The sequence below is a fragment of the Mycobacterium sp. UNC410CL29Cvi84 genome (assembly GCF_000686745.1).
GTDB lineage: Bacteria > Actinomycetota > Actinomycetes > Mycobacteriales > Mycobacteriaceae > Mycobacterium > Mycobacterium mucogenicum_B.
In genome coordinates, this window is record NZ_JMLM01000001.1 from 56,262 (window position 1) to 111,609 (window position 55,348).

Below are 55,348 nucleotides of genomic sequence, written 5' to 3' on the forward strand. Positions count from 1 at the left end.
GTCGAAGAGGCCGCCGCCCGGCCGAAATCCTTGTGGCGGAGCGCCCATCGCACCGCCCGGCCCACCGGCGGGGCCCCGGGCCTTCATGTGCCCGGGAGGAGGCGGACCCCACCCCGAACTGTGTCCGCCGGGCCCGCTCACGGACGGCATCGCGCCGGTGTGCGAAACACCTGCGGTGGCAATCGAATACGCGGTCGGGGCCGCCAGGGACACCAGGACCGCCGCGGCCACCGCCAGGCGCGCAGGGCTGAATCGGGGCGGCACCAGTAGCAGCAGTGCGGCGACGGCGCCGACGATCAGTACCGAGGTCCGCAACCAGCTGATGTCAGCGCGGCCCAGCAGGATCGCCGCCATCGCCGCCGTGGCCACCACCGTGCCCGCCATGGTCAGCCGGGCCGGCCACGCAGCGCGGTTGCGCCACAACAGAACCGATCCGATACCCACACACGCTCCGATGGCCGGCGCCAGCGCGACCGTGTAGTACTGATGCACGATGCCGTTCGCGAAGCTGAACACCGCGGCGGTGAGCACCAGCCACCCGCCCCACAGGATCAGGGCGGCCCGCGTCGCATCGGTCCGCGGGGCGCGCCGCGTGAGCACCAGTCCCGCGATCAGACAGATCAGTGCCGCGGGCAGCAGCCAACCGGCGTAGCTGCCCATGCTCGCGCCGACCAGCCGGTCCCAGCCGACATCGAAGTTCGGGTTGCCCAGACCACCGGGCTCGTTCCCGCTGAGCCGGCCCACGCCGTTGTATCCCAGCGCCAGTTCGATGATCGAATCGTGTTGCGATCCGCCCACATACGGGCGCGACGCGGCCGGCCACAGTTCGACCAGCGCCAGGTACCAACCGCCGGAGACGACCATCGCCACGACGCCGCCGAGCAGCCGCCACAGCCGGGTGCGCACCGGCGACGGCCCGGCGACCAGGTACGCGGCCGCGAAGGCCGGCAGCACCAGGAACGCCTGCAGCATCTTGGCCAGGAAGGCGAATCCGGCGGCCACCCCGGCGGCGACCAACCACCAACGGCCCGCGTCTTTTTCGCAGGCTCGCTGCACACAGTAGGCACCGACCACGAGCAGCAGGACGAGCAGCGCGTCGGGGTTGTTGAACCGGAACATCAACGTGGCCACCGGTGTCAGCGCGAACACCGCACCGGCCAGCAGAGCGGCAGCCGGCCCGGCGGCGCGGCGCACCGCGGCGTAGAGTACCGCCACCGCTGCCACACCCATCAGGGCCTGCGGCACCAGGATGCTCCAGGAGCTCAGCCCGAACAGCCGCACCGACAGATCCATCACCCACAGCGCGCCGGGAGTCTTGTCGACGGTGATCGCATTGCCGGAATCGCTGGCGCCGAACAACATTGCGGTCCAGTCGCTGGCACCGGCCTGCGCAGCGGCTGAATAGAAGCTGTTGGCCCACCCACTCACCGACAGGTTCCACAGGTACAACACAGCGGTACCCGCCAGTAGGAGCCCGAGCTGGAGTTGTTCGCCGAGCGGGCGGCGGCGTAGTTCGCGAGTCACCAGTCTCATTGTGGGAGCGTTGATTAGGCGGACGTCGAGGCGATGCTGTGCGGCGGCTGTGAGGCCGGAGCCGCGGGGCCCGCGGGCAGGCGCACGGTGAACACCGTCGCTCCGGGCCGGCTGTCGACGCTGATGGTGCCGCCGTGCGCTTTCACCACCGCGGCGACGATGGCCAGCCCCAGGCCGGTGCTGCCGGCTTGCCGGGACCGCGACGAGTCGCCGCGGGCGAACCGCTCGAAAACCTCGGGCTGCAACGTCTTTGGAATACCCGGACCGTCGTCGGCGACGCTGATCACCGTGGCGTCCGCATCGGCGGACAGCGCGATCGTCACCGACGTGCCCGCCGGCGTGTGCGTGCGCGCGTTCGCCAGCAGGTTCACCAGCACCTGGTGCAGCCGCGCCGGATCGCCCTCGATGGTGACGGGTTCCTCGGGCAGGTCCAGCGACCAGTTGTGATCGGGGCCGGCGACGTGGGCATCGCTGACGGCGTCGACGACCAGTTGGGACAGGTCGACGTTCTCCATCTCCAGCGGTCGGCCGGCATCGAGCCGGGCCAGCAGCAGCATGTCCTCGACGAGCCGGGTCATCCGGACCGTCTCGGATTCGACGCGGTTCATCGCGTGCGCGACGTCGGCGGGCAGCTCGTCGCTCTTGCGTTGTGCCAGTTCGGTATAGCCGCGGATCGCGGCGAGCGGCGTGCGGAGTTCATGACTGGCGTCGGCCACGAATTGGCGCACCCGGGTCTCACTGGCATGACGGGCCGCGAGCGCGCCGGCGATCCGGTCCAGCATGCGGTTCAGTGCCGAACCCAACTGGCCGACCTCGGTGTGCGCGGCGACGGGATCGACGTGCACGATCTCCGTCGGCAGCTGCACCTCGCCGCGGTCCAGCTCCCGGTCCGCGACATCACGCGCGGCGGCGGAAACCCGTGACAGCGGGGCGAGTTGACGGCGGATGATCCACACCCCGACCACCGTCGCCCCGATCAGTGCCAGAGCACCCACCGCGCAGAACATGCCGAGCACCCACAGCAGGGTGTTGTCGACGTGCCGGGTGGGCAGGCCGGTGACGATCGTCTGCGGACCGCCGTGGCGGGGATGCAGGCCGATGACCCGGTAGGTCCCCACACCGTCGATGTCCATGGTGCGAATCTTGCGATCGGGTCGCACCTGCGCCAATTGTGCTGTGGCCGTGGTGGTTACCGAGTCACGACTGCCCTCGGAGGTGATGACGCCGGCGTCGACCTGGCCACGGAACACCACCGCGCCGATGGTGCCCACGGCCTGCCCGGGCGCGTTGAGGAAGCCGGGGCCGGGGCCGGCCTCGGGGTCAAAGCGCATCCGGAAATGTGGGTCCATGGACGGCCTGGGCACCCCGCCGGTCAGAGGCGGTGCCATGGGCGGCGGTGGCAGTTCGAAAATGGCGGCAGAGCGCCGGCCCGCCTCCAGCACCTGGTCGTCCAGCTGGTGCAGCAGAAAGCGCTGCAGCGCAAACTCGGTCGCGGCGCCGACGCCGACGATGACCAGCGCCAGCAGCAGGACCTGGGTGACCAGCAGTCGCACCCGCAGCGACCACGTGCGCGGCTGCCAGATGCGCGTGCCGGCCTCAGCGAGCGGGTCGGAGGACATATCCGGCGCCGCGCAGGGTGTGGATCATGGGCTCGCGGCCACTGTCGATCTTCTTGCGCAGGTACGACACGTAGAGCTCGACGATGTTGGAGCGGCCGCCGAAGTCGTAGCTCCACACGCGGTCCAGAATCTGGGCCTTGCTCAGCACCCGCTTGGAGTTGCGCATCATGTACCGCAGCAGTTCGAACTCGGTAGCGGTCAGGGTGATCTGTTCGCCGGCGCGCGTCACCTCGTGGCTGTCCTCGTCGAGCACCAGGTCGCCGACGACGATCTGCGCGTCACCGGCTTCGTTCGCGACACCGGTGCGCCGCAGCAGCGCGCGCAGCCGCAGCACCACTTCCTCGATGCTGAACGGTTTGGTCACGTAGTCGTCGCCGCCCGCGGTGAGGCCGGCGATGCGGTCCTCGACCGAGTCCTTGGCGGTCAGCAGCAGCAGAGGCAGGCCCGGAATCTGTTCGCGCAGCTTGCGCAGCACATCGAGCCCGCTCATGTCGGGCAGCATCACGTCCAGTACCACCACGTCGGGCGGGTTGTCCTTGGCCAGCGCGATCGCCGTCGCGCCGTCGCCGGCTGTGGCGATGTCCCAGCCTTCGTAGCGCAGTGCCATGGAGACGAGCTCGGCGAGAACGGGCTCGTCGTCGACCACGAGGACGTTGATCGGCTTGCCGTCAGCTCGATGCATGACGACACGCGGGGCTTCACTGTCACGGGCGGTACTGCTGGGACCTGTCACAGCTTCCATTATTCGCACTGGTGTGGGGCGCGACTGTGGCGATTCTATGTGCGAGCTGTGAATCCCCGGTCTCGGCCGTGCCGCGCTAGCCCTGCGGGTTGGTGTCGGGCGACTGCCCGGCCCACAGCGGAGCCTTGCCGGTGATCGACGGCGCCGCGAAGGTGACCGGCGCGGTCGTGCTCGTCGACGTGATCAACGTGCTGTTGGCCGTCGTCGTCTCGGACGGGCCTGCCAACACGCCGGCACATACCGCGGCGGCGCCCATCACCGCGCTTCCGCCGATGAGCCCGATTGCCCATTTCATGGTGATTCCGGAAGTCTCTGGTCGACTCATGGTTTGCCTCCCGTGCTTGGGACAACTGCGCCGCGCCGCCGGTGCAGGCGGCCGGTCATATGCCTCAAGTCAAGCGCGGCAATCTGACAGTGCGCTGAATCGCTTCTGGCAGTTCGCCCTTCATAGCGCGCAGATCGAATCTGGGCCGCAGCGAAGGCCTCTCCGCCGCGAAACTGATTAGCCCGGGTCCTGCCCCGGGTACAGCGGAGCGGGCCCGGTGATCGCCGGCGCGGCGCTGATGATCGGCCCCACCGTCGTGGCGCTGACAACGGAACTGACTGAGGTGCCGTTGGCCGATGTCGTTTTCAGGGAATGCGCCTGCGCTCCGACAAGCACCACGGCCGTCGCACAGACAGCCATACTCCCGGCGATAACGCCGGCTGCCCACTTCTTGTTGATTTCGGAATGCTTGGTTTGAGTCATCGCGGGTCTCCCACCTAGACGCGATCCGCCGCGATTCGCCACACCGTTGGGGCACGCAGCCGGTCAAACAGTTTCAAGTCGCCCCGACCCTCAGGTATTCCACCAAATTCAGAACTGGTGCGTCACCAGCGCAGAAACAGGACGGCCGCGGCCATCGGGCGCCAATCCCGCGCTAGTGCGCCGGGATCTCTTAACCTGTCCAGATGCGGTTTCCAGCGAGCAACCCATGACGCGGTTCCTGATCCGCCGATTGTTCAACTACGCGATCCTGTTGACGCTGGCGACGTTCCTGACGTTCGCGCTGACGTCGGTGACCTTCCATCCGCTGGACAACCTGTTACAGCGCAACCCGCGGCCGCCGCAATCCGTCATCGACGCCAAGGCCCACGACCTGGGTCTCGACAAGCCACTGCTGCCGCGTTACGCCAACTGGGTGTCCGGCGCGGTGCACGGCGACTTCGGGAAAACCGTTACCGGGCAACCGGTTTCAGCAGAACTGGGACGACGGGTGTGGATCAGCCTGCGGCTGGTGGCCATCGGGTCGATCCTGGGTTCCATCATCGGCGTGATCATCGGGGCGTGGGGGGCCATCCGGCAGTATCGATTCTCCGACCGCACCATCACCGTGCTGGCGCTGCTGATTCTCAGCGCCCCGACATTCGTCATCGCGAACCTGCTGATCCTCGGCGCGCTCGGCATCAACGAAGTGCTGGGCTTCCAGCTGTTCCAGTACACGGGTGAGACCTCGCCCTACGCGGCGGGCGGCTGGCACGGGTTCGTCGACCGGCTGCAGCACCTGGTGTTGCCGACCGCCACGTTGGCCCTCGGCGCCATCGCCGGATACAGCCGTTACCAGCGCAACGCGATGCTCGACGTGCTCGGCCAGGACTTCATCCGGACCGCCCGCGCCAAGGGCCTGACCCGGCGCCGGGCGCTCTTCAAGCACGGGCTGCGCACCGCGCTGATCCCCATGGCGACGCTGTTCGCCTACGGCGTCGCGGGCCTGGTCACCGGTGCGGTGTTCGTCGAGAAGATCTTCGGCTGGCATGGCATGGGCGAATGGATGGTGCAGGGCATTCAAGGCCAGGACGCCAACATCGTCGCCGCGTTCACCTTGTTCTCCGGGACGACGATCCTGATCGGCGGCCTGCTGTCCGACGTCGTCTATGCCGCCCTCGACCCCCGGGTGCGGGTCTCATGAGCGTCCAGTTCGGGCTGCCGCGCGCCCGGTTCGCATCGCGGCGCACGTTGGTGGCGCGGCGCTTCGTCCGCAACCGCCCCGCCGTGGTGTCGCTCGTGCTGCTGGTGGCGCTCTTCGTCGGCTGCTACGCCCTGCCGCCGCTGCTCCCCTACGCGTACACCGACATGGATTTCGACGCCCTGCTGCAGCCTCCCGACGGCCGGCACCTGTTCGGCACCAATGCCCTCGGGCAGGACGTGCTCGCGCAGACGTTGCGCGGCATGCAGAAGTCGATGCTGATCGGCGTGTGCGTCGCCGTGATCTCGACGGTCATCGCCGCGACGGTCGGCTCGGTGGCGGGCTACTTCGGTGGCTGGCGCGATCGGGTGCTGATGTGGATCGTCGACCTGCTGCTCGTGATCCCCGGTTTCATCCTGATCGCGATCGTCACGCCCCGCATCCGGCACCAGAGCACGGTGCTGTGGCTGGTGATTCTGCTGGCGGCGTTCTCGTGGATGATCAGCTCCCGCATGGTGCGCGGCCTCACCATGAGCCTGCGCGAACGTGAGTTCGTCACGGCCGCACGGTATATGGGTGTCAGCCACGCCCGGATCATCGCCCGGCACATCGTGCCGAACGTGGCGTCGATCCTCATCATCGACACCACACTCAACGTCGGCGTCGCGATCCTGGCCGAAACCGGTTTGAGTTACCTGGGTTTCGGCGTGCAGCCGCCCGACGTGTCCCTGGGTACGTTGATCGCCGACGGCACCCCGTCGGTCACCACGTTCCCCTGGGTGTTCCTGTTTCCGGCCGGCGTTCTGGTACTGATCGTGCTGTGCGCCAACCTGATCGGCGACGGCTTGCGCGACGCGCTCGATCCCTCGGCACGGCCGCGTCGGCGGCGGTCCGCGGAGGTGAAGCGATGAACGCGCCGCTGCTCGAGGTCCGCGACCTCACCGTCACCTTCCAGACGTCCGACGAGGACGTCTCGGCGGTGCGCGGCATGAACTTTCACATCGCGCCCGGCGAGGTGCTGGCGTTGGTCGGTGAATCGGGCGCGGGCAAGTCCGCGACCGCCATGGCGGTGGTGGGTCTGCTGCCCGAGCACGCGCAGGTGACCGGTTCGGTGAAACTGCAGGGCAAGCAGCTCGTCGGGCTCGATGACGACGCGATGTCCCAGGTGCGCGGCCGGGTGATCGGCACGGTGTTCCAGGACCCGATGTCGGCGCTCACCCCCGTGTACACCGTCGGCGACCAGATCGCCGAAGCCCTTCGCGTGCACGACCGTTCGATGGACCGGCGCGCAGCGCGCGCCCGGGCGGTCGAACTACTCGAGCTGGTCGGCATCAAGCAGCCCGCGGCCCGCGCTCGCGCGTTCCCGCATGAGCTGTCGGGCGGTGAGCGCCAGCGCGTCGTCATCGCCACCGCGATCGCCAACGACCCCGACCTCATCATCTGCGACGAACCCACCACGGCGCTCGACGTCACCGTGCAGGCGCAGATCCTCGACGTGCTGCGCACCGCACGCGACGTCACCGGCGCCGGGGTGCTGATGATCACGCACGACCTGGGTGTGGTCGCCGAATTCGCCGACCGCGCAATGGTGATGTACGCCGGCCGGGCTGTCGAGACCGCGCCGGTGGCGAACCTGTACCGCGACCGGGTGATGCCGTACACCGTCGGCCTGCTGGGCTCGGTGCCGCGGCTCGACGCGCCGCAGGGCTCGCGGTTGGTGCCGATCCCCGGCGCGCCACCGTCGATGGCGGCACTCCCGCCGGGTTGCCCCTTCGCGCCGCGCTGCCCGCTGGCCGACGACGACTGCCGGGCGGCCGAACCCGCGCTGCTGGACGTCGCGCCCGGGCACGCCGCCGCCTGCATCCACACCGACCAGGTGACTGGGCGCAGCGCAGCCGAAATCTACGGGGTGGCAACCGAACCCGAGGTCGTCGCGGATGACGGTGCCGACCGGCCGGTGGTGCTCGCGGTGAGCGACCTGGTCAAGACGTTCAAGCTCAGCGGCGGGATGCTGCGGCGCAAGGTCGGCGAGCTGCGCGCCGTCGACGGCGTCAGCCTGCAGCTGCGGCAGGGCCGCACCCTGGGCATCGTCGGTGAATCGGGCTCCGGCAAGACCACCACGCTGCACCAGATCCTGAATCTGACCGCGCCGCAATCGGGTTCGATCACGGTGCTCGGCCACGACGTGGCCGGCCTGACCCGCGACACGCGCCGCGAGCTGCGCGGCGACCTGCAGGTGGTATTCCAGGACCCCGTGGCGGCGCTGGATCCGCGACTGCCGGTGTTCGACGTGCTGTCCGAACCCTTGCGAGTCGGCGGTTTCGACAAGAACCGGATCGACGACCGCGTCACCGAACTGCTCGGCATCGTCGGGCTGCGACACGAGGACGCGGCCCGCTACCCAGCCGAGTTCTCCGGTGGTCAGAAGCAGCGCATCGGCATCGCCCGGGCCCTGGCGCGTCAGCCCAAGATTCTGGCGCTCGACGAACCGGTGTCGGCGCTGGACGTCTCGATCCAGGCCGGCATCATCAACCTGCTACTGGACCTGCAGCAGCGCTTCGACCTGTCGTATCTGTTTGTCTCGCATGACCTTTCGGTTGTCCGCCATCTCGCCCACACCGTGGCGGTGATGTACAAGGGCGCCGTCGTCGAACAAGGCGATGCCGCACAAGTTTTCAGCGCCCCGCAGGACCCGTACACCCAGCGGCTACTCGATGCCGTGCCGCAGCCGGGAGGTGAATGATGGCGTCCCGTCGCAGTCAACTGGTGGTGGCCCTCGTGGCCTTGATCGCCCTGGTGGCCGGTTGCTCGAGCGAGTACCGCGGGTCCAGCGCCGGCGCGCCGAAACTCGGTGCGGCCAACGACCTCAACCCCCGCGACCCGGCGACCCTGAGGGACGGCGGCAATCTGCGCCTGGCGCTCACCGCGTTCCCGGACAACTTCAACACGCTGAACATCGACGGCAACACCGTCGACACCGCCGCGATCCTCCGGCCCACCCTGCCGCGGGCGTTCATCGTCGGACCCGACGGTTCGACCACCGTCAACCACGACTACTTCACGGACATCCGGCTCACCAGCACCAATCCGCAGGTGGTCACCTACACGATCAATCCCAAGGCGGTCTGGAGCGACGGCGCCCCGATCACCTGGGAGGACATCGCCGCCGAGGTCACCGCGACGACCGGCAAGGACCCCCGGTTCCAGATCGCGAGCCCCAACGGCAGCGAGCGGGTGGCCTCGGTGACCCGCGGCGTCGACGACCGGCAGGCCGTCATGACGTTCACCCGGCCCTATGCCGAGTGGCGCGGCATGTTCGCGGGCAACGGCATGTTGCTGCCCAAGGTCTCGACGACCGATCCCGAGGTGTTCAACAAGGGACAGCTGAACAAGCCCGGGCCGTCGGCCGGTCCGTTCGTCGTCTCGAACGTCGACCGCGGCGCGCAGCGAATCACGTTGACCCGCAATCCGAAATGGTGGGGCGCCCGGCCGCTGCTGGACAGCATCACGTTCCTCGTCCTCGACGACGCTGCGCGTATCCCGGCGTTGCAGAACAACGCCATCGATGCCACCGGGCTGGGGTCGATCGACGACATGGTGCGCGCCCGGCGCACCAAGGGGGTCGACATCCGCACCGCGCCGGGACCCACCTGGTCGCACCTGACCTTCAACGGCGCGCCCGGTTCGATCCTCGCCGATCCGGCAGTGCGGCATGCGGTCGCCATGGGCATCGACCGAAAAACCATCGTGACGGTCCTGCAGCACGGCCTGGTGGACAACCCGGTGCCACTCAACAACCACATCTACGTCGCGGGGCAGGCGGGCTACCAGAACAACAGCGGCGGGACACCTTTCGACCCGGAGGCGGCACGTCGCGAACTCGACGCGCTGGGCTGGAAGCTGCCCGCGGGCCGCTCGGTGCGGGAGAAGGACGGCAAGCCGTTGAAGGTGCGGATCGTCTTCTACGACGCCCCGAGCGGCCGGCAGATCGGGCAGCTGACGCAGAAAACCCTCGCCGATATCGGCGTCAAGCTGGAACTCGTGGTGTCCTCGGGCGCAGACTTCTTCAGCCAGTACATCATTCCCAGTAACTTCGACATCGCCGCCTTCGCCTGGCAGGGCGACGCCTTCCCGTTGAGTGGTCTGACCCAGATCTACGCCTCGGGCGGCGAGAGCAACTTCGGCAAGGTCGGCACGCCCGAGATCGACGCCAAGATCGAGCAGACGCTCGACGAACTCGATCCCGTCAAGGCACAGGCCCTGGCCAATCAGCTGGATCGCATGCTGTGGGCCGAAACGTTCAGCCTGCCGCTCGCGCAATCCCCCGGAAACGCTGCGGTCCGAAGCACTTTGGCCAACTACGGCCCAGCGGGCCTGGGTGACCTCAACTACATGACGATCGGCTTCATCAAGTCCTGAACTACCAGGTCCTGAGCTGCCTGATGGCCCGCGGCAGCCCGGCCGGCACCAGCGACTCGGCGGCTGCGGCCGTCGCGATGCCCTTGACCATCAGGCGCACCGTGAAGTCCGGCGGCGCAGTGTCCAATTCGGTTGCCCGGTCCGGCAATTCCGCGTATTCGCCGGCGCACACCGCGGTGGCGATGGTCAGTGCCGCACCTTCGCGCATGTCGAGCACACTGTGGCCCGCGCTGGGCAGTTCCAGCAGTACGGCGCCGGGAATCAGCCCGGCGACCCGCTGGGCGACGGCCGGCGGGGTGATCAAATCGCGCCCACCGGAGATCACCACGGTCGGCCAGTCGAATCCCGGCATCGCGGCCACGAGGTCGAACGGTTCCGCGACGAAATCCGGGTCACCGGTGGCGGATTCGCGGTACGCCAGCGCCGGGTCGATCGGCAGGCCGTCGGGCTCGGGAGCGTAGTTGAGCTCCTGGTAGCCGATGTGCTCGACCAGGTCGGGTTCATGGCGGTACGGCGTCTTGCTCTCGAACAACAGCTTGGTGCTGTGCCCGATGGCGTGCCACAGCAGTCCGCGTCCGGTGAGCAGCAACTCGAGCTGCTGCTCCAGCACCTCCGGACCGACCAGGCCGTACAGTCCCGTCGCCAGCTGCACCACCCAGGGCGTCAGCTGCCCGTCCGCGGCCAGACCCCGCACCCGGCTGGCCAGCCCCTCCGTCGACGGCGCGGTGCCGTCCCACAGCACGGCCCGGGTGGCCTCGCGCACCGCGTCGATGTCGTCGGCGCACAGCAGCGGCGAGTCCAGCACCATCGCGTGCACCCGGCCGGGATGGAGCACGCCGACACCTGCCGCCAGGTAGCTGCCGTACGACGTGCCGTAGATCACCGCCGACTCGACGTCGGCGTCGTCCAGAACCGCCGCGATGTCGTCGACCGCGGCCTCGATGGTCAGCGCCTCCGTGGGCAGGTCGGCGCCGGCGTCGTCGTGCCGGGACATGCCGACGCCGCGGTGCTCGACCATGATGACGTCCAGGCCGGCGGCCGTCGCATGACGCCGCAGATTGCGGTAATGCCCGATGGACGCCGCACCCGGCCCGCCCGGAATGATGACCAGCGGATGGTCGCCCGGCGGACCGGTCCGCACATAGAACAGATCGAATTCCTCAGCGCCACTTGACCGAACCGGTCGCCGCACCGACCGCACCCCCGGCAGCGCCGCGAGCTTGTCGTGCGCCTTGCGGCGCTTGGCGTTCATGGTCATCGCCACTCATTGTGCCGCCTTAGGTTCGGCGCGAGCGTAAGCAGTGCCTGTGACTGTGCTGGTACGTAGAACTGGGTCATGACGATCCTCGACCTCCCCGACACAACCACGTGGAACGACCTGCTGGCCGATATCGCCGCAGGCGCCAAAGACCGCGATCTGGAAGACGTGAATCCGTTCGACCAGGTGGCCGCGCTCAAGCGGGCCGGATTCGGCACCCTGCGCCTACCTACCGAGCTGGGCGGCGCCGGACTCACGGTGCCGCAACTGTTTTCCGCCGTCATCGACGTCGCCCGCGCCGATCCGGTGGTGGCGCACATCTTCCGCACGCATTTCTGGTTCGTCGAAGAGCGGCTGCGCACCCTGGACCAGCCCGGATCCCGGGCCTGGCTCGAAAAGGTCGTCGACGGCAAGGTGTTCGGCAATGCGTTCAGCGAGAAGGGCTCCCACGCGGTGGGCAGCCTCGTGTTCAACACCCGCTTGACGCCGGGCCACGACGGCAGTTTCACCTTGACCGGCGAGAAGTTCTACAGCACCGGAACCCTGTTCTCGGACTACCTGACCGTGACGGCGACCACCGATCATGATTCGGTGGCGATCGTCATCATCCCCGCCGATCGTGCGGGCGTGGAGATCATCGACGACTGGGACGGTTTCGGCCAGCGCCGTACCGGCACCGGCACGACGCGCTTCCGCGACGTGACGGTGCTGCCCGACGAGGTGCTCTCGGACACGCCGTACGACGCCGAGCCCGTGCCGTCGGTGCAGTACACCCTGCTGCAGCTGTACATCCACGCCGTGGTGGCCGGCATTCTGGAGAACATCGTGGACGACGGGATTGCGCTCCTGCGGTCCCGCGAGCGCAGCTTCAGCCATGCCTCCGCGGCGTCACCGACCGACGACCCGCTGCTGCAGCGCCAACTCGGCGAATTGGCCAGCTCTGCCTACATCGCCCGGGCCGCGGTACTGGATGCGGCGGCGGCGATCGGGGCGGCCATCGATTCGACCGGTCCGGACGGTGTGCCCGACGCGGCGCTGGTCGCGGAGGCCCAGTTGCAGGCGGCCAAGGTGAAGGTGCACCTGGACGACATCGCGCCGCGCGCCGCCACCAAGCTCCTCGAGCTCGGCGGTGCCAGCGCGGCCAGCCGGCAACGCAACCTCGACCGGCACTGGCGCAACATCCGCACCATCACGCTGCACAATCCCGTCGGCTACAAGGCCCGGGTGGTCGGACAGAACCTGTTGCACGGCACGGCGATTCCCGCCAACGCGTACTTCTGACCTCAGGCGGTGATGAGGTCGGCGGCCTTCTCACCGATCAGCACGCTCGGGGCGTGAGTGTGGCCCCGGATGATGGTCGGCATCACCGAAGCGTCGGCGACCCGCAGCCCCGCGACACCACGGACGCGGAGCTGCGGGTCGACCACGCTGGCCTCATCAGTGCCCATCCGGCACGTGGTGGTCGGGTGATACAGCGTGTGCGACGTGGTCGCCAGTGCCAGCTCCAGCGTGCGGTCGTCGAGATCGTGCGCGCCCACCGGGCGGGCGATGTCGCCGAGCAGTCCCTTCAGCGCCGGGGCCTGGGTCATGTCCGCCAGCATCCGCAAGCCCGCCAGCAGTGCCTTGCGGTCGGCGCCCTCGGGGTCGGATAGATAGCGCGGGTCGATGATCGGCTTGGCCAACGGATCGGCCGACGCCAGCCGGATGGTGCCGGTGCTCTTGGGCTTCACCAGGATCGGCCCCATCGCCACCGCGTCGCGCGGGTACGCCTCGCCGATGCCCTCGTCGAAGAAGGGTGCCGGCGCGAAGATCAGCTCGATGTCGGGCTGCGCGAGATCGGGATCACTGCGGACAAAGCCATATGCTTCACCGACATTCGAGGTGAGCATGCCGCGGCGGCGGGTCAGGTAGTTGATCAGCTGCACCGGCTTCTCCGCGCTGATCAGGGTCTCGCAGTTGGCGTCGAACCCGAGCAGCACCACCAGGTGATCCAGCAGATTCGAGCCGACGCCCGGCGCATCGTGGACGACGTCGATGCCGTGCTCGGCCAGATGCTCGCGCGGACCGATGCCGGACAGCATCAGCAGCTGCGGGCTGTTGATCGCGCCGCCGCACAGGATCACCTCACGGCGCGCGCGGACGACCTGACGACGACCGTCCGCTTCGTACTCGACGCCGACCGCCCGCCCGTCCTCGATCAGCACGCGGGTTGCCGTGGCGCCGGTGCACAGATGCAGATTGGACCGCTTCAGAGCCGGACGCAGGTAGGCGTCGGCGGTGCTCCAGCGCGCGCCACGGCGCTGACACACCCGGGTCTCGACGAACCCCTCATGACCGGACTGCTCGGCGGCCTCCAGCCACGCGGCGGTGACGCCGCGCGGGCTGCGCTGCGGGCTGAGCACCAGCGGCCCGGCCTCGATCCGGTCGAAGTACTTCTTCACGGCCGCGTACGACCACTCTTCGCCGGCGAGCTCACCCCACTCGTCGTAATCCGCGGGCAGGCCGCGGACCCACATCATGGCGTTCATCGACGACGAACCGCCGAGGGTCTTGCCGCGCGGCCAGTAGATGCGGCGGTCGGCGAGCTCCGGCTGCGGTTCGGTCGAGTAATCCCAATCGAACTCGCCGCGGAACAGCTTCGCGAAAGCCGCCGGGATATGGATGAACTGATTCTTGTCGACGGCCCCGGCTTCCAGCACCACCACCTGCGCGGTGCCGTCGGCGCTCAGTCGATCAGCCAGCACCGCACCGGCCGAGCCCGTACCCACGACGACGAAGTCAGCGATCACCGCCGCAGTCTGTCACGAAAAGCGGCCTACCAGGGGCCTAAGCGGTGAGCTCGATGCGCGTCGCGTCGCCGACGCTGGCATAACGCTCGGGGCTGCAGGTCAGCACGATCACCTGGCCGTCACCGCCGACCGCGTCGAACACCTCACCCATCCGGGTCAGGCGGCCCGCATCGGTGAACCCCAGTGCGTCGTCGATGATCACCGGGACGGTGTCCTCCTTGGCCACCAACGCCGCTCCGGCCAGTCGGGCGACGATCCCCAGCTGTTCCTTGGCCCCGCCGGACAGGCTCTCGTACGGCACGGTGGTGCCCGCGACGGTGCGACTGCAAATCCGCAGATCGCTGTCGACCTCGACGGCGAAGCTGTCGCCGAAAACGATGCGTCCCAGCCGTTCCACCTCGGTGCGGAACGGCGCCACGTACCGCTGCCGGGCCTGCTCGCGGTGCCGGCCCATCACCGTGCGCAGCAGTTCGGCGGCCCGGGCTCGACGGCCCACCGCGGCATGTTCGGACTCCGCGTGCCGCAGCGCGATCTCGGCAGCATCGAGCTGGCTCTGGCGGCCCTGCGTTCCGTACACCTTCAATTGCGCTGCCACATCCCGCAATTGGTCGTCGAGTTCGCGGCGCCGGGCAGCGAGCCGGGCCGAATCCGCAGTGGCCGCCGCCAGTTCCGCGTCGACGGCCTCGGGCGCGGCGGCAGCCAGTGCAGCGGCGAGTTCCTGTTCGCGCGCGGTGGCTACAGCCGCCTGCTCCCCCAGCGCCGCGACGCGCTGGCTCAACGCCGCGTCGTCCTCCAGCTCGCGCTGCCGGGCCAACCGCTCGGTGGCCTCGGTGAGCGCGGTCGTCGCCGCCGTCACCTTCTCGCGGGCGACCGTCGCCGCGGTCAGCGCGGCCGCCACCGCGGCGGCCGCGGCAGTGGCCGTGTCGCGGCATTCCTCATAATCGGCTGCCGCCCGGCGCTGTTCGGCGTCGGCAGATTCCAGCTCGGCCCGGGCGGCCCCGACGTCGATGGCGTCGGTGTCGCCGAGTTGCTCCCGCAGCCCCGCCAGCCGAGCTGCGAGCTCCTCGACCGTGTCGGCGCCCAGCAGGGTCTGCCGGGTGACGGTCAGCCGATCACGCTCGGCTTCGAGTTCGCGCCGCCGGGCGTCCAGGGCCCGCGCGGCCTCGACGTCGGCGACGCCGTGCGGCTGCAGCGCCGCCGCCAGCGCATTGCGCGCCGCATCGAGAACCGCGCTGGTGTCCGCGGCCGGGGTGCCGGGCAGCACCCGCACCGTCAGCAGCCCGGGGAGCTCGACGTCGGTGCGACTGCCCGCGCTCGTGGTCCACTCCGCGCCGGCGGACAGCGTCACGTCCTGGTCGCCGACCCGCAGCTCGACGTCGCCGTGCGCCACCAATTCGATTCGTGCCGAGGCGAGTTCAGCGGCCGCGGCTGCCCGGTCCACCGCTGCGGCGGCCGTTTCGATGGCGCGCATGCCCGCCGCGGTCAGGGTGATCTTGCCCAGCTGATCCGCAACCGCAGCCAGTTCGTCGGCGGCGGCCTGCACCCGCTCCAGCAGGCCGGCCAACCGAACGGCCTCAGCGCGCTGCGACAGTTGGTCCACCACCCGGCGCGCCGCATCCAAGCGGGCGCGGCCGGTTTCCACCACGGACCGTGCCACGGCCACGGCGGTATCGGCGGCCTGCTGCAGCTGCGCCGCGGCCACCTGCTGCTGCGCGGCGTGCTCGGAGGCCGCTGTCAGTTCACCGATGCTGCCCGTCCGCTGCTCGACGTCGGCCTGCAGCCGCTGCCGCTCGTCGAGTGCGCTGCGTGCTGCCGTCGAGGTCGCCACCGCCGCCTGCGCCTGCACGCGCGCCTGGGCAAGGTCGTCGCGGACTCGCGCCACCGCGGTGGCCGCTTCCCGAGCCGCCGCCAGCCGTACCTCCGCGGCCGCCAATTGCTCAGTGGCCGTGGCCAATTCCATCGTCAGCTCGCCGTGCCGGCGCACCGCCTCGTCGACCTCCGCCACCGCGGCGGTGCGCGCCGCGACCTCGGCCTGCGCGGCCTTCAGGCCCTTGATGGCCTCGGCCCACACACCGGTGGGGCGGCCGGTCTGCGTGAAGTACTTCAAGAACTCCGCGTCGATCCGGTCGACCAGCAGCGGCTCATTGCCCGACAACGCGCCCTCGAGCGCACCGGCCTGGCCGGCCGCGACGTCAAGTGCCCGCGCCAGCGCATCGCACCCGGCGAGATCGACCGGCACCATGGCGGCAGACTGCAGAATGCGTTGGGCCCGCCAGAGTTCGGTGTCGACCGTCTCCTCGAGCATCGCGCGCACCCGGTCGTGCGCCTCGTCGCCGGTGAGCTGCTCGCGGCGCGGCGCGAGGATGGTCAGCCGGGTCTCGGCCTTCTTGTGGAACCGCTTGTAGTACTCGAACCGGTAAGGGCCGGTGGAGATTTCGGCCGTCACCTCAGCACCGACGTCAGCATGAGTCGGTTTGACCTGCTTGACCTCTTTCTTGGTCGAGCGGTCCTTGGACTCCAGCAGCAGATCGAGCGCCTCGATCATGGAGGACTTGCCGATCTCGTTGGCGCCGGCGACCACCACCACACCGCGCTCGGGAAATTCGATCTCGCGGTGGGCGATGCCGCGATAATTGGTCAGGATCAGCCGGTGCAACTTCATGCCGCGCTCCCCCGATCGACCAGGCGCAGCAGTAGCGCGAGGGCCGCACGGGCGTCGTCGCCGTCGTCGCCCGAAGCGCTTGCGGTGCCGACCAATTCCTCGACCGCCGCCGCGGCGAACCCGCCGATGCCGAGGTCCGAGAACTCACCGTCGGCCGGGACCACGACTAGGTCGGTGTGGCGTTCCCAGGTCGTCAGCGCGGCGAACAGGCGCGCGTAGCGATCCAGGCAGGCGTCGAGGGTGGCCTTGTCGGAGATGGTCAGCGAGCCGGTCAGCGCCAGCCGGACGACGGTACGTTCCTTGTCCGGCAGGCCGTCGAGGTTCAGGTCCAGGTCGGCGATATCGCGGTCCGTGTCGACGATCCGGCGCAGCGTGACGAACCGCCACTGCCCCACCCGGCGGGACTCGACCGTGACCGACTGATCCGCATCGTCGACGTCGACCACCAGGACGTGGCCCGAATCCGCCTCGATGTCATCGTAATTCGTGACTTCGGGCGCGCCGGAATACCACACCCGGCCGGTGCTGCCGACCTCGGTGCGAGAGTGCTTGTCCCCCAACGCCACATAGTGGACCGCGCCCCGCCGTACCGCGTCCTCGACAGCGGCCAGCCGGATCAGCGCCGGCTTCGTGGGATCGGGATCGAGGACGTCTACCCCACCGTGGCCCACCACAATTCGGGTGACGCCATCGGCCGGCAACTCGGCCACCGCCTCGCCCGTCAGATCCGTGGTGGGCGCCTTGGAACGCCACGGCGCTCCGACGATCTGCACCCCGGGGCGCAGTTCGTGCACGCCGTCGAGCACCGTGACGTTCGGCGGGCATTCGGCCAGGAACAGCGAGCTGGTGTAGACCGACGACGGATCCAGCGGATCGTGGTTGCCCGGCAACAGGAACACCGGGATCTTGATGGCCCGCATGGCCTCCAGCGACAGGCTGACCTCGCGCGGGTCGAGCTGGTTGTGTTCGAAGACATCCCCGGCCACGACGACGAATTCGGCACCGACCTCGGTGCACAGTGCACCGAGACGCGCCACGGCGTCACGGCGCGCGGCTGAGTAGCGCGGCTGCGCCTCACCGCCCAGGAAATGCCGGGTCATACCGAGCTGCCAGTCGGCGGTGTGGACGAAACGCATGCGGCGAGTGTAAAACCGGGCACCGACAACTCTGGGGATCTACGGTGGGCGGGTGACGGGAACCCGAACATTGATCCTGCTGCGGCACGCGAAATCCGACTACCCCGACGGGGTCGCCGACCACGACCGGCCGCTCGCCAAACGGGGCATCCGCGAAGCGGCACTCGCCGGCGACTGGATTCGGGAACATCTCCCTCCCGTCGACGCCGTTCTGTGCTCGACCGCCACCCGCACCCGGCAGACGCTCGAACGCACCGGCATCACCGCACCCGTGACCTACGTCCAGCGCCTCTACGACGCGACGGCAGGCATCGCCATCGAGGTCATCAACGGTGCACCGGAGGCGGCGAACACACTGCTGGTGATCGGCCACGAACCGGTCATGTCATCGCTCGCGCTGAGTTTGGCGTCGCTCGACACGAGCGACCCTGACGCCGCCGGCGAGATCGCGATGAAATACCCGACGTCGGCGATCGCGGTTCTGCACACCAAGCGGCACTGGTCGCAGCTGGAGCTGCGCAGCGCCACGTTGGATCAGTTCCACATCCCTCGTTAGGAGTTGGTGGCGAGCGTCAGCTCCATCAGCTTGGTGGCCATGCCGCAGGTGTCCGCGCCCGGGCCCTGCGGGTTGACCCACCAGCCCACGACACCGGCGGCGTCACTGGCCACACCGCACGAACCGTTGGGGTCGTTCGGGTGCATGATGATCGACTTCACGCCGGCGATCGCCTTGGTCTCGTACTTGTAGTTCAGGTGCTGGGCGACCTTGGTCTCCTCATCGAGGCTGCCCTGCTCGTACCAGAACCGGGTGATGTCGATGAGGCCCGCCGACTGGTTCAGCGCCTGCCAGCGGCACACCGCACCCACGAAGGTGCTCTGGATGTCCAGCGGGTCCGCGCCGACCGTCTTGGCCAGCACGTCGTTGGTCAGCACGTCGCACTCTTTGAGCAGGTTCGGGTAGGAATCCGCCGAGTGCTCGCTGCCGCCGCCGGCGCCTTCCTTCAGTGCGGTGCCCTCGACGGAGCGCGCGCAACCCACCAGCGCCAACGCCGACATCACGGCGACCGCTCCGGCCAGTTTCCGTCGTGTCATTTCGCGTTCGCAATCGATTGCCGGGACAGTTCCTTGGCGATGTCGCACGGATCGGGGAACGGCTTCTGCGAGAAGCTGATGGACCATTCGATGAAGTCGTCATCGAACTGGATGCCGACCTCACACAGGCTCTTGCCGATCATCGGGTCCTCGCCGAGTGCGACGAACCCGGAGTGGCCGTTGATGTTGATGTCGTTGACGTCGGCTCGCGTCCGTTCCTCGGTCTTGCGTTCGCGACCGATCGGGCTGCCCCGGTACCAGGTGAACGAGAAGTGCGGACCGAGGATGCCACCGTTGACCAGCCACTGGCAGCCGACGGAGTTCTTCGCGGTGTTGACGAGGCCGGGGACCTGGGTCAGCTGGCTGACGGTCTGATCGCTGACGCCGCCGCACACCGGGAACATCGGGCCGTGCTTGGCCGGGCCGGACGCCGCCGGGCCCGAGGGGCCGCCCGCCGGAGCGCTGCCACCGTTGCCGCCGTCCGAGCAGGCGGACATCGCCGGAATCATCGCCGCGGCAAGCACGGTCGCGGCGGCAGTCTTCACCTGTCTGCGGGTCACGCCATGCACTGTAGCGGCAGGTTCGGAGGTCAACCACCGACATGCCGACTGACCTGGTCTTTCTACAAGCATTCCCGGGTGTGCCACAGTAACCGCATGCTCTGGGCACTGCTGCGGCAGTACACGAGGCCGTATCGGCGGCAGCTGACGGTGGTGGCGACGCTGCAACTGATCAGCACGCTGGCCTCGCTGTATCTGCCGACGCTCAACGCCCGCATCATCGACCACGGCGTTGCTCGCGGCGACACCGCCGTGATCGGGCGGCTCGGCGCCGCCATGCTCGCCGTCAGCGCGCTGCAGGTGCTGTGCGCCGTCGGCGCGGTCTACTTCGGTTCCCGCGCCGGCATGGGGTTCGGCCGCGACCTGCGTTGGGCAGTGTTCCGCCAGGTGCTCGGCTGGTCCAACGCCGAAGCCGTCCGGTTCGGCGCGCCCACGCTGATGACCCGCACCACCAACGACGTCCAGCAGATCCAGGTGCTGGTGCAGATGACCTGCACCATGCTGATCACCGCACCGATCATGTGCATCGGCGGCATCGCGATGGCCGTGCACCAGAACGCCGGCCTGTCGTGGCTGCTGCTGGTCAGCGTGCCGGTGATGGCGGTGTGCAACTACCTCATCATCTCCCGGTTGCTGCCGCTGTTCCGCCGCATGCAGCGGTTGATCGACAACATCAATCGGGTGCTGCGCGAGCAGCTCACCGGCATTCGCGTGATTCGGGCCTTCTCGCGGGAGGACGCCGAACGTGCGCGGTTCGCCGATGCGAATCACGCCCTGACCGACACCACCCTCACTGTCGGCCGGTGGCAGGCCCTGATGCTGCCCGCGACCACGCTCGTGGTGAATCTGTCCAGCGTCGCGGTGATCTGGTTCGGCGGAATCCGGATCGATCACGGCCAGATGCAGGTCGGCTCGCTGATCGCGTTCCTGTCCTACTTCATGCAGATCCTGATGGCCGTGCTGATGGTGACCATCGTGCTCGTGATCCTGCCGCGGGCGTCGGTGTGCGCCGATCGGATCACCGACGTGCTCGCGACCGAGCCGTCGATCGTGGCGCCCGATTCGCCCGTGGTGCCGGAGGTGCGGCGCGGGGAGATACAGGTGGCGGCCGCCACCTTCGGGTACCCCGGGGCCGACGACCCTGTGCTGCACGGGGTTTCACTGACCGCCTCGCCCGGGACGGTGACGGCCATCGTGGGATCGACCGGCTCCGGCAAGTCGACGCTGATGGCACTGCTGTGCCGGATGTACGACGTCACCTCGGGCTCCGTGATGGTCGACGGCGTCGACGTGCGGGACTACGACCCTGAACAGCTGTGGTCGATGATCGGGGTGGTGCCGCAGCGCGGGCATGTGTTTTCCGGCACGGTTGCCGACAACCTGCGGTTCGGCAAGGCTGACGCGACCGAAGACGAGATGTGGGCCGCGCTCGGTGTCGCGTCGGCCGATTTCGTGGCGGACCACCCCGAGGGGCTCGGCATGCCCGTCGCACAGGGCGGCACGAACTTCTCCGGTGGACAGCGCCAGCGCCTCGCCATCGCCCGCGCGGTGGTCCGACGGCCGGCGGTGTACCTGTTCGACGACGCCTTCTCGGCGCTGGACGTCCACACCGACGCCCGGGTGCGGGACGCGTTGTCCGCGGCGGCCGCCGATGCCACGGTGATCATTGTCGCCCAACGCCTTTCGACGGTCGCCGCCGCCGATCAGATCGTCGTGCTCGACAACGGCCGCGTGGTGGGCGTCGGCACGCATTCCGAGCTGATCGAGTCGTGCCCGGTGTACCGCGAATTCGCCGACTCGCAAGCGGTCGTGGCCGGAGGCCTGGCGTGACCCGGCCGCCGTCGGCCGCCATGCTGGCGTCGGGTCAGCGGTCCGAGAACTTCCGGGACACGGCGCTGCGGCTGGTGAAACAGCTGGCGCCGCAACGGCGCCGGGTGATCGTGGTGATGCTGTTGGGCATCGCCGGGATCGCCGTCGGCGTGATAGGGCCGCGCATCCTGGGCCATGCCACCGACCTGTTGTTCAACGGGGTTCTGGGCCGCGGGCTGCCGGCGGGCATCAGCCGTGAACAGGCGGTGGCAGCGGCGCGGGCGCGGGGCGACAACACCTTTGCCGACCTGCTCGCCGGGTCCGATGTCGTTCCGGGCCAGGGCGTCGACTTCACAGCGATCGGCCACGTGCTGACGCTCGCGCTGCTGCTGTATCTGGTTTCAGCCGTGATGGTGTGGGCCGAGGCCCGACTGCTCAACACCATCGTGCAGCGCACCATGTTCGCGCTGCGCTCCCACGTCGAAGACAAGATTCACCGGCTGCCGTTGTCCTACTTCGATTCCCGTCGCCGCGGGGAGATTCTCAGCCGCGTCACCAACGACATCGACAACGTCCAGACGTCGTTGACGATCACCGTCAGTCAACTGCTGACCTCGGCGCTGACAGTAGTGACGGTGCTGGCGGCAATGATCTGGATTTCGCCGCTGCTGGCGTTGATCACCGTGCTGACGGTGCCGCTCACCTTGCTGGCGACGCGCATCATCACCAAGCGGTCGCGGCAACAGTTCATGGCGCAGTGGCGCAATACCGGCCGGCTCAACGCCCACATCGAAGAGACCTACAGCGGCTTCACCGTCGTCAAGACCTTCGGGCACCGGGCACTGGCGGAGGAGAAGTTCCGCGAACTGAACGACGATGTGTACCAAGCAAGTTTCGGGGCGCAGTCGCTGTCTGGGCTGGTCTCCCCGATCACGACGTTCATCGGCAATATCAGCTACGTCGGCGTCGCGGTGGTCGGCGGTATCCAGGTGGCGACGGGACAGATCAGTCTGGGCAGCATCCAGGCGTTCATCCAGTACCTGAGGCAATTCAACCAGCCATTGACCCAGATCGCGTCGATGTACAACACCATGCAGTCCGGGATGGCCAGCGCCGAGCGGGTTTTCGAGTTCCTGGACGCCGACGAAGAGTCCGGAGTCGTGGCTGGGCCGGTGCTTGGCCGTGGGTCAGCGGCACCCGATAGTGGCTTGGGCGTGCTGGACCGCGGCTCGGCTGCGGCCGGCAGTTTCTCGCCTGCGGCCGGCAGTTTCTCGGCTTCGCCGGACCTCGTGGAGTTCGAGCGGGTCAACTTCTCCTACGTACCCGGGACTCCTGTCATCGAAGACCTGTCGTTCGTCGCCGAACCGGGCACCACCGTGGCCATCGTCGGGCCGACCGGGGCCGGCAAGACCACACTGGTGAACCTGCTGATGCGGTTCTACGAGCCGGATTTCGGTCGAATCCTGCTGGGCGGCCACGACATCGCGACGATGAGCCGCGCCGAGCTGCGGTTGCGCATCGGCATGGTGCTGCAGGACACCTGGCTGATCGGCGGCACGATCTACGACAACATCGCCTACGGACGTCCCGACGCCACCGAGGCCGAGGTGATCGAGGCGGCCCGCACCGCGCGCGTCGACCATTTCGTGCACACGCTGCCGAACGGGTACCAGACGCGACTCAACGAGAACGGCGTCAACATCAGCGCCGGCGAAAAGCAGCTGATCACCATTGCGCGAGCGCTGGTCCGGCAACCCCAGCTGTTGATCCTCGACGAGGCCACCAGTTCGGTCGACAGCCGCACCGAGCTGCTGATCGCTCAGGCCACCGCGGAGCTGCGGCGCAATCGGACGAGTTTCATTATCGCGCACCGACTTTCCACTATCCGCGACGCCGATCTGATCCTCGTGGTCCAGGCCGGGCGCATCGTCGAGCGTGGGTCCCACGACGAGCTGCTGGAGCGGCGCGGGGCCTATTGGAAGATGACGCAGGCCTGAGGCTGGCGCCACGTACGTCCGCAACCGAGCTGGGCGTGCTGTCGGTGGCAGCTCGTCGGGCGCCGTCCGGGTGCGGGCCTGCTGCTCCCATCCCGCTGTGGAAGCAGCAGGCCCGCGGTGCGTTGTCACTGTTTAGTTGTCAAGGTGCGCAGTGCTTTAGGTGTTAGGCGGCTGCGTGGTCGAGGTGCATGGTGCGGCGGTTGTGGGCGGGGATGGGTTTTCGGTGGGGGTCGACGGTGGCGGGTGGGATGAGCCAGGGGTGTTTGTCCATTCCCATGACGACGTCCCACCCGTCGTGGTGGATGTTGGCGTGACAGGCCGGGCACAGCAGGCAGCCATTACCTAGTGATGTGTCGCCGCCGTGGGTCCAGTGCACGATGTGATGCGCGTGGGTGCGCCCTGGGGGTGCGCCGCATTTGATGCAGCATTGATCGCGGTGATAGAGCGCTTTGCGCAGATGGGGTGGGAACAGCCGTTTCTCGCGCCCCATATCGAGGGGCACTTGTTCGCCGTCGACGATCATGGTGGTGACGGTGGTGTCGCAGGTGAGCCGGTCCAGGGTCATGGTGCTGATCGACCCGATGAATTCCAGCGTGGCCAGGTCCGGGGTGTCGGCGGGCACCGTCAACAACAGCTGCGTCCGCGGGGCGGAGGCGATGTCCCCGCCGCGGGCCGCGATATCCAACACCGCTTCCAGGGCGTCGGCGCGTCGACGCCCCGCCGAGCGCACATCGGGTTCGGGCCGCGGCGCGGACCCTTGTTCGATCGCCGCGATGTACTTGGCGCCGACTTCGGCGTCCAGGTCCGCGCGGATCTGCACCCGCCCGTCGCTGGTGACGCGGTGGTCGGCGGTGTTGATCGACCGGTCCTCGGCGGCCGGCAGGCCACCTTCAGCGGCGGCGACCCGGTTGCCCAACCGGCGGGCGCGTTTGTCGATGTCGGCGGGGGTGGCGCCGGAGAAGAACTGTCCCAACAGATCGGTCACCTGCGCGAACCGGGCGGCTTCATCCACCGGGCCGGGTGCGCGGGCCTGAATGTGTTAAGTGTGTGTCCCCGCCGCGGGCCGCGATATCCAACACCGCTTCCAGGGCGTCGGCGCGTCGACGCCCCGCCGAGCGCACATCGGGGCTGCCGTCGGGTTCGGGCCGCGGCGCGGACCCTTGTTCGATCGCCGCGATGTATTTGGCGCCGACTTCGGCGTCCAGGTCCGCGCGGATCTGGACCCGCCCGTCGCTGGTGATGCGGTGGTCGGCGGTGTTGATGGACCGATCCTCGGCCGCGGGCAACCCGCCTTCCGCCGCGGCGACGCGGTTGCCCAGTTTTCGGGCGCGGTTCCCGATGTCAGCAGGGGTGGCCCCGGAGAAAAACTGCCCCAACAGATCAGTCAGCTGCGCAAACCGGGCTTCCTCGCTGACTGGTCCGGGTGCGCGGGCGCGAATGTGGTTGATGCCCTTCACGATCGCATCCACATGCTCACCAGAGATCGCACCATCACCAGCGTGGGCCGCGAGCGTGGGCAGCGCCGGCAGCGCGGCACCGACACGGACCAGCCGCTCCGCGACCGACGGCGCACACCCCAACGCCATCAACAGCTCCCGCAGCGTCCGGCCCTGCGCGGCCGCCACCCCGCAGCGGTCGAGCACCCCAGTCAGCATCGCTGCCAGATGATCGGCCACATGACGTATCCGCATCACACACGTGATCGCCTCCACCGCCCCGTCCCCGGACATGTCGTCGGGGACCTGCACGCCACGGAGGTGGTCGAGAAGCGGGTTGAAATCCGGTGCGATTCCCATGCCCAATTGTATCGAACATACGTTCGATAGGCAAGGAACTTTTCTGTCCACATCAGGACATCGGTGACAGCTTCCCGTCCGGCCTCACCGACTCCCGCCAGACCACCCGACTGTGATTCACCCGGCCACCGCTGACCAGGTGTTGTAGCTTTCACACGAAACTGACACGCCAAGGAGTGCTGGGTGGAGCCGACACGATTCGGGCAGTACGAGCTGCGCGAACTGATGGGCCGCGGCGGCATGGGCGAGGTGTACATCGCCTATGACACCAACACCCAGCGCACCGTCGCGCTCAAGGTGCTGCCGCCACACCTCGCCAAGGACCCCGTGTTCCAGGAACGGTTCAAGCGCGAGTCCCAGGCCGCCGCGGGCCTCAACGAGCCGCACGTCGTCCCCATTCATGGTTTCGGCGAGATCGACAGTCAGCTCTACCTGGACATGCGGCTCATCGAAGGCCGCACCCTCGCCGAAATCCTGGCCGACACCGAGCATCGCCCAAGCCCCGACTTCTCCGTCCGAATCATCGAGCAGATCGCCGCGGCCCTGGACGCAGCCCATGGGACCGGGTTGATCCACCGGGACATCAAGCCCTCCAACATCCTGGTGACGGACCACGACTTCGCCTACCTGATCGACTTCGGCCTCGCCCGCACCGCCGGTGAGCACGGATTGACCACGGCCGGAAGCACTCTCGGCACCTTGGCGTACATGGCGCCCGAGCGGTTCGAGGGCGGCCAGGCCGACCCTCGCTCGGACATCTACGCGCTGACCTGCGTGCTGTCCGAATGCCTCACCGGCCGGCGGCCGTATCCGGCCGACAGCCTGGAGCACCAGATCGCCGGGCACGTCAGCGCCCCGGCGCCGAAGCCGTCCGACGTCGACCGGCGGCTCGTCGCATTCGACGACGTGATCGCCAAAGGCATGGCCAAGAAACCCGGCAAGCGCTACCAGCACGCCGGTGAACTCGCCGCGGACGCCCGCGCCGCACTGAGCGCGCAGGTCCGCGTTTCGGGCCGCACCGGCCCGCGCACGGGCTCGGGACGCCATGCGGTGCAGACCGACGAACCGAAGCGCCGCACCCGGCGGATCGTCATCGCGGTCGGTGCGGTGATCGTGCTGGCCGCCGGTGCGGGAACCGCGTGGCTCTACTGGTCCCGGCAATACCAGGTCGGGCCGTCGGGTTCGGTGCCGTCGATTGCCGCCAAACTGCCTGCCGATCTCAAGGATTCGGGCCGACTGGTCGTCGGAGTCAACATTCCTTATGCACCAAACGAATTCAAGGGCACCGACGGGAAGTTCACCGGTTTCGACGTCGATCTGATGACGGCGGTGAGCCGGGTCCTTGGGCTCGAACCGGAGTTCCGGGAGATCGGAATCTCCAAGATCGTCGCTTCGGTGCACGACGGCATCATCTCGGTCGGGGCGTCCTCGACCACCGACACCAAACAGCGGGAGAAGTCAGCCGACTTCGTGACCTACTTCAAAGCCGGCGTGCTGTGGGCCAGGCGGGCCGGATCGAGTGTGGATCCCAACGCGGCGTGCGGATTACGGGTGGGCGTACACCTCGGCTCGGTCGAGGAGACCGACCACCTGCCGGCCCGCAGCGCGGCATGCGTGGCGGCCGGCGTGGCACCCATCGAGATCGTCCCGATCGCCGGCCAGGACGGCGTCACCGCGGCACTGCTCGCCGGCACCGTCGACGCCATGGCGGCCGACTCGCCCGTCACCGGCTACGCGATCAAACTCAGCGGCGGCAAGCTGGAAGCGGCCGGCGGCATCGTCGATGCGCAACCCTACGGGTGGCCGGTGGCCAAGGGCTCGTCGCTCGCCGCCGCGTTGCAGGCGGCGCTCAAACACCTGATGCAGACCGGTGAATACCGGGAGATCGCCACCAAATGGGGTGTGGAGATGGGCATCATCGACAAGCCGGTCATCAACGGCGCGCTGCGCTAGGCCGTCTACTTCGGCCCGATGTTCGCACCCAGCCATTTCCGGCTGACGGCCGCGTAGCTGCCATCACCTTGAATAGTGCTGAGCCACTTGTTGATTCGCTGCTGCAGCGACACTGCATCCTTGGGCATCAGGTAGGCCTTCTGCGCGACGGTGAACGGCTGGTCGGTCGATACCGCGCACAACTGCGGATGTTGCGTGACCTGCCAACGAACTTCACTGCCGTCGGTGATCATGACGTCGGCCTTGCCCTCGATGACCTGATCGAAAATGGTGTTGTTGTCCGGGTATTCGACGATGCTCGCGTGGTGCAGATTGGCGCGGTCGAATTGTTCATTGGTACCACCCGGATTGACGACAACCCGCACTCCCCCGCGATCGATATCGGGCAGCGAGCGGTACTTCGCGGCATCGGCGCACCGCACGATCGCCGCCTTGCCATCGCGCAGATACGGCTCGGAGAACAGCGCCTTGGCGGCGCGGTCGGCGGTGATGCTGATACCCCCGACTGCCAGCTCACATTTGTGCCCGAGGTCCGCCATGAGCGTCGGCCAGGTGGTGGGCACCAGATGCAGCTCCACGCCGGATTCCCGAGCGAAATCCCGGACCAGATCGATGTCCATACCGCTCCACTCACCGGCGGCGTCACGGTAGGTGAACGGGCGATAGTCGCCGGTGCTGCACACCGTCAGTGCCTTCGGTGTGGATTCGTCCGGCGGCGAGCTGCACGCCGCAACCGCCGCAACGACCAGCACCGACGCCATCGCGAACACTGTGCGCCTCATGCAGCCAGACTCTCACGCGACCACCAACTCGCCTACGCTGGCTGTATGCGTCGAGTTGCGGTACTGGCAGTGGCAGGTGCACTGCTCAGCGCCTGCACACAGACCGTGCCGGGCCAGGCCGGCGCGCCGGGCGACCTCACGTGGCAACGTCCCATCACCGATTCGGTGTCCAGCCTGGGCGGCACGCTCGGCACGGTCGGGGAAGCAATGACCGCGCACGACTTCGTCGCCATGTCGCGGGATTGCACAAAACTGCAAGGCACTCTGGACGATCTCGGCAAGAACCTGCCGACGCCCAACGCGGACGTCAACTCGTCGTTGCAGGACAGCATCGACAACTTCCGGTCGTTCGCCCGCGTCTGCACGATGATGACGCCGGGCACCGCGGACGCGTCGCTCGACCAGCTGAGCGGCTATCTGGACCGCGGCGACAGCTCCATGCGAAAGGCCTTGCAGCAGATGGGAATCGAGCTGCCGGCCGCTCGCTAGCCGGCCGGCTTCGACGCAACCAGCCCCACCGCCGCCAGATGCGTTCGATGTCGTGAATAGGACACCCGTAACTGCCGGACGCGGCGGCGGGCTTCCGGATGCCGCGCGAGCTTCGCGACGAAACGGACTGCGCCCCAAATACCTTCGTCGACGACCTGTCGCCGGAGCGCCAGCGGTGACGCCCGCGCGACCCGCACTCGCTCCACCGTCAGCCCCGCCTCCACCAGCAGTTGCTCCCACCCTGCCACGGTCATCGGCCGGACCTTGGTCAGTGCGGCACCGGCCAATTGGCCCGCGATGTCGGCGGCCTCGGCTTGAGTGTCGGGCGCCATCGCCAGTTCGTGCAGTACATAGCGGCCGCCCGGCCGCAGCAAGCGCACGGCCTCCGCGACGATCGCCTCCTTGGCGTCCCCGTCGTGCATGGTGAGAAGCGACTCGCCGATCACCACATCCGCACTCGCGTCGGGCAGGTCCGTATGGGCAGCGTCCCCGACCCGCACATTGTCCTGTCCGGCCACCAGAGCGACAGTGTCGGCAGCATCACGGTCGAGCTCGATGCCCAGGTACGAGCGCGGGGCGCGGGCCAGAATCTCGGCCGCGGTCCGCCCCATTCCGGGTCCGAATTCGACGACATCGGCATTGCTGACGTCCACGTCGGACAGCAGCGCGCGCGTCAAATGCATGCCGCCGGGCCGCAACACGCGTTTCCCGAGTCTGGCGAGGAGCCAATGCCCGGCCACTGTGTAGTCGCCCCGATCCGACCTCGGCAGTGCCGGCGGGATCGGGTGCGGTGGGGCGTAATTGCCGTAATGCCAATGATTCATCGCTACTGCGATTCCCGCTCAGCCCGCGCGCAAACGTGCTTGGCCCATGGCGTTCCACCGCAGGTCAACGCGTTGCCGCCCATAGTTCGTCAACTCCCAGTATGTTTGCCCTGTCGTTCGGTCCTACGTTGCGCCCGAAGGAGCCACATGACCATCGCGTCCCCGCGTCATCGCGTCGTCGTCATCGGATCGGGATTCGGTGGCCTGCAGGCTGCCAAGGCCCTCAAACGCGCCGACGTCGACATCACCTTGATCTCGCGCACGACGACCCATCTGTTCCAGCCATTGCTGTACCAGGTCGCCACGGGCATCTTGTCCGAAGGCGAGATCGCACCGACGACGCGGCTGGTCCTGCGTAAGCAGAAGAACGTCACCGTCCGCCTCGGCGAGGTCGAGCACATCGACCTGAAGGCGCAGACCGTCACCTCCAAGCTCATGTCGCAGGTGACGGTCACGCCGTACGACAGCCTTATCGTCGCGGCCGGCGCCCAGCAGTCCTACTTCGGCAACGACCACTTCGCGACGTTCGCGCCGGGCATGAAAACCATCGACGACGCCCTCGAACTGCGCGGTCGCATCCTGGGCGCGTTCGAGGCCGCCGAGGTGGTCACCGACCCGGCAGAACGTGACCGCCGGCTGACGTTCGTCGTGGTCGGCGCCGGGCCCACCGGCGTCGAACTGGCCGGGCAGATCGCCGAGCTCGCCGAACGCACCCTGGCCGGCGCGTTCCGCAGCATCAAGCCGCAGGACTGCCGCGTGATCCTGCTGGACGCCGCGCCTGCGGTGCTGCCCCCGATGGGTCCCAAGCTCGGCGCCAAGGCGCAGAAACGCCTGGAGAAACTCGGCGTCGAGATCCAGCTCAACGCGATGGTCAGCGACGTCGACTACAAGGGCATCACCGTCAAGGACAAGGACGGCACCGAGCGCCGCATCGACTGCGCCTGCAAGGTGTGGTCGGCCGGTGTGCAGGCGAGCCCGCTGGGCAAGCTCATCGCCGAGCAGTCCGACGGCACCGAGACCGACCGGGCCGGCCGCGTCGTGGTCGAGCCCGACCTCACGGTCAAGGGGCACCCGAACGTCTTCGTCATCGGTGATCTCATGGCCGTCCCAGGCGTGCCGGGCATGGCGCAGGGTGCGATCCAGGGCGCCACCTACGCCGCCGACATCATCAAGCGGTCCCTGGCCGGCCATGACGACCCCGCCAACCGCGAGCCCTTCAAGTACTGGGACAAGGGCAGCATGGCGACCGTGTCGCGGTTCGACGCGGTCGCCCAGGTGCCGGTGCCGCTGACCAAGAAGAAGCTGGAATTCGCCGGACCGTTCGCGTGGCTGTCGTGGCTGGTGCTGCACCTGGTCTATCTGGTCGGCTACAAGAACCGGGTGACGACACTGTTCACCTGGTTCGTCACCTTCCTGGGCCGCGGCCGCGCGCAGATGGCGATCACCAGCCAGATGATCTACGCACGCACCTCGATGCAGCTGCTGCAGAACCAGCTGAACGCTTTGGCCGCGGCCGACAAGGTCGAGAAGAACGAGTCCGCCTAGCCGTTCTCGTCAGGGCTCCAGGTACTCGGCAGCATCGGCGCGCGCACCTCGTCGCCGGACACCGCCGTCAATCCCGCTGGCGTACCGCCCGCGCGCGATACGGCTCCGGTGAACCCCATGGGGCCGGCGCCGCTGTCCGAGGCGCCGGATTCCCATTCCGGCGCGACATCGAGGTCCATGTATTCGACAGCGTCACCTTCTTGTTTGCGCCGACCGCGACGCCGGCGCGCCTGCCGGGCCGACGCCGCAGCAGCCGAGGCTTCTTGGGCTGTCCTGGATGCCCGTGCCGACGCGGCGGCATCGACGCGCGTCTGACGCTGGAGCCACGCGCTCGCGCCGATACCCGAACCGTCACCGACCGCATATGGGAACCCGGGGTCTCCCACGGGCGGCGGCGAGGTCGGTGCCGGAGCAGCGGGCGACGACACCGTGCCGGTCGGTGCCGACGCGGAGGCACTCACCGGGGCCGACGCAGAGGTCGCCGTTGACGCCGGGCTGGGCGCAGGGGCCGTCGCGACGGCGGGCGTGGGCGTTTCCTGCGGCGCCGGCAGCAGCTCCGTACCGATCACCGCAGAGGGAACCTGGATACCGGCCAGTCCCGCGAACCCGGCCACCCAACCGAGGTTGGCGATCGCCAGGCCCAAAGCCGGCTGGATCAACGCCGGCGCGAACTGCCCGAGCACCGAAGCCAGCTGCGACGCATGGAAAGTCACGTCCGCCAACACCATCGGCAGATTGGTCAGCAGCGCGGCCGGATCGGTCAGCAGGTTGTTCCACAGCAGTTCGAGGTGCTCTCCCATCTCGGCGCCGACCTCGAACCACCACTCCAGATCGGTCGGGTCCAGATCGCCGTGGCCGTGATCGTGATCGTGGTCATGGTCGTGATCGTGGTCGTGATCGTCGTGCCCCACGATCGAGGGCGCGGGCGTGGACTGCGGAGCGGACGTCGTCGCCACGTCGGAAACGGCTTCGTACGTCGCCATCGCGGTGGCGGCCTGTACCCACATGCGGACGTAGTCGGCCTCGGTGACCGCGATGGGAATCGTGTTGATACCGAAGAAGTTTGTGGCCACCAGCGCGGCCTGCGTGGCGTGGTTGGCGGCCAATTCGGCGAGTGTGGGCATCGTGGCCAACGCAGCGCTGTATGCGCCGGCGACGGCCTCATGCCGGGCCGCGCGGGCATGGCTTTCCAGGCCACTCTGGGTCAGCCACTCCAGATACGGAACGTGTGCGGCCACATATCGCTCTGCCGTCGGTCCCTGCCATGCTCCCGCATGCGCTGCCGCGAGAACGGCCCGAAGCTCCTCGGCGACCGCTGTGTAGGTCGCGGCGAGCGAAGACCATTGGGCCGCGGCCGCGAGCAGTGGGCCCGGACCCGGACCGCTGCCGAGCAATGCCGAATGCACCTCTGGCGGCGACGCCATCCACACCGGCATTGCCATCACGCATCCCCCGCTCCGTTAACGGTAATGAAAACTATGTTCATTAAGGTAGCAGCCCGGTTGCGTGGCGCAAGAAAATGCGTTGCCGAACGGACGAGGGCTCTGAAGGATGCGACCTACCTAGGTCAACCCGCCAGCGTCCCCAGGAGTTCATCCGTGCCCGACTTCTCGCCGGTCATCACCGACTACTGGACCGCCGCGTTCAGCGGAAAAACGTTGCACCGCAACAAAAACCTGACGATCAACGTCAACCCGGATCTGCAGCACGACGAACGCGCCGCCATCCTGCGGACCGCCGACGACGACCGCGTGTCGATCGCCGTGAGCTCCGCCGTCGCCGATGTGCTGACCAATGACATTGCCGCACTCGACAATCCGACCGAGGCCGACATCAGAGCCGCACTGGCCACCCAGGGCGTCGTACTGAACGGCGCCGACAATGTGTTTTATCTCTCAGAATCGGCGGCCGCCGACATTCTCGGCGACATCGGAGCAATCAACGTCCGGCCGCTGACCGATCGCGACGCCGACATCTTTGCGTCGTTCAAAGCGGCTGTCCCCGAAGAGGACTGGGACGGCGCGTACGTCGAACTCGACCACTGGGCGGTGTTCGGCGCGTTCGACGAGCGCGGACGTCTTGTGAGTATCGGCAGCATGTATCCGTGGGACGACGTGTTTCCGTTGGCCGACATCGGAGTGCTGACCCTAGGCTCCGTACGAGGCCGAGGACACGCAAAGTCATTGGTGCGTGAGATGTTTCGCTACGCGCTCACGCAAGGATTCGAGCCGCAATACCGCTGCCAGCTGGACAATGCCGCCTCGATCAAGCTGGCCGCCAGCGTGAATCTGGAACCGTTCGGGCAGTGGGAAACCGTCATGCCCGACGACGCGTGACGGTGGGATTGTGTGGTGGTCCCGACTGGGATCGAACCAGTGACCTTCCGCGTGTGAGGCGGACGCTCTCCCCCTGAGCTACGAGACCGGGGAATCTCACCGACCGGATCGGTGCGACGACAGACACTAACACGTCCCCCGACCCGAACGGGAATCGCGCCCCGCCGGCGTCGGGCGGGACCCGTCCCGGCCACCCGAACCCACCACCGCGCCGCCTCAGGAGTCACGGGACACAACGCCCGAAACACCGGCCAAGACGCCGTCACCTCCACGAACCAGCCCGTTTACCAGCGGTTTTCACGCGATTTGTATCTGCTCGCATTCGTGCACTAATGTCTTGCATCGCAACGGACGAACAAAGTTCAACCGAAGCGAAACGCGGATGTAGCGCAGTTGGTAGCGCATCACCTTGCCAAGGTGAGGGTCGCGGGTTCGAATCCCGTCATCCGCTCGAAGGTGCGAATGGCATCAGCCCCAGTGGTGGAGTGGCCGAGTGGTGAGGCAACGGCCTGCAAAGCCGTGCACACGGGTTCGATTCCCGTCTCCACCTCCAAAAGTTTCAACCCGGCGCGATTAGCTCAGCGGGAGAGCGCTTCCCTGACACGGAAGAGGTCACTGGTTCAATCCCAGTATCGCGCACCAGAGTTTCACGACAGGCCCGGTTTTCGAACCGGGCCTTTCTTTTTACCCACGACCAGCAACCCACAATATATTCGTACCGATGCACGGTTTTTCGTCGAATTTGCATACAGACCAGCGCTGATGACGGTAGCGTCAATCTCGCAATATCGGCATATTGCCGAACCGAGCTAACTCTCCGAGGTCGAAATGTTGCGTGCGTTGATCGTTGCTGCCCTGATCACCTCCGCCGGCGTGGCCATCGCCCCCGCCGCGCAGGCATCCGGGTACAAGAACTGTTCGGCAGCCCATGCCGATGGTCGGTACAACATCCCGCAGGGTGATCCCGACTACAAGGCATCCCAGGACCGCGATGGCGACGGCATCGCCTGCGAGGGCTGAACAGAGCTGACCGGAGAGGCCTCAGACCGCGGCGGCCCGCAGGCCTTCATCCAGTTCCTCACGGACGTGTCGCTCGACAAGAAGAAGCACGAAATCCCGCACCGTGCACGATGCGAAGCCTTCGTGTGCGCGCCGAACCGCGGTGGCGATCTGCGCGGGATCAAGTGACGGATAGCGCGCCGCCAGGCGTGCCACGACTTCGCTGATCGCTCGCTCTTCGCTGAACTCGCGCATCGACACATTCTCGCGCGGCGCTCCCCCACGCGATGCCGAAACGAGGTAAAAGAGTCCGGTCACCGACCGGCAGTCACCTCGTCGTAGAAGATGCCCAGCCGGTCGATTCGCCACAGCTGCCCGTACACCACGAGGACGGCGCCGAACACCGTCGGCCAGATGAGCAGTGCGACGAGTCCCCAGATCAGCAGCGCGGCCCCGCCCACCGCGCCGACGACCCAAATTCTTTGGACGACAGCGAAACCCGCCGGCATGCACGACCGGTCCTGCATCCACAGCCGCTCGCCGTAGATGCCGCGGGAGGACCAGGCGACCGGCTTGTCGACGGGCGCGAACGCATGCGGGTTCCACCACAGCCACAGGACGACGACGCCGACAGGCACGAGGGCCCACCCGCCGATCCAGACGCGGCTCCAGATCGCCAGCAGCATCAGCGGGATGGCCGCGAATCGCGTCCAAACGCTCCACGGGTTGGCGTGGCGCCGCCAGGCCTCGTCGCTCATGCCGGCAGCGCGCGCGTACTTGTCCAATAGCTTCACCGCAGCATTCCCCTCGCCAGTGTTCGGATGGTCGCCTCGAGCACGTCGTCGTATCCGGCGCCGAACCGGTCGCGGTTCATCACCACCAGACCGACGGTCCGTATGACGCCCAGAAGGGCCTCCGGCGCGATGTCGTCGACCAGGACGCCGTCGCGCTGGCCGGCCGCGAGGTAGTCGAGCACCGGGCTGACGATCTGCGGCATGACGCGCGCGAGCTGCTCGGGCCCGACGCGGCGGGTGACCGCCGTCAGTTCGTCGCCATGGGTCAGCAGCCTCCGATAGAAGGGATCGTCGACGAGCACGTCGGTAATGGCATGCATGAGGTGAACGAGGTTCTCCTCATCGACGGGCCGACCCAGCGCCTCGGCAAGCTGAGCTCCCACCAGAGGCGCCCGCCGCAGCATCACCTCGAGATAGAGCGACTCCTTCGAGTCGAAGAACGCATAGAAGCTGCCCTTGGCGATCCCCGCCGGCTCGACGAGTTCGTCCAACGACGTCTTCTTGAGGCCCTGCGTGCCGAACAACCGCTCGGCCGCATCGACCAATGTGCGCGCTATGCGGTCCTTCTCCTCAGAAGTGAACGCCACTGCCATAGCTATGACTCCTTTGGTCAGATAGTCATAGCCTACGTGTTTGCGACCCTTACCGCTAGGGCATCCCACCACTACTCGACGCCCCGAAGGCGCCGGCACAGTGAACGCCGGCAGATTTGCCTCAGCCGGTGCGTAACGATTTACTGTCGCACTTCGATGAACTAGCTCAGGACGGTGCTGCCAATAGCCACCGCGCGATGTTGACGGTTCAGCTAGCTAATTCTTCGCACGTACCTACGCAGCCTCGTGCGCCGATTGGCGGGCCGTCCACTCACTTGACGTAACGAAACAGCCATCGGTGCAGTTCAAATAGCTTGCCAACCAGATGCAGGTGATCGACCGGGAGAATCCGTCGAGTGCCACACCAGCCCCATCAGGCAACAGGCGGGCCAACTCGTACTTTCAGTCAGCAAATCCAAATCTGTTACATGGATATTTCTGCAAAGTTCGCTCAATTGGTTGCACAACGCCCGAATGTGGACTACAAATGTTTGCTGTAAGCGAGTTTCGCTCCAGGAGGGACACCAATCATGGCTAACATCACCACTCGCATCGCAGGATCGATCGCTCTCGCTGGAGGCGCCGCCATCGTCGCGCTCGCCGGCGCCGGCGCCGCTTCGGCCGCCCCGACCCCGCCGCCCCCGAACCCGATCCAGCAGATCGGCCAGTTCGGCACCCAGCTGAACCACGCCATCGGCACGTTCGGCACCCAGAACGAGCAGGCCCTCGGCCAGGCCGGCACCTACTACAACCAGGCCGCAGGCACCGCCGGCACCTACTACGAGCAGGGCGCAGGCCAGCTCGGCACCTTCGCCACCCAGCAGCTCGTCGGCTTGGTGGGCGGCGTCTTCGCACCGCAGCACTGATCTCACGCGAGACATTTCAGGGCGTGGGCCGCAACGGCCCACGCCCTGCGCTGTTTTCTCCACCACTCAGCGCCCCACACACATTGCTAGAAGAGCTAAACTTTGTCGTCATGAGCTCAAAAACGTCGATCGCCGCTGCCGCGGCACTGGCCGTGGTGAGCTGGGGCGCATCGACGGCGGTTGCCGTGGCCGACCCCACGCCCGCTTCCCCGGGACCCGCGGCTCCCGCCGGAGGCCCCAAGACCAGCATCGACGGTGACGGGCTGTTCATCGTGGGCAAGGACATCGCGCCCGGCACCTACGCCACCGCCGGACCGGTCGGCGACAAGCGCTGCTACTGGCGGCGGATGAACAACGTGGACCCGCACGCCAAGAACAACGTCATCGACAGCGCCATGACCGCCAAGCCCCAGGTCGTGCTCATCGATGAGACCGACAAGGCGTTCAAGACCAGCGGCTGCCAGCCGTGGCACGTCACCGACGCCGCACCGGACTCCACCGGACCGGGCCCCAACATTTCCCCGCAGGCCCGCGCGGCGATCGCGATTCTCGGCACCCTCGGCGGAGGCGGCGGCGCTCCCGCCCCGGCCCCCGCACCCGCACCGGCGCCGCCCGCACCTCCAGCTACGCCGTAGTAGTGCATCCTTAGCGGCATGGACGTCGACGCGCTGCTGCAATCGATCCCGCCGGTCGCGGTGTATCTCGTGGTCGGGTTCGTGATCGGGCTCGAAAGTCTGGGCATTCCCCTGCCGGGCGAGATCATTCTGGTCACGGCCGCCGTCATGTCGTCCCGGCACACGCTGGACATCGACCCGGTGGGCGTCGGACTGTCCGCCGCGGCCGGCGCCATCATCGGCGACTCGATCGGCTACAGCATCGGCCGCCGCTTCGGCATGTCCCTGTTCGAACGCCTGGGCCGCCGGTTCCCCAAACACTTCGGGCCGGGCCACGTCGCACTCGCCCGGCGACTCTTCAGCCGCTGGGGCGTCTGGGCCGTGTTCTTCGGCCGCTTCGTCGCACTGCTGCGCATCTTCGCCGGGCCGCTGGCCGGGGCGCTCAAGATGCACTACACGCGCTTCCTGGCCGCCAACGCGGCCGGCGGCATCGTGTGGGCCTGCGGCACCACAGCCGTCGTCTACTACCTGGGCGTCGCCGCCGAGAAGTGGTTGGCCCGGTTTTCCTGGGTGGCGTTGCTGGTGGGTGGCCTGCTCGCCCTGACTGTGACGATCGTGCTGAAAGAGCGCACCGCCAAGGCGATCGAGGAACTGGAAACCGAACACGACTGGGACACTCTGCGGCAGTCATAGCTTCGTCAACTTGCGGTTGACGATTTCTTTTCGTCAACCTACGGTTGACGCATGGCTACATCTGCTGAATCCGCACACACCTCCACCCCCAATCCGATTGCCGGCACCATCCGCCTCGACGACCTCATCGAGGCGATCAAGAAGGTGCACACCGAACCGCTCGACCAACTCACCGACGCGATGCTCGCCGCCGAGCATCTCGGCGACATCGCCGACCACCTCATCGGCCACTTCGTCGACCAGGCCCGCCGCTCGGGGGCGTCGTGGACCGACATCGGCACCAGCATGGGCGTGACCAAGCAGGCCGCCCAGAAACGTTTCGTCCCCAAGGAACCCCGGCTCGACACCATGGATCCCAAGGACGGGTTCAGCCGCTTCACGCCGCGCGCCCGCACCGCCGTCGTGGAAGCCCAGCAGGCCGCGCACACCTCGCGCAGCACCGAGATCACGCCCGACCATCTGTTGCTCGGACTGCTGACCGACCCCGGATCACTGGCCATGGTCCTGCTGAGCAATCAGGGCGTCACCGCCGACCAGATCCGCGCGGCCGCCGCCGTTCCCGTCGGCACCACCGAACCCAAGGCCCTGATCCCGTTCGACGGCGCCGCCAAGAAGGTCCTGGAACTGACGTTCCGCGAGGCACTTCGGCTGGGGCACAACTACATCGGAACCGAGCACATCCTGCTGGCTCTGCTCGAATCCGAGGACGCCGACGGACCCTTGCACCGCCTCGGTGTCGACAAGGGCCGCCTCGAAACCGAACTCGAGAAGATGCTCACCGACTTCGTCGCCGCCCAGCAGCAGGCCACAGACCAGTCGGAGCAAGCATGAGTGTCCACTGACAGGGACAAATCGACCCACTGACCTCGACCAAGTGGCGAGATCTAGTCCATTCCGGCGAGGCCATGAGGGCGGTGTGCCATCATGCGAGGCAGTCATTACGGAGAGGACGCGATGAGCACGGGCGTGAACGGCAACAGGACCTACCGCTGGTTGGCGGGCTTGCTCGGTGCGTTGACCCTGCTGGCCGCCGCCCTGGCGCCGTCGGCAGCGGCCGAAACGAGCATCGGCGACGTCGGCCAGCCCCTTCGCGTCAACTACAAGGGCCTCGTTGCGGACATCACCGTCCACAATGTGCTGCCCTCGGACGAACCGCCGGGCTGGACGTGGAACGGCACGCCGCGGTGGCGCAATCAGGGTGGCCCGTGGAAGTCCGATGTCACGGTCCACGTGATCTCGACACCCAACCCGTACTGGATGGCCTCCAACGTCACCTTCACCGGCGTTACTCCCTTCGCCGACGCCTACGCGTCCAAGCACACCGACGACCCCAACGCGCTGGAGCTCAAGCTGCTGAACGCACCCGCCGGGTCCACCGTCGATGGCGTCGTCTACTGGGACGTCTACCGCGGACTGGTCAGCAACGTGGTCATGCTCAACCCGGCCACCGGCACGCACCTCGCACAGTGGAACCTCTGGCAGCCGGGCACACCGATCCCCTGAGTCGCTGTCGAACCGACATAAACTGCCCCTGTCCCGTGCGGACTGGGGCAGTTTTGTGTTTCCGGACAAGGAGATTCCGATGACGGTGCAGGTGCGGCAGGCGCAAGCCGAGGACCTCGGCGAACTCGCCGACGTAGCCGCCGCGACGTTCCCGCTGGCATGCCCGCCGTCGTCGTCGCCGGAGAACATCGCGGCGTTCATCGCCGCCAATCTGTCCGCCGACCGCTTCGGCGACTACCTGCGCGATCCCGATCGTGCCGTGTTCGTCGCGCACGACGACGCGCGAATCCTGGGCTACACCATGCTCATTCGCGGTGTGGCCGACGACGCCGATGTGCAGCGCGCCGTACCGGAACGGCCGGCCGTCGAACTGTCCAAGTGCTACGTGCTGCCCGACGTCCACGGCGGCAAGGTCGCCGCAGTGCTCATGGACGCCTCGGTCGCCTTCGCCCGCGAGCTCGGCGCCCGCTGCGTGTGGCTGGGCGTCAATCAGGAAAACGAACGCGCCCAACGCTTTTACCGCAAGCACGGGTTCGAGGTCACCGGGACCAAGACGTTTCAGCTCGGCGCCCGAACCGAGAGCGACTATGTACTGGTGCGGCCGCTGTAGACCTCAGGCGTGCAGCTGGGTGCCCTCGTGGGTCAGCGCGAGCAGGCGCGACGTGGCACGCAGGTATTTCTTGCGGAAGCCGCCGGCCAGCATCTCGTCGCTGAAGACGGTGTTCATCTTCTCCCCCGACGCCACGACGGGAATGCCCGCGTCGTAGAGCCGGTCGATCAGGGACACCAGCCGCAGCGCGACCGACTGGTCGTACACCACGTGCACGCCGGTGATGAAAACCTGCTGCACACCTTCGATCAACGCGTGATAGCGCGAGGGGTGCATGGTCGCCAGGTGCGCGCACAGCGCGTCGAACTCGTCGAGCGTGGCGTCGTCGACGCCGACGGCCCACGACCGGACCTGCTCGTCCGACGGCGGCACCGGGGCCGACGGCAGCGCGCGCTGCCGGTAGTCGGGGCCCTCGACCCGGACGGTGGTGAAAATGCTCGACAGCGTGTTGATCTCGCGCAGGAAGTCCTGGGCGGCGAAACGGCCCTCACCCAGCTGTTCCGGCAGCGTGTTCGACGTCGCGGCGATCGACACGCCGCGCTCCACGAGCGCCGAGAGCAGCCGGGAGATGAGCGTGGTGTTGCCGGGATCGTCGAGCTCGAACTCGTCGATGCAGACCACCACGTAGTCGGACAGCAGCTCGATGCACTCGGTGAAGCCGAAGACACCGGCCAGCTGCGTCAGCTCACCGAACGTGGCGAACGCGGCCGGGCCGGCGTTCGCGCCGGCCAGGGTGTAGTACGTCGACGCCAGGAGGTGGGTCTTGCCGACGCCGAAGCCGCCGTCGAGGTACATGCCGACCCCGGGCAGTGCTTCGCGCTTGCCGAACAGCTTCTTCTTTCCGGCCCGCTGGCGGATCGCGTCCTCGCAGAACTTGCGGGCCGAGACGACCGCCGCAGCCTGCGACGGCTCATTGGGATCCGGCCGGTAGGAGTCGAAGCTGACCTCGGCGAATGTGGGCGGCGGAACCAGCTCGGCGATCAGTCTCTCCGGCGTGACGGTCGGGTGACGATCGGTCAGGTGCGCGACTTCGCTGGCCCCAGGCATGAAGGCACCATAGCGGCGTGCTGGAATGATTCACGTGTCCGATCCCGACGCTGCGACGCAGCTCACAGAGCTCAGCGCGGTCGGTGCTGTCTTCCGGACCGACTCCGCCACCAACGATGAATCCCTGCTGGCTCCGCTCTACTCCTACCCCGACCAGCTGGACCGGCCGTGGGTGCGCGCCAACATGATCACCAGCCTGGACGGCGGAGCCACCGACGACGGCAGTTCCGGTGGCCTCGCCGGTCCCGGGGACCGGGCGTTGTTCGGTCTCATGCGCCAGCACGCCGACGTCATCCTGGTCGGTGCGGCCACGGTCCGCATCGAGAACTACTCCGGGGCCCAGATGTCCGCCGCTCAGCGGCAGGCCCGCCAGCTGCGCGGCCAGGCCGAAGTGCCGCCGATCGCGGTGATCACGCACAGCGCCGACATCCCGCACGACGCCAAACTGTTCACCCGCACCGAGGTGCCGCCGCTGATCCTCACCAGCCGCGACAGCATCGACGACACCTGCCAGCGGTTCACCGGGCTCGCCGAGGTCATCGACGCCTCCGGCACCGCACCCGACCGCGTCGACCCGCACGTCGTCCTGCGCGTCTTCGCCGAACGCGGGCTGATGCGGGTGCTGACCGAAGGCGGCCCGTCACTGCTGAACATGCTGATCGAGGACGACCTGATCGACGAGATGTGCGTGACCATCGCACCGATCCTCGTCGGCGGGCAGGCCCGGCGGATCGCCTCGGGCCCCGGCGAGGCACACACCCGGCTGCGCCGCAGCCACGTGCTCACCGACACCGCGGGCTACCTGTACACGCGCTACGTCCGCTGACGGATCCGGACCACGGGCATCGCTACTGTGGTGGCCATGCGTCGCCGCCTGCTGCTCCCGGCCCTGAGCCTGTCGACCGTGGTGCTGTCGACGGTCGTGGCGGGCTGCGCTCCGCTGCTGGCCGCCAACCCCCGGTACGTCACCGACTCCGGTGCCCGCCCGCAGGGCGCGGCGACCACGTCCAAGGCACCCGAAGGCCCGCCGCCGATCGCCGTGCCGAAGAAGGATCTGACGTGGCGTGAATGCACGTCGCGGGTGTTCGGCGACGCCACGGTGCCCGCCGTGCCGGGGGTCATCCTGGAGTGCTCCGACTACGACGCCGATCTCGACTCCCTGGGCGGCTCCTCCGGGACCGTCAGCATCGGTGTGGTGCGGGCCCGCCTGGCCACGACCCCGGCCGACGCCGGACCGATCGTCATGACCACCGGATCGGACATCCCGACATCGCACCAACTGCCGGTGTGGCTGCAGCGCGGCGGCGTCGACCTGTTGAAGACGCGCCCGGTCGTCGCCGTCGACCGCCGCGGCATGGGCATGTCCGGGCCGCTGAGCTGCGTCTCGAGCAATGACCGCCAGGACCTGCTGGACCAGGCCCAGTTCCTGTCCGGCGACGACCAGGTGGCCAACCTGGCGAAGGTCGCCACCTCGGCCACCACCGACTGCACCGACAGCATCGCGCCGGGCGAGTCGGCCTACGACAACGCGCACTCGGCCGAGGACCTGGAACGCCTGCGCAGCACGTGGGACGTGCCCGCGCTGGCCGTTCTCGGCATCGGCAACGGCGCCCAGATCGCGCTCGCCTACGCGGCGTCACACCCCACTAAGGTCGCCCGGCTGGTGCTGGACTCCCCCTTGCCCCTGGGCATCTCGGCGGAAGCCACGGCCGAGCAGCGGGTGAAGGGACAGCAGGCCGCGCTCGACGCGTTCGCCGCGCAGTGCGTGGCCAACAACTGCCCGCTGGGCCCGGACCCCAAGGGCGCCATCGACGGCATGCTGGCCGACGCCCGCGCCGGACGCGGCGCCGGCGGCGCCTCGACGGCCGGTCTCGTCGAGTCGATCACTACGGCGCTGGGCTACCCGCGCGGCGACGGGCTGGCCAACACCCTGTCCCTCGCCGGCGCGCTGGCCGCGGCCCGCGGCGGCGACCCGACCGCGCTCAACGCGCTGAGCGCGACCGCGGAGGCGACGCGCCAGACCGACGGACAGTTCGTCAACCGGTGCGACGACTCCGTCAACCGCCCCACACCGGACCGCGTCCGCGAACTGCTGGTGGCCTGGCCCAAGAAGTACCCGCAGTTCGGCGCCGTCGGGGCGCTGAGCCTGGCGCCGTGCCTGAGCTGGCCCAGCAGTCCCGCACCCGCGGCCCCCAAGGAACTGAAGGTGCCGATCCTGTTGCTGGGCACCCACAACGACGCGATCGTGGGCGGCGACGGCGTCGCCGCCGTGGCGGCCATGGCGATCAACGCGGGCAACAACAGCCGTCGCGTGATGTGGCAGGGCACCGGCCACGGCACCCTCGTCTACACGCCGTGCGCCCTGCCCCCGGTGCAGGGCTACCTGACCTCCGGCAAGCTGCCGGACACCGACACGTTCTGCCCGGCCTAGACGAGGCGTCCATCGCCCCGTTATAGGGTTCGGTGGTGACGCGCCCTCTATCGCTCCTGAGCGTCTTCGGTCCCCGCACCGGCCCGCAGAGCACCGCGGATATCGTTCGCAATGCACTGTGGCCCATCGCGATCGTGTCGATCATCCACCGCAGCTATGTGCTGACCACCAACGGTTACATCACCGACGACTTCGGTCCCGTGTACCGCGCGGTGTCGAACTTCCGGCGGCACTGGGCCATCTACAACGAGCACTTCAACTACGTCGACCCGCACTACCTGTACCCGCCCGGTGGCACCCTGCTGCTGTCGCCGTTCGGGTTCCTGCCGGAGTTCGCGTCGCGGTTCTGGTTCGTCGCGATCAACTCGGTGGCGATCATCATCGCCGCCTGCCTTCTGGTACGGCTGTTCAAGTTCTCGCTGACGTCGGTGGCGTTGCCCGCACTTCTGCTCGCCATGTACTGCACCGAATCGGTCACCAACACTTTGGTTTTCACCAACGTGAACGGCTGCATCCTGCTGGCCGAGGTGCTGTTCTTCACCTGGCTGCTGGACGGCAAGAAGAACCACGAGTGGCTGGCCGGCGCCGCCATTGGCCTGACCCTCGTGCTCAAGCCGCTGCTCGGCGTCCTGCTCCTGCTGCCGCTGCTCAACCGCCAGTGGCGCGCCCTGGTCGCCGCGTTCGCGGTACCTCTCGTCTTCAACGCCGTGGCCTGGCCGCTGTCGGCCGACCCCATGGGCTTCGTCCGCAACACCGTGCCGTACATCTTCCAGACGCGCGACTACTTCAACAGCTCGGTGCTCGGCAATGGCATCTACTACGGCCTGCCGATGTGGCTGATCATGCTGCTGCGCATCGCCTTCGTGGTGCTGGCCGCGGCCAGCCTGTGGCTGCTGTACCGCTACTACCGCGAGCGCGACCAGCTGTTCTGGATGCTCACGTCCTCGGGTGTCCTGCTCATCACCTCGTGGCTGGTGCTGTCCCTGGCGCAGGGCTACTACTCGATGATGCTGTTCCCGTTCCTGATGACGGTGGTCCTGCCGCGGTCGACGATCCGCAGCTGGCCGGCCTGGCTCGCGGTGTACGGCTTCCTCACCATGGACCGCTGGCTGATGTGGCGCTGGCCGACCACCGGCCGGTTCCTCGAGTACATCAAGATCACCTACGGCTGGTCGCTGATGCTCGTCGTGGTGTTCTGCGTCCTGTACTTCCGCTACCTCGACGCCAAGAAGGACGGCCGGCTGGACCAGGGCATCGACCCGTTGTGGTTGTCCAAGCCCCAGCCCGCTCCCACGGGTAGCGTGAGCGCATGAGCATCCCGCCTCCCAAAGTGGAACTCACCGACTCCCAGTGGCGAGAGAAGCTGAGTCCCGCCGAGTTCCACGTGCTGCGTGAAGCCGGCACGGAACGCCCGTTCGTCGGCGAATACACCGACACCAAGACCGAGGGCGTCTACCAGTGCCGGGCCTGCGGCGCCGAGCTGTTCCGCAGCACCGAGAAATTCGACTCCCATTGCGGCTGGCCATCGTTCTTCGACCCGGCCGACTCGGACGCGGTGATCCTGCGGTCCGACAACAGCCTCGGCATGCGACGCGTCGAGGTGCTGTGCGCCAACTGCCACAGCCACCTCGGACACGTCTTCGAGGGCGAGGGCTACCCCACGCCGACCGACCAGCGCTACTGCATCAACTCGATCTCGCTTCGCCTGGTTCCGGCCGAGAGCTGAGACGTGGTCGCGCAGCCCACCGACGCACAATTGCGGCGGTGGCGGCAGCACCTGGCCAATGAACGTGCCGAAGCCGCCGTCTACCGCGATCTGGCGCAGCGCCGCCAGGGCGCCGAACGCGACATCCTGCTCGAACTCGCCGTTGCCGAAGGCCGGCACGAGAAGCACTGGCTGACGCTGCTCGGCGATCAGGTCGGCAAGCCGCATCGGCCCGACCTGCGGACCCGGGCCCTCGGGTTTCTCGCCCGCCACCTCGGCTCGGTGTTCACCCTCGCGCTGGCGCAACGGGCCGAAGCACGCTCGGAGTACGAGACCGACGTCGACGCCACGCCGACCATGGCCGCCGACGAGCGCATCCACATGGAAGTTGTTCGCGCCCTTGCCAGTAGAGGCCGCGACCAGCTGTCGGGCAGCTTCCGCGCCGCGGTGTTCGGCGCCAACGACGGGCTCGTCAGCAATCTGGCACTGGTCCTTGGCATCGGCGCCACCGGGGTGTCGAGCGCGACGATCCTGGCCACCGGACTCGCGGGGCTGATCGCCGGGGCCCTGTCGATGGGCGCAGGCGAGTACGTCTCGGTCAACTCCCAACTCGAACTGCTCGAGGCGTCGACGCCCAGCGCCACGGCGGGCACCGCCGTGCGGGCCCTCGACGTCGACGCCAACGAACTCGAGCTGGTCTACCGGGCCCGCGGGATGAGCCCCGAGGACGCCGCCGTCCGCGCCGCCGACGTCTTCGCGAGCCTGCGCGCGGGTGCCCTGGCCGACTCGCCGCTGGGCGAGGTGTCGACCGAGCACCACGAAGCCGTCGGCACCGGTTTGCGTGCCGCGGTGTCCAGCTTCCTGTTCTTCGCGTCCGGCGCGCTGATCCCCGTGCTGCCCTACCTGTTCGGGCTCACCGGCATCACCGCCGTCGTCGTCTCGGCGGTCCTGGTCGGGTTGGCACTGCTCTCCACGGGCATGGTCGTCGGCCTGCTCTCCGGCGGGCCCCCGCTGCGACGGGCGTTGCGCCAGTTGATGATCGGCTACGGCGCAGCCACGGTGACCTATGTGCTGGGCCTGTTGTTCGGGACCGCGGTCGGCTGATGAAGCAGTCCGTGCAGGACCGCCGCGACGCCGGCCGCGCCGCCCGCGCCCGGCTGCCGAGAGCGGCGCTGGCCGACGTCCACATCACCGCCGACCGCCCCGACCCGATGGCGCTGCTGCAGTCGCAGGCCACCTCCCGGATCGCCGAACTCGTCCCGATCAGATACGGCCGGATGCTGACCTCGGCACTGGCCTTCTATCGCGGCGCGGCCCTGATCATGGCGGCCGATCTGGCGGCCGGCCCGCACACCGGGCTGACCGCGCAACTGTGCGGTGACGCCCACCTGTGCAACTTCGGCCTGTTCGGCTCACCCGAACGCAATCTCGTGTTCGATGTCAACGACTTCGACGAAACCCTCCCCGGCCCGTGGGAATGGGACGTGAAGCGGTTGGTGGCGAGCCTGGCAATCGCCGGCCGGGACAACGGCTTTCGCGCCGACGATCGCGCGGAGGTGGTCCGCAGCTGCGTCAGCGGCTACCGCACCCGCATGCAGGAGCTGGCCGGTATGGGCGAGCTCGAGGCCTGGTACACACAGACGACCGTGGACGCCGAGCTGCAGAACAGCGTCGACACCAAATTCGCCCGCGAGATCCAGCAGACCGCGGCCAAGGCCCGCGCACATGACAGTCTCCAGGCCGTCGCGAAACTGACCGAAACGGTCGACGGACAGAGCCGGCTCATCAGCCGGCCGCCGTTGGTGGTCCCCATCGAGGAACTGGTCGGCGCTGACCGGGCCCGGCAATACGAACAGCAGATGACGCCGTTCATGGAGCGCTACCGCGACAGCCTGGAAGACAGCCGGCGCGCCCTCATCGAGCGCTTCGACTACGTGACCATGGCGCGCAAGGTGGTCGGCGTCGGCAGTGTCGGTCTGCGGGCCTGGATCGTGCTGCTGACCGGGCGCGACAGCGACGATCCGCTGTTGCTGCAGATGAAGGAGGCCCAGCCCTCCGTCTTGGAACGCTTCCTCGGCGCCAGCCCGTATCCGAATGCCGCTCAACGGGTTTCGGTCGGACAGCGACTGATGCAGGCCAGCAGCGACATCCTACTCGGGTGGCTGCACGCCGTCGGGCCGGACGGCTACGAGGCCGACTACTACGTCCGTCAGCTCCACGACTGGAAGGGTGCGGTGTCGGTGCAGACGTCGAACCCGAAGCTGCTGGCCGACTACGGACAAGCCTGCGCCCACGCACTGGCCCGGGCCCACTCCCGCACCGGCGATCGCATCGCGATCGCCGCCTACCTCGGCAGCAGCGACGCCGCCGATACGGCACTGACCCGGTTCGCCGAGGCGTACGCCGACCAGAACGAGCGCGACTACGCGGCGTTGCGCGAAGCCGTCGACGCCGGACGGATCACCGCAGAGTCCGACCTCTGACTCGTTGTCAGAAACTTGTGGTGCGATCCTGATTCCATGACCGGCCAACAGAACGAGCACGGCCACCTGCATGCCCGTCGGCTCCTGGAGAACAACGTCCTCCATCACCCGGCGGTCATCCAGGAGGCCGTCAAGCGCAACCAGAATCTGCAACTACGCGTGGCGGATGCCATCACCGCCTTCGCCGGATCGATGAGCTTCGTCTACATCCACGCCGTGCTCTTCGCGGCATGGATGCTGTTCTTCGAACGCACCCCGTGGCCCACGCTGACGCTGGTGGTGTCGCTGGAGGCCATCTTCCTGTCGACCTTCGTGATGATCGGTCAGAACCGGCAGTCCGAGTTCCAGCAAGCCAAGGCCGATCACGACTTCCAGACTCAGGAAGTCGAACTCAAGACCAACACGCAGCTGACCCGTGAAATCCACGTCCTCACAACGGAATTGCACCGCCGAATCATGGCGGCCGACGACGGCAAGGCCGGCGGCCCCAGCTAGACGCCGAAGTTACGGCAGGTTCGCGACCAGCTGCTCGATGCCGACCCGCGGGCCGGTGAAGAACGGCGTCTCCTCACGGACGTGGCGGCGCGCGTCTGTGTAGCGCAGCTTCCACATCAGCTCAACGATGCGGGCCAGGTCCGGACCCTCGAAGGCGAGAATCCATTCGTAGTCGCCCAGCGCGAAGGCCGGCACAGTGTTGGCGCGGACATCGGGGTACTCGCGGCCACCCATGCCGTGCTCGACGAGCATGCGGCGACGGTCGTCGTCGGGCAGCAGGTACCAGTCCAGCGACCGCACGAACGGGTAGACGCAGATGTAGTCGCCCGGGTCCTCGCCCGCGATGAACGCCGGCAGGTGGCTCTTGTTGAACTCGGCCGGACGGTGCAGCGCGACGGCGCTCCACACCGGCTCGGTGGCGGCGCCGAGCGCGGTGCGACGGAAGCCGGTGTAGGTGGCCTGCAGGTCCTCGACGCGCTCGGCGTGGGTCCACATCATGAAGTCGGCGTCGGCCCGGAAGCCCGCCACGTCATACAGCCCGCGGACGACGACGCCCGCGTCTTCGCGCTTCTTGAGGTACGCGGCAGTCTCGGCGGCGATGCCGGCCCGCGACTTCTCGTCCGCCGGCAGCTCGTCCGGCTGCACGGCGAAGACCGAGATCATCATGTACCGGGTCACCGCGTTGAGGGCGTCGTAATCGAGCTTGGCCATGCGTCTATCGTGCCCTATCGCGGAAGGCCGCCACCGACCACCTCCATGGCCGCCCGGGTTCCCGACGCCACGCACGCCGGCACCCCGATGCCGTCCAGATATCCACCCGCGACGGCCAGTCCCGTGGGCAGCCCGGCGCGCAGCTCATCGACGAGTTCGAGGTGCCCCGGACCGTACTGCGGCATGGCGTCGATCCAGCGCTGCACCAGGTAGTCCACCGGCTCGGCGGTGATCCCGAACAGCGCCCGCAGGTCCTCCAGCGACCATGCCAGCAGCCGGTCGTCGCCGACGTTGCGGGCCAGATCGTCACCGAACCGGCCGTACGACAACCGCAGCAGTTCGACGTTGCCGCCGCGTCCCCACTTGCGCGATGTGAGGGTCATCGCCTTGGAGTGCAGCGCTTCTCCCGCGGCCATCAGAACGCCGGACTGCTGCGGCAGCGGTGTGCCGCCGGGCAGCGCGAGGGCAACGACTGCCGCGGACGCGATGGGGATCAACCGCGCCATGGCCGCACTGCCCGGCGCGATGTTCTCGAGCAGCTTGGCCACGCGCGGCGCCGGCAGCGCCAGCACCACGGCGTCGGCCGACCAGTACTTGCTCTCGTCGTCACGCAGTTGCCAGGCCCGGCCCACCGAATCCAGTGCCTCGATACCGACCTGCGCCCACTGGGCGCCGGTCCGCCGGACCAGTTCGTCGAGGAGGACGGCGTACCCGCCGTCGACCGCACCGAACACCGAGGCGCTCGTGGGTGGCGCCGCGGCCAGCACCGAGGCCACCGCGGCCGTCAGACTCGGCGCGCCGCGATCGAGCGCAGCGGCCAGCGCGGGCACCGCACTGCGGATGCCGATGGTCTTGGCCGAGCCGGCATAGACGCCGGCCAGCAGCGGGTCGACCGACCGGGTCACCACCTGGGCGCCGAACCGGTCACCGACCAACTGTGCGACGGTCGGGTCGGCATCCAGCTGCCAGTTGAGGGGTCGGTTCGGCTCGCTCGCGATCTGCGCCAGTGTCGCGTCGTCGACCAGGCCGCGCAGGTTCGCGCCCGGCCCGGGGATGCCCTGCATGGTGCCCTCGGGCATCGGGTGCAACCGGCCGCCGCTGTAGATCAGCGGGCGGACGCCGGTGGTGCCGATCTGCCGCAGGCCCAGCTCTTTCAGCAGCGACGTGACCTCGGGACGACGGGCCACGAAGGCTTCGGCGCCGACGTCGAGGGTCTGACCGGCGAGCCGTTCGGTGCGCAGGACACCACCCAGCCGGTCGGCCGGATCGAAGATCGTGATGCGTGCCGCAGGGTCGGCCTGGCGCAACCGGTAGGCCGCGACCAGACCCGAAATGCCGCCGCCGACAACGCAATACGTCTTGCTCATCTACAGGCTCACAGCGAGTGGGCCAGCGCCACCGCTTCGGTGACCACACCGGGATCGGTCGACGGCAATACACCGTGGCCGAGGTTGAAGATGTGCCCGGCGGCACCGGCCTCGACGGCCCGGCGACCGTCCGCGACCACCTGGCGGACGGCGTCGTCGACCACGCGCCAGCCGGCCAGCAGCACGACCGGATCGAGGTTGCCCTGCAGTGCCTTGCCCGGACCGACCCGGTGCGCGGCGTCGACGAGGTTGGTGCGCCAGTCGACGCCGACGACCGTCGCGCCGGCCTCGCCCATGGCACCGAGCAACTCGGCGGTGCCGACGCCGAAGTGCGTCATTGGGACGCCGTGGTCTTTCAGGGCAGCGAAGATGCGGGAGCTGTGCGGCAGCACGTAGTCCCGGTAGTCGGCGAGTGACAGGGTGCCGGCCCATGAGTCGAACAGCTGGATCGCGTCGACGCCGGCGGCCAGCTGGGCGCTCAGGAACTCGATGGTGAGGTCGGTCAGCTTCTCCATCAGGTCATGCCACGTCGCCGACTCGCCGAGCATCATGGCCTTGGTCTTCTCGTGGTTGCGGCTCGGGCCGCCCTCCACGAGGTAGGAAGCGAGCGTGAACGGTGCGCCCGCGAAACCGATCAGCGGCACGTCGCCCAGTTCCCTGGTGAGCAGGCCGATGGCCTCCGCCACCGGCGCCACCTGATGCGGCTCGAGCGGCTTGATGCCCTCGACGTCATCCGGGGTCCGGATCGGGTGGGCGATCACCGGCCCGACGTCCGGGACGATGTCCAGATCGATCCCGGCGGCCTTGAGCGGCACCACGATGTCCGAGAACAAGATGGCGGCGTCGACGCCGTGCCGGCGCACCGGCTGCATGGTGATCTCGCAGACCAGCTCCGGGTTGAAACACGCCGAGAGCATGGTGTGGGTGGCGCGCAGGGCGCGGTACTCGGGCAGGGACCGGCCGGCCTGCCGCATCATCCACACCGGGGTCCGGTCCGGGGTGCGGCCGTTGGCGGCAGCCAGATAGGGCGATTGCGGCAGTTCACGACGGGTGCTCATCACCGCTAATGCTGCCATGTCCGCATCGGCCGCTTATACCCTGTCGCGCGGCCAAATATCGGGCTATCGGCGCGCCTGCTTACGCGACCGGCCAGATCGGGCTAGCGTCCCAGAATGTGACCTCCGCCGAGCCGGCCCAATTCCGCACTGCTGTTGCGGCAATGAACGCCGCCACCGTGCGCCCGGAGATCGAACTCGGCCCGATCCGTCCGCCCCAGCGGCTGGCTCCCTTCAGCTACGCGCTGGGCGCAGAGGTGCGTCATCCCGACGCCTCCGTGGTCCCGGAAAGCTCGGAGGGCGACGCCTTCGGACGTCTGATCCTGCTGCACGATCCCGAAGGTGCTGAAGCCTGGGACGGCACCATGCGTCTCGTCGCCTACATCCAGGCTGATCTCGATTCCACCGAGGCCGTCGACCCACTGCTGCCCGAGGTGGCGTGGAGCTGGCTGGTCGATGCGCTCGAGTCGCACGCCGACGGCGTCACCGCCCTGGGCGGCACGGTCACCGCGACGACGTCGGTGCGGTACGGCGACATCTCCGGCCCGCCGCGTGCCCACCAGCTGGAGCTGCGGGCGTCGTGGACCGCGACGTCGCTCGAACTGGGACCGCATGTGCAGGCGTTCTGTGAGGTGCTCGAGCACGCCGCCGGACTGCCGCCTGCGGGCGTGACCGATCTGGGTTCGCGCACGCGCGCGTGACCGCATGACTGACGCTGATCCGGTCGAGACGTCTGACGACGATCCCGACGTCACTCCCCTGCTGGCACCCGCCGACGGCGTGCCTGCCGTCGCCGTCTATGCGAGCGACATCGCCCGCGCCGGCGAGCTCCTGGCGTCCGGGCACGGCGCCTTCGCGATCGATGCCGAGCGGGCGTCGGGCTTCCGCTATTCCAACCGCGCGTACCTGATCCAGATTCGCCGCGCGGGTGCCGGTTCGGTCTTGATCGACCCCGTCAGCCACGGCATCGACCCGCTGAAGGCGCTGGCGCCGGTGGCCGAGGTCGTGAATTCCGACGAGTGGATTCTGCACGCGGCCGACCAGGATCTGCCGTGCCTGGCCGAACTGGGCATGAGGCCGCCGTCGCTGTACGACACCGAACTGGGCGGACGGCTCGCCGGCTACGACCGGGTGAACCTCGCCGCCATGGTGCAGCGGTTGTTGGGGCTGGGGCTGAAGAAGGGCCACGGCGCCGCCGACTGGTCCAAGCGACCGCTGCCCGCGGACTGGCTGAACTACGCGGCGCTGGACGTCGAGGTGCTCCTGGAGTTGCGTGCCGCGGTGGCCGCGGAACTCGAGTCGCAAGGCAAAACCGAATGGGCCGCACAGGAATTCGAGTACATGCGGACCGTCGAACCCACCCCGACCCGGCGCGACCGCTGGCGGCGGACCTCGGGTATCCACAAGGTCCGCAACGGCCAGGCGCTGGCCGCGGTGCGCGAGCTGTGGCAGACGCGCGACCTGATCGCACAGCGGCGGGACATCGCGCCCGGCCGCATCCTGCCCGACTCGGCGATCATCGCGGCGGCCGTCGCCAATCCGGACACCATCGAAAAGCTCACGGCGCTACCGATTTTCGGCGGCTCGCGGCAGAAGCGCAGTGCCCAGGTGTGGCTCGACGCGCTGACCCGGGCCCGGGCGGCCGATCCCCCGGCGTCCGAACCGAACAACGGGCTGCCGCCACCGGCACGGTGGTCGCGCCGCAAGCCCGAGGCTTTCGAACGGCTGGAAAAGTGCCGCGCCGGGCTTTCCGAACTGTCCGAACGGGTTTCGGTACCGACAGAGAATCTGCTGACACCCGAGACCGTGCGGCGACTGTGCTGGGACTGGCAGCCGGTTCCCGACGTCGCCGCCGCGGTCGACGAATTCCTCGCCGCGGCGGGCGCCCGGCCCTGGCAGCGAGAGCTGTGCGGCCCGGTCCTGACCGCTGCCCTGTCGTCCTAGCCTTCTTCCCGCGAGCGTGCGTGTTTGCACACGGTCTCGCGGCGTGTCGCGTGCATTTTGCGCACCCTCACCGCCGGCGAGCGGTCACGGACTCCCGATCGCCGGGACGGTGTCATGCGGATGGGCGTCCTGGTAACCGGGGCAGGCGGTCTGGATTTTGAACGTGTGCCATTGGGATTCACCGCGATTCGGCGGCATGCGCCCACTGACGGTGTAGGTGTCGTCGACCTTGATACCGGTGATCTCCTGCGGGTCGGCGACAAATCCCGTCGCGTCACCATCCCGCAGTCCGACCTTCTGGACGACGATGCGGCCGACCTGCGTGAGCTGAATCCGCACCAGCTGTCCCGACTTGCCCTGCGCCAGGATGACCAGGCCTCCCCCGGCCGGCTGCCGGGTACAGACGACCGTCCCGGTGTTGATGGTGTGCGGTTCCCCGTCGAAGACGATCGAGGTGACGGTCGGCGTCCCGGACTCGCACGCACTGATCAACAGGACAGCCAGCACCGCCACCAGATCCGGGCGGTGGACGCGCATGTCGCAAGTGAACCAGTTGCCGCCGCGTTCCGCGCGCAAAAGCGCGCAGGGGTCAGCGGGCGCCGAACGGCCGCCACAACAACGGCGTGACGAACTCCAGGAAGTGCTCGAGCACGGCGTCGGGCGCTTCGATCTGCGGCCAGTGCGCGATGTCGTCGGCCAGCATCACGACGTCCGCGTTCGGGATGACCTCGCGGTACCTCGCGGCCATGTGGGCGCCCGAGTTCGGATCGGACGGGCCGTCGATCAGTCGCATGGGGATCGTCGTCTCACGCATTGCGCGCACCCAGCGGTTGCGGTGGGTGTAGCGGTCGTTGATGAAGCGGCCGACCTGGTGCATGACCTTCTTGCCGTCGTTGTAGTCGAGGATCTCGTGGAACTTGTCCATCAGTTCCTTCGACGGTTTGGTGTTGACGCCGAACATCTCGTTGATGGTCGGGTCGGCCAGCCGCCGCGACAACGGCGTGCCCTGCAGCGGGCTGATGATGTCGCCCAACGGAGTTCGCGACAACGCCTTCTGCAGCAGCCGCGGGGTATACGACTCGACGAACAGCCCACCGTTGAGCCAGGTGATCGACTCGATGTTCAGCTTGCCGTACGACTGATCACCGAACCGGTTGCGGGCCAGCAGTTCCTGGCACACCGAGTCACCGATGTCGTGGGCCAGGATATGGGCGGTCTGCACGCCGAGGTGGTCCAGCAGCGCCTCGTGCATATCGGCGTGGTCGTGCACCGAGTACTGGTACGCCGACGGCTTTGCGGAGAATCCCATGCCGATCATGTCCGGCGCGATCACGGTGAACTTCTCGATGAGCGTCGGCCAGATCAGTGACCAGTCCCAGGAATTGAACGGGTAGCCGTGGATGAGCAACAGCACCGGTCCGCTGCCGAGCTCGAGGCCGTCCTGGCGGTAGAAGATGTCGAATCCGAGGTAGTCGAAATACTGGCCGGCGGACTTCCAGGCTTCGAGTTCGTCGTGCATGGGTTGAGCGTAGGCCGCGGACAGTCTGACGTCGCCGCACCGCGTCAGCCAGGCATGTTGGCGCGCCGAATTACCATTGACAGCACGGAACAGAGAAGGACATCGGGATGATTCGGCTCCTGCTAGTGCTCGGCGTCGTCGCGGTCATCCTCGCTGTCATCATGATCCTCGGCGGCGCCGCGCTCGGGGCCGTCTTCTCATCCGATCGCAAGGCGCGCCGCCCCCTGCCGACCATGACACGGGCCTGGCTGCTGTCGATCGCCGTGGTGGTCCTGATCGGCATCGCGACGGAGGGCATCCTGCTGCTGCCCGCCATGGGCATCGCCGCCATCGGGTTGTTGATCATGCACATCGTGATCGACAGTCGGTCCGGCTCCACGACTGCGCGCGAACCGTCATCCCAGGAATTGGTACGGGCGCGGCTTGTTGAGGAGTTCGGAGACGACGGTATCGAGCTGCTCGACGGCGCACAGGCCGCCATCGAGCGGATCGAGCGCTCGGACGCCGCGGTCGACGGCTGGCTCGGTAACGACCTCGACTTCACCGGCGACCTGACGGCAATCCGTGAAAACTGCCGAGCCACACAAGAGCTCAAGGGCTTGATCACAGAGCTCGGCGGGATCGCCGAGCCC

53 protein-coding genes, 4 tRNA genes and 2 pseudogenes (2 of these 59 only partly in view) are annotated in these 55,348 nt (G+C 68.0%); 33 read left to right on the forward strand and 26 right to left on the reverse strand.

Annotation, left to right across the window (positions count from 1 at the left end):
* The 5 genes from BR47_RS0100310 to BR47_RS0100330 form a co-directional block, all read right to left on the reverse strand.
* Positions 1–1,533, reverse strand: the 5' portion of a protein-coding gene (locus BR47_RS0100310) for a glycosyltransferase family 39 protein (RefSeq protein ID WP_029118239.1). Its footprint begins 366 nt before the window's first position; the window shows 1,533 of its 1,899 coding nt (coding positions 1–1,533); it begins with the start codon at positions 1,531–1,533; its stop codon lies beyond the left edge, outside the window.
* A 14-nt stretch (positions 1,534–1,547) separates the two neighbouring features.
* Entirely contained in the window at positions 1,548–3,152 is a 1,605-nt protein-coding gene (locus BR47_RS0100315) for a sensor histidine kinase (RefSeq protein WP_029118240.1), read from the reverse strand.
* Positions 3,130–3,834: a response regulator transcription factor gene (locus BR47_RS0100320; protein WP_020104085.1), complete on the reverse strand. Its 705-nt coding sequence runs from the start codon at positions 3,832–3,834 to the stop codon at positions 3,130–3,132. The genes BR47_RS0100315 and BR47_RS0100320 overlap by 23 nt, the downstream gene beginning before the upstream one ends.
* Before the next feature lie 136 nt (positions 3,835–3,970).
* Positions 3,971–4,219: a hypothetical protein gene (locus tag BR47_RS0100325; RefSeq protein WP_141772311.1), complete on the reverse strand. Its 249-nt coding sequence runs from the start codon at positions 4,217–4,219 to the stop codon at positions 3,971–3,973.
* A 177-nt stretch (positions 4,220–4,396) separates the two neighbouring features.
* Positions 4,397–4,642 carry a hypothetical protein gene (locus BR47_RS0100330; protein ID WP_090563004.1) on the reverse strand — a complete coding sequence of 82 codons (246 nt, stop codon included), beginning with the start codon at positions 4,640–4,642 and terminating at the stop codon, positions 4,397–4,399.
* 226 nt (positions 4,643–4,868) lie between these two features.
* Here BR47_RS0100330 and BR47_RS0100335 point away from each other — a divergent pair, with 226 nt between their 5' ends.
* The 4 genes from BR47_RS0100335 to BR47_RS0100350 are packed head-to-tail and all read left to right on the forward strand — an operon-like array spanning position 4,869 to position 10,259.
* A complete protein-coding gene (locus BR47_RS0100335; RefSeq protein ID WP_029118243.1) occupies positions 4,869–5,843 on the forward strand; it encodes an ABC transporter permease in 975 nt (324 codons plus the stop codon).
* Positions 5,840–6,751: an ABC transporter permease gene (locus BR47_RS0100340; protein ID WP_029118244.1), complete on the forward strand. Its 912-nt coding sequence runs from the start codon at positions 5,840–5,842 to the stop codon at positions 6,749–6,751. The genes BR47_RS0100335 and BR47_RS0100340 overlap by 4 nt, the downstream gene beginning before the upstream one ends.
* Positions 6,748–8,583: a dipeptide ABC transporter ATP-binding protein gene (locus tag BR47_RS0100345; RefSeq protein ID WP_029118245.1), complete on the forward strand. Its 1,836-nt coding sequence runs from the start codon at positions 6,748–6,750 to the stop codon at positions 8,581–8,583. The genes BR47_RS0100340 and BR47_RS0100345 overlap by 4 nt, the downstream gene beginning before the upstream one ends.
* Positions 8,583–10,259: an ABC transporter family substrate-binding protein gene (locus BR47_RS0100350; protein WP_029105830.1), complete on the forward strand. Its 1,677-nt coding sequence runs from the start codon at positions 8,583–8,585 to the stop codon at positions 10,257–10,259. The genes BR47_RS0100345 and BR47_RS0100350 overlap by 1 nt, the downstream gene beginning before the upstream one ends.
* A 1-nt stretch (position 10,260) precedes the next feature.
* Here BR47_RS0100350 and BR47_RS0100355 read toward each other — a convergent pair whose 3' ends face one another.
* On the reverse strand, positions 10,261–11,517 hold the full coding sequence (locus BR47_RS0100355; RefSeq protein ID WP_029118246.1) for an alpha/beta hydrolase: 1,257 nt from the start codon (positions 11,515–11,517) through the stop codon (positions 10,261–10,263).
* 78 nt (positions 11,518–11,595) lie between these two features.
* On the opposite strand from BR47_RS0100355, the gene BR47_RS0100360 reads away from it, so the two are divergent.
* A complete protein-coding gene (locus BR47_RS0100360) occupies positions 11,596–12,798 on the forward strand; it encodes an acyl-CoA dehydrogenase family protein (RefSeq protein ID WP_020104077.1) in 1,203 nt (400 codons plus the stop codon).
* A gap of 2 nt (positions 12,799–12,800) precedes the next feature.
* Here the strand turns inward: BR47_RS0100360 and BR47_RS0100365 are convergent, their stop codons facing one another.
* The 3 genes from BR47_RS0100365 to BR47_RS0100375 are packed head-to-tail and all read right to left on the reverse strand — an operon-like array spanning position 12,801 to position 18,104.
* Positions 12,801–14,306, reverse strand: coding sequence for a GMC family oxidoreductase (locus BR47_RS0100365; protein WP_029118247.1), 1,506 nt, complete (start codon positions 14,304–14,306; stop codon positions 12,801–12,803).
* Between the two features lie 37 nt (positions 14,307–14,343).
* On the reverse strand, positions 14,344–16,968 hold the full coding sequence (locus BR47_RS0100370) for an AAA family ATPase (protein WP_029118248.1): 2,625 nt from the start codon (positions 16,966–16,968) through the stop codon (positions 14,344–14,346).
* Entirely contained in the window at positions 16,965–18,104 is a 1,140-nt protein-coding gene (locus BR47_RS0100375) for a metallophosphoesterase family protein (RefSeq protein WP_029118249.1), read from the reverse strand. Before BR47_RS0100375 ends, BR47_RS0100370 begins: the two co-directional genes overlap by 4 nt.
* A gap of 52 nt (positions 18,105–18,156) precedes the next feature.
* On the opposite strand from BR47_RS0100375, the gene BR47_RS0100380 reads away from it, so the two are divergent.
* Entirely contained in the window at positions 18,157–18,660 is a 504-nt protein-coding gene (locus tag BR47_RS0100380; RefSeq protein ID WP_020104073.1) for a SixA phosphatase family protein, read from the forward strand.
* Here the strand turns inward: BR47_RS0100380 and BR47_RS0100385 are convergent.
* A complete protein-coding gene (locus tag BR47_RS0100385) occupies positions 18,657–19,196 on the reverse strand; it encodes a DUF3558 domain-containing protein (protein ID WP_020104072.1) in 540 nt (179 codons plus the stop codon). The two genes, BR47_RS0100380 and BR47_RS0100385, sit on opposite strands and share 4 nt — an antisense overlap.
* Entirely contained in the window at positions 19,193–19,705 is a 513-nt protein-coding gene (locus tag BR47_RS0100390) for a DUF3558 domain-containing protein (RefSeq protein ID WP_036421708.1), read from the reverse strand. Before BR47_RS0100390 ends, BR47_RS0100385 begins: the two co-directional genes overlap by 4 nt.
* Positions 19,706–19,852: 147 nt before the next feature.
* Here BR47_RS0100390 and BR47_RS0100395 point away from each other — a divergent pair, with 147 nt between their 5' ends.
* On the forward strand, positions 19,853–21,586 hold the full coding sequence (locus BR47_RS0100395; RefSeq protein WP_036421705.1) for an ABC transporter ATP-binding protein: 1,734 nt from the start codon (positions 19,853–19,855) through the stop codon (positions 21,584–21,586).
* Between the two features lie 20 nt (positions 21,587–21,606).
* Complete coding sequence (locus BR47_RS0100400) at positions 21,607–23,562, forward strand: ABC transporter ATP-binding protein (RefSeq protein WP_029118250.1); 1,956 nt, start codon at positions 21,607–21,609, stop codon at positions 23,560–23,562.
* 163 nt (positions 23,563–23,725) lie between these two features.
* Here BR47_RS0100400 and BR47_RS29355 read toward each other — a convergent pair whose 3' ends face one another.
* Complete coding sequence (locus BR47_RS29355; RefSeq protein WP_231506626.1) at positions 23,726–24,547, reverse strand: HNH endonuclease; 822 nt, start codon at positions 24,545–24,547, stop codon at positions 23,726–23,728.
* Positions 24,548–24,566: 19 nt separating this feature from the next.
* Positions 24,567–25,358: a DUF222 domain-containing protein gene (locus BR47_RS29360; protein WP_051634536.1), complete on the reverse strand. Its 792-nt coding sequence runs from the start codon at positions 25,356–25,358 to the stop codon at positions 24,567–24,569.
* A 183-nt stretch (positions 25,359–25,541) separates the two neighbouring features.
* On the opposite strand from BR47_RS29360, the gene stpK7 reads away from it, so the two are divergent.
* Entirely contained in the window at positions 25,542–27,311 is a 1,770-nt protein-coding gene (gene stpK7, locus BR47_RS0100415; RefSeq protein WP_029118251.1) for a serine/threonine protein kinase StpK7, read from the forward strand.
* Positions 27,312–27,316: 5 nt separating this feature from the next.
* On the opposite strand, the gene BR47_RS0100420 is transcribed toward stpK7, so the two are convergent.
* A complete protein-coding gene (locus BR47_RS0100420; RefSeq protein WP_029118252.1) occupies positions 27,317–28,093 on the reverse strand; it encodes a transporter substrate-binding domain-containing protein in 777 nt (258 codons plus the stop codon).
* 45 nt (positions 28,094–28,138) lie between these two features.
* Between BR47_RS0100420 and BR47_RS0100425 the strand changes: the two genes are divergently transcribed.
* A complete protein-coding gene (locus BR47_RS0100425; RefSeq protein ID WP_141772135.1) occupies positions 28,139–28,582 on the forward strand; it encodes a hypothetical protein in 444 nt (147 codons plus the stop codon).
* Here BR47_RS0100425 and BR47_RS0100430 read toward each other — a convergent pair.
* On the reverse strand, positions 28,579–29,406 hold the full coding sequence (locus BR47_RS0100430; RefSeq protein ID WP_051634537.1) for a class I SAM-dependent methyltransferase: 828 nt from the start codon (positions 29,404–29,406) through the stop codon (positions 28,579–28,581). The genes BR47_RS0100425 and BR47_RS0100430 overlap by 4 nt on opposite strands.
* A 147-nt stretch (positions 29,407–29,553) precedes the next feature.
* On the opposite strand from BR47_RS0100430, the gene BR47_RS0100435 reads away from it, so the two are divergent.
* Positions 29,554–30,951, forward strand: a complete 1,398-nt coding sequence (locus tag BR47_RS0100435) for an NAD(P)/FAD-dependent oxidoreductase (protein WP_029118255.1) — start codon at positions 29,554–29,556, stop codon at positions 30,949–30,951.
* Here the strand turns inward: BR47_RS0100435 and BR47_RS0100440 are convergent.
* Positions 30,948–32,396 carry a PPE family protein gene (locus BR47_RS0100440; RefSeq protein ID WP_029118256.1) on the reverse strand — a complete coding sequence of 483 codons (1,449 nt, stop codon included), beginning with the start codon at positions 32,394–32,396 and terminating at the stop codon, positions 30,948–30,950. The two genes, BR47_RS0100435 and BR47_RS0100440, sit on opposite strands and share 4 nt — an antisense overlap.
* Positions 32,397–32,420: 24 nt before the next feature.
* Here BR47_RS0100440 and BR47_RS0100445 point away from each other — a divergent pair, with 24 nt between their 5' ends.
* Complete coding sequence (locus BR47_RS0100445; RefSeq protein WP_141772136.1) at positions 32,421–33,287, forward strand: GNAT family N-acetyltransferase; 867 nt, start codon at positions 32,421–32,423, stop codon at positions 33,285–33,287.
* Positions 33,288–33,300: 13 nt separating this feature from the next.
* Here the strand turns inward: BR47_RS0100445 and BR47_RS0100450 are convergent.
* Positions 33,301–33,375, reverse strand: a tRNA-Val gene (locus BR47_RS0100450).
* A gap of 290 nt (positions 33,376–33,665) precedes the next feature.
* Between BR47_RS0100450 and BR47_RS0100455 the strand changes: the two genes are divergently transcribed.
* The 4 genes from BR47_RS0100455 to BR47_RS0100470 all read left to right on the forward strand — a co-directional run bounded on the left by BR47_RS0100455 (position 33,666) and on the right by BR47_RS0100470 (position 34,307).
* Positions 33,666–33,738, forward strand: a tRNA-Gly gene (locus BR47_RS0100455).
* Between the two features lie 28 nt (positions 33,739–33,766).
* A tRNA-Cys gene (locus tag BR47_RS0100460) sits at positions 33,767–33,840 on the forward strand.
* Positions 33,841–33,854: 14 nt separating this feature from the next.
* A tRNA-Val gene (locus BR47_RS0100465) sits at positions 33,855–33,929 on the forward strand.
* A gap of 186 nt (positions 33,930–34,115) precedes the next feature.
* On the forward strand, positions 34,116–34,307 hold the full coding sequence (locus BR47_RS0100470; protein ID WP_020101794.1) for an excalibur calcium-binding domain-containing protein: 192 nt from the start codon (positions 34,116–34,118) through the stop codon (positions 34,305–34,307).
* A gap of 21 nt (positions 34,308–34,328) precedes the next feature.
* Here the strand turns inward: BR47_RS0100470 and BR47_RS0100475 are convergent, their stop codons facing one another.
* Genes BR47_RS0100475 through BR47_RS0100485 form a run of 3 tightly spaced genes read right to left on the reverse strand, consistent with a single transcriptional unit; the run spans position 34,329 to position 35,673 of the window.
* Complete coding sequence (locus BR47_RS0100475; protein WP_029118258.1) at positions 34,329–34,541, reverse strand: three-helix bundle dimerization domain-containing protein; 213 nt, start codon at positions 34,539–34,541, stop codon at positions 34,329–34,331.
* 59 nt (positions 34,542–34,600) lie between these two features.
* A complete protein-coding gene (locus BR47_RS0100480; protein WP_020101796.1) occupies positions 34,601–35,080 on the reverse strand; it encodes a DUF6653 family protein in 480 nt (159 codons plus the stop codon).
* A complete protein-coding gene (locus BR47_RS0100485) occupies positions 35,077–35,673 on the reverse strand; it encodes a TetR/AcrR family transcriptional regulator (protein ID WP_029118259.1) in 597 nt (198 codons plus the stop codon). Before BR47_RS0100485 ends, BR47_RS0100480 begins: the two co-directional genes overlap by 4 nt.
* Before the next feature lie 530 nt (positions 35,674–36,203).
* On the opposite strand from BR47_RS0100485, the gene BR47_RS0100490 reads away from it, so the two are divergent.
* The 7 genes and pseudogenes from BR47_RS0100490 to BR47_RS0100515 all read left to right on the forward strand — a co-directional run bounded on the left by BR47_RS0100490 (position 36,204) and on the right by BR47_RS0100515 (position 39,959).
* Positions 36,204–36,539 (forward strand): hypothetical protein, encoded by a 336-nt coding sequence (locus tag BR47_RS0100490; protein WP_020101798.1) that lies wholly within the window; start codon positions 36,204–36,206, stop codon positions 36,537–36,539.
* Positions 36,540–36,649: 110 nt separating this feature from the next.
* Positions 36,650–37,174 carry an Rv1352/Rv1906c domain-containing protein gene (locus BR47_RS29365; RefSeq protein ID WP_020101799.1) on the forward strand — a complete coding sequence of 175 codons (525 nt, stop codon included), beginning with the start codon at positions 36,650–36,652 and terminating at the stop codon, positions 37,172–37,174.
* A gap of 18 nt (positions 37,175–37,192) precedes the next feature.
* On the forward strand, positions 37,193–37,846 hold the full coding sequence (locus tag BR47_RS0100500) for a DedA family protein (protein WP_020101800.1): 654 nt from the start codon (positions 37,193–37,195) through the stop codon (positions 37,844–37,846).
* 348 nt (positions 37,847–38,194) lie between these two features.
* Positions 38,195–38,392 (forward strand): annotated as a pseudogene (locus BR47_RS34170) (Clp protease N-terminal domain-containing protein); the annotation flags it as partial.
* A 36-nt stretch (positions 38,393–38,428) separates the two neighbouring features.
* Positions 38,429–38,677 (forward strand): annotated as a pseudogene (locus tag BR47_RS34175) (Clp protease N-terminal domain-containing protein); the annotation flags it as partial.
* Positions 38,678–38,800: 123 nt separating this feature from the next.
* Complete coding sequence (locus tag BR47_RS0100510; protein WP_036426508.1) at positions 38,801–39,349, forward strand: hypothetical protein; 549 nt, start codon at positions 38,801–38,803, stop codon at positions 39,347–39,349.
* 79 nt (positions 39,350–39,428) lie between these two features.
* Positions 39,429–39,959, forward strand: a complete 531-nt coding sequence (locus BR47_RS0100515; RefSeq protein ID WP_029105309.1) for a GNAT family N-acetyltransferase — start codon at positions 39,429–39,431, stop codon at positions 39,957–39,959.
* A gap of 3 nt (positions 39,960–39,962) precedes the next feature.
* On the opposite strand, the gene zapE is transcribed toward BR47_RS0100515, so the two are convergent.
* On the reverse strand, positions 39,963–41,006 hold the full coding sequence (gene zapE, locus BR47_RS0100520; RefSeq protein WP_020101804.1) for a cell division protein ZapE: 1,044 nt from the start codon (positions 41,004–41,006) through the stop codon (positions 39,963–39,965).
* A gap of 25 nt (positions 41,007–41,031) precedes the next feature.
* On the opposite strand from zapE, the gene BR47_RS0100525 reads away from it, so the two are divergent.
* Genes BR47_RS0100525 through BR47_RS0100555 form a run of 7 tightly spaced genes read left to right on the forward strand, consistent with a single transcriptional unit; the run spans position 41,032 to position 48,120 of the window.
* Positions 41,032–41,832, forward strand: a complete 801-nt coding sequence (locus BR47_RS0100525) for a pyrimidine reductase family protein (protein ID WP_036426509.1) — start codon at positions 41,032–41,034, stop codon at positions 41,830–41,832.
* A 36-nt stretch (positions 41,833–41,868) separates the two neighbouring features.
* The gene (locus BR47_RS0100530) at positions 41,869–43,437 is read left to right on the forward strand and encodes an alpha/beta fold hydrolase (RefSeq protein ID WP_177127298.1); all 1,569 of its coding nucleotides are present in this window, start codon (positions 41,869–41,871) and stop codon (positions 43,435–43,437) included.
* Positions 43,438–43,472: 35 nt separating this feature from the next.
* Complete coding sequence (gene aftC / locus BR47_RS0100535; protein ID WP_029118263.1) at positions 43,473–44,750, forward strand: arabinofuranan 3-O-arabinosyltransferase; 1,278 nt, start codon at positions 43,473–43,475, stop codon at positions 44,748–44,750.
* Positions 44,747–45,163 (forward strand): peptide-methionine (R)-S-oxide reductase MsrB, encoded by a 417-nt coding sequence (gene msrB / locus BR47_RS0100540; protein WP_029118264.1) that lies wholly within the window; start codon positions 44,747–44,749, stop codon positions 45,161–45,163. The genes aftC and msrB overlap by 4 nt, the downstream gene beginning before the upstream one ends.
* 3 nt (positions 45,164–45,166) lie before the next feature.
* Positions 45,167–46,246, forward strand: a complete 1,080-nt coding sequence (locus BR47_RS0100545) for a VIT1/CCC1 transporter family protein (RefSeq protein ID WP_029118265.1) — start codon at positions 45,167–45,169, stop codon at positions 46,244–46,246.
* Entirely contained in the window at positions 46,246–47,625 is a 1,380-nt protein-coding gene (locus tag BR47_RS0100550) for a DUF2252 domain-containing protein (protein ID WP_029118266.1), read from the forward strand. The genes BR47_RS0100545 and BR47_RS0100550 overlap by 1 nt, the downstream gene beginning before the upstream one ends.
* Before the next feature lie 36 nt (positions 47,626–47,661).
* Positions 47,662–48,120: a DUF1003 domain-containing protein gene (locus BR47_RS0100555; protein ID WP_020101811.1), complete on the forward strand. Its 459-nt coding sequence runs from the start codon at positions 47,662–47,664 to the stop codon at positions 48,118–48,120.
* 9 nt (positions 48,121–48,129) lie between these two features.
* On the opposite strand, the gene hemQ is transcribed toward BR47_RS0100555, so the two are convergent.
* The 3 genes from hemQ to hemE are packed head-to-tail and all read right to left on the reverse strand — an operon-like array spanning position 48,130 to position 51,256.
* Complete coding sequence (gene hemQ / locus BR47_RS0100560; protein WP_020101812.1) at positions 48,130–48,831, reverse strand: hydrogen peroxide-dependent heme synthase; 702 nt, start codon at positions 48,829–48,831, stop codon at positions 48,130–48,132.
* Between the two features lie 14 nt (positions 48,832–48,845).
* Positions 48,846–50,198 carry a protoporphyrinogen oxidase gene (locus BR47_RS0100565; RefSeq protein WP_029118267.1) on the reverse strand — a complete coding sequence of 451 codons (1,353 nt, stop codon included), beginning with the start codon at positions 50,196–50,198 and terminating at the stop codon, positions 48,846–48,848.
* Positions 50,199–50,206: 8 nt separating this feature from the next.
* Complete coding sequence (hemE, locus tag BR47_RS0100570) at positions 50,207–51,256, reverse strand: uroporphyrinogen decarboxylase (protein ID WP_029118268.1); 1,050 nt, start codon at positions 51,254–51,256, stop codon at positions 50,207–50,209.
* A 161-nt stretch (positions 51,257–51,417) separates the two neighbouring features.
* Between hemE and BR47_RS0100575 the strand changes: the two genes are divergently transcribed.
* Both BR47_RS0100575 and BR47_RS0100580 read left to right on the forward strand, forming a co-directional pair.
* Positions 51,418–51,954: a DUF3000 domain-containing protein gene (locus BR47_RS0100575; RefSeq protein ID WP_020101815.1), complete on the forward strand. Its 537-nt coding sequence runs from the start codon at positions 51,418–51,420 to the stop codon at positions 51,952–51,954.
* Between the two features lie 4 nt (positions 51,955–51,958).
* Positions 51,959–53,197, forward strand: coding sequence for an HRDC domain-containing protein (locus BR47_RS0100580; protein WP_029118269.1), 1,239 nt, complete (start codon positions 51,959–51,961; stop codon positions 53,195–53,197).
* An 84-nt stretch (positions 53,198–53,281) separates the two neighbouring features.
* On the opposite strand, the gene BR47_RS0100585 is transcribed toward BR47_RS0100580, so the two are convergent.
* Together BR47_RS0100585 and BR47_RS0100590 are read right to left on the reverse strand one after the other, a co-directional pair.
* Positions 53,282–53,734, reverse strand: a complete 453-nt coding sequence (locus BR47_RS0100585) for a lipoprotein LpqH (RefSeq protein WP_131810151.1) — start codon at positions 53,732–53,734, stop codon at positions 53,282–53,284.
* A 52-nt stretch (positions 53,735–53,786) separates the two neighbouring features.
* On the reverse strand, positions 53,787–54,716 hold the full coding sequence (locus BR47_RS0100590) for an alpha/beta fold hydrolase (RefSeq protein WP_029118271.1): 930 nt from the start codon (positions 54,714–54,716) through the stop codon (positions 53,787–53,789).
* A 107-nt stretch (positions 54,717–54,823) separates the two neighbouring features.
* Here BR47_RS0100590 and BR47_RS0100595 point away from each other — a divergent pair, with 107 nt between their 5' ends.
* Positions 54,824–55,348, forward strand: the 5' portion of a protein-coding gene (locus tag BR47_RS0100595) for a hypothetical protein (RefSeq protein ID WP_020101819.1). 327 nt of this gene lie beyond the right edge of the window; only the first 525 of its 852 coding nucleotides appear in the window; it begins with the start codon at positions 54,824–54,826; its stop codon lies beyond the right edge, outside the window.

Excerpts from the sequence above, each read along its gene's own strand:
- BR47_RS0100315 (WP_029118240.1), bottom strand. The coding sequence starts at position 3,152 with ATGTCCTCCGACCCGCTCGCTGAGGCCGGCACGCGCATCTGGCAGCCG.
- BR47_RS0100320 (WP_020104085.1), bottom strand. The coding sequence starts at position 3,834 with ATGCATCGAGCTGACGGCAAGCCGATCAACGTCCTCGTGGTCGACGAC.
- BR47_RS0100325 (WP_141772311.1), bottom strand. The coding sequence starts at position 4,219 with ATGAGTCGACCAGAGACTTCCGGAATCACCATGAAATGGGCAATCGGG.
- BR47_RS0100330 (WP_090563004.1), bottom strand. The coding sequence starts at position 4,642 with ATGACTCAAACCAAGCATTCCGAAATCAACAAGAAGTGGGCAGCCGGC.
- BR47_RS0100335 (WP_029118243.1), top strand. The coding sequence starts at position 4,869 with ATGACGCGGTTCCTGATCCGCCGATTGTTCAACTACGCGATCCTGTTG.
- BR47_RS0100340 (WP_029118244.1), top strand. The coding sequence starts at position 5,840 with ATGAGCGTCCAGTTCGGGCTGCCGCGCGCCCGGTTCGCATCGCGGCGC.
- BR47_RS0100345 (WP_029118245.1), top strand. The coding sequence starts at position 6,748 with ATGAACGCGCCGCTGCTCGAGGTCCGCGACCTCACCGTCACCTTCCAG.
- BR47_RS0100350 (WP_029105830.1), top strand. The coding sequence starts at position 8,583 with ATGGCGTCCCGTCGCAGTCAACTGGTGGTGGCCCTCGTGGCCTTGATC.
- BR47_RS0100355 (WP_029118246.1), bottom strand. The coding sequence starts at position 11,517 with ATGACCATGAACGCCAAGCGCCGCAAGGCGCACGACAAGCTCGCGGCG.
- BR47_RS0100360 (WP_020104077.1), top strand. The coding sequence starts at position 11,596 with ATGACGATCCTCGACCTCCCCGACACAACCACGTGGAACGACCTGCTG.
- BR47_RS0100370 (WP_029118248.1), bottom strand. The coding sequence starts at position 16,968 with ATGAAGTTGCACCGGCTGATCCTGACCAATTATCGCGGCATCGCCCAC.
- BR47_RS0100375 (WP_029118249.1), bottom strand. The coding sequence starts at position 18,104 with ATGCGTTTCGTCCACACCGCCGACTGGCAGCTCGGTATGACCCGGCAT.
- BR47_RS0100385 (WP_020104072.1), bottom strand. The coding sequence starts at position 19,196 with ATGACACGACGGAAACTGGCCGGAGCGGTCGCCGTGATGTCGGCGTTG.
- BR47_RS0100390 (WP_036421708.1), bottom strand. The coding sequence starts at position 19,705 with ATGATTCCGGCGATGTCCGCCTGCTCGGACGGCGGCAACGGTGGCAGC.
- BR47_RS0100395 (WP_036421705.1), top strand. The coding sequence starts at position 19,853 with ATGCTCTGGGCACTGCTGCGGCAGTACACGAGGCCGTATCGGCGGCAG.
- BR47_RS0100400 (WP_029118250.1), top strand. The coding sequence starts at position 21,607 with ATGCTGGCGTCGGGTCAGCGGTCCGAGAACTTCCGGGACACGGCGCTG.
- BR47_RS29360 (WP_051634536.1), bottom strand. The coding sequence starts at position 25,358 with ATGGGAATCGCACCGGATTTCAACCCGCTTCTCGACCACCTCCGTGGC.
- BR47_RS0100420 (WP_029118252.1), bottom strand. The coding sequence starts at position 28,093 with ATGAGGCGCACAGTGTTCGCGATGGCGTCGGTGCTGGTCGTTGCGGCG.
- BR47_RS0100425 (WP_141772135.1), top strand. The coding sequence starts at position 28,139 with ATGCGTCGAGTTGCGGTACTGGCAGTGGCAGGTGCACTGCTCAGCGCC.
- BR47_RS0100430 (WP_051634537.1), bottom strand. The coding sequence starts at position 29,406 with ATGAATCATTGGCATTACGGCAATTACGCCCCACCGCACCCGATCCCG.
- BR47_RS0100435 (WP_029118255.1), top strand. The coding sequence starts at position 29,554 with ATGACCATCGCGTCCCCGCGTCATCGCGTCGTCGTCATCGGATCGGGA.
- BR47_RS0100445 (WP_141772136.1), top strand. The coding sequence starts at position 32,421 with ATGAAAACTATGTTCATTAAGGTAGCAGCCCGGTTGCGTGGCGCAAGA.
- BR47_RS0100470 (WP_020101794.1), top strand. The coding sequence starts at position 34,116 with ATGTTGCGTGCGTTGATCGTTGCTGCCCTGATCACCTCCGCCGGCGTG.
- BR47_RS0100475 (WP_029118258.1), bottom strand. The coding sequence starts at position 34,541 with ATGCGCGAGTTCAGCGAAGAGCGAGCGATCAGCGAAGTCGTGGCACGC.
- BR47_RS0100485 (WP_029118259.1), bottom strand. The coding sequence starts at position 35,673 with ATGGCAGTGGCGTTCACTTCTGAGGAGAAGGACCGCATAGCGCGCACA.
- BR47_RS0100490 (WP_020101798.1), top strand. The coding sequence starts at position 36,204 with ATGGCTAACATCACCACTCGCATCGCAGGATCGATCGCTCTCGCTGGA.
- BR47_RS29365 (WP_020101799.1), top strand. The coding sequence starts at position 36,650 with ATGAGCTCAAAAACGTCGATCGCCGCTGCCGCGGCACTGGCCGTGGTG.
- BR47_RS0100500 (WP_020101800.1), top strand. The coding sequence starts at position 37,193 with ATGGACGTCGACGCGCTGCTGCAATCGATCCCGCCGGTCGCGGTGTAT.
- BR47_RS0100510 (WP_036426508.1), top strand. The coding sequence starts at position 38,801 with ATGAGCACGGGCGTGAACGGCAACAGGACCTACCGCTGGTTGGCGGGC.
- BR47_RS0100515 (WP_029105309.1), top strand. The coding sequence starts at position 39,429 with ATGACGGTGCAGGTGCGGCAGGCGCAAGCCGAGGACCTCGGCGAACTC.
- zapE (WP_020101804.1), bottom strand. The coding sequence starts at position 41,006 with ATGCCTGGGGCCAGCGAAGTCGCGCACCTGACCGATCGTCACCCGACC.
- BR47_RS0100525 (WP_036426509.1), top strand. The coding sequence starts at position 41,032 with ATGATTCACGTGTCCGATCCCGACGCTGCGACGCAGCTCACAGAGCTC.
- BR47_RS0100530 (WP_177127298.1), top strand. The coding sequence starts at position 41,869 with ATGCGTCGCCGCCTGCTGCTCCCGGCCCTGAGCCTGTCGACCGTGGTG.
- msrB (WP_029118264.1), top strand. The coding sequence starts at position 44,747 with ATGAGCATCCCGCCTCCCAAAGTGGAACTCACCGACTCCCAGTGGCGA.
- BR47_RS0100550 (WP_029118266.1), top strand. The coding sequence starts at position 46,246 with ATGAAGCAGTCCGTGCAGGACCGCCGCGACGCCGGCCGCGCCGCCCGC.
- BR47_RS0100555 (WP_020101811.1), top strand. The coding sequence starts at position 47,662 with ATGACCGGCCAACAGAACGAGCACGGCCACCTGCATGCCCGTCGGCTC.
- hemQ (WP_020101812.1), bottom strand. The coding sequence starts at position 48,831 with ATGGCCAAGCTCGATTACGACGCCCTCAACGCGGTGACCCGGTACATG.
- BR47_RS0100565 (WP_029118267.1), bottom strand. The coding sequence starts at position 50,198 with ATGAGCAAGACGTATTGCGTTGTCGGCGGCGGCATTTCGGGTCTGGTC.
- hemE (WP_029118268.1), bottom strand. The coding sequence starts at position 51,256 with ATGAGCACCCGTCGTGAACTGCCGCAATCGCCCTATCTGGCTGCCGCC.
- BR47_RS0100575 (WP_020101815.1), top strand. The coding sequence starts at position 51,418 with ATGAACGCCGCCACCGTGCGCCCGGAGATCGAACTCGGCCCGATCCGT.
- BR47_RS0100580 (WP_029118269.1), top strand. The coding sequence starts at position 51,959 with ATGACTGACGCTGATCCGGTCGAGACGTCTGACGACGATCCCGACGTC.
- BR47_RS0100585 (WP_131810151.1), bottom strand. The coding sequence starts at position 53,734 with ATGCGCGTCCACCGCCCGGATCTGGTGGCGGTGCTGGCTGTCCTGTTG.
- BR47_RS0100590 (WP_029118271.1), bottom strand. The coding sequence starts at position 54,716 with ATGCACGACGAACTCGAAGCCTGGAAGTCCGCCGGCCAGTATTTCGAC.